Source organism: Actinomadura sp. 6N118, from assembly GCF_044326415.1.
Classification (GTDB): domain Bacteria; phylum Actinomycetota; class Actinomycetes; order Streptosporangiales; family Streptosporangiaceae; genus Spirillospora.
In genome coordinates this window covers 115344-171320 of sequence record NZ_JBIRAZ010000013.1, presented here as the reverse complement: position 1 = coordinate 171320, position 55977 = coordinate 115344, and the positions used below count along the sequence as shown (strand labels likewise).

Genomic DNA, 55977 nt, shown 5'->3' with positions numbered 1-55977 from the left:
TCCGCCAGGAGCGGCCCGAGGATGGACGGCCGCACCGACTCACCGCAGCGGGCCATGGCGGCCACAGCCACCTTGGACGTGAGTCCTCGCGCGTGCGTGAGGAGAGTCGGCAATGCCTTGGCGGGCTCGTCCGTGTGCGCGAGCGCCTCGATGGCCGCCTCGGCCAGAACGCCATCGGCGTGGCCGGCCAGGGCCGTCAACTCGTTGAGAGTGCCCGGCAGGCGTCCCAGCGATGCGATGGCGGCCGTCCTCGCTGTGGACGGCATGGTCTCGTCGCGGACCGTGCTGCTGAGCACCGCCCGGACGCGGGCGCGTTGCCCCGGCGTCCATCGGCCTGCCTCCCCCGCGGCGATTTCGGGCACCCATTCACCGGTGCCGCCCAGCAGCGGGAGCAGGAGGTCGGTGCGACGCCTGGAGAGGGCGCGCCAGACTTCCGGGACACCGATGACGGACGGGTCGTCGGCGAGGAGTCCGGCGGCCCGGTCGTCGCGGTCGGGCGCATGGAACAGCCACAGGCTTGCGGCGGCATGGGCGAGCGGCTCCGGCGCCGACAGGGCCGCTGTTCGCAGGTCGTCCTGGAGTTCGGCGAACCCGTGCGCCCGGCGGCCAAGCGACCACGCCAGCCACACCGCGGGTTCGAAGTCCTGACGCTCGCGTGCCGCGCGGAGATGCGGCCGCAGCCGTTCGACGAGTTCCGTTTCCTGGCCATGGCGCAGAACGAGGTCCAAGCGAAACTCGTACAGCGCATCGGCGCCGTGCCGCCCGAACAGCTTCTCGTACACGCCGAAGGCCCACGCCATGAGCGCGGGAGAACGCTCAGCCTCGTGGTGCCGCAGGATGCGGGCCGCCAGCATGCGAAGCGCGTGCCTCGTCTCCTCCGAACTGTCTCGGGAGTCGACCGCGGCGATCGCAAGCGCCTCCAGATGCGTGGCGTGGGCGTCGGTCAGAAGGACCGGGCGGACCTTCGCCAGGGCTGTGAGCAGCGCGCCGCGCAGCGGGTCCTGGTCGTTGGCGGTGCGGTGGACGAGTTCCACGACCCGCCCGTGCAGGATCTCCGGATCGCCGGTGCGGGCGGCGCACCCCACGAGCAGCGTCCTCGCCAGCCCGCGCCGCCGCGGGTCACCGCCCAGCGCGGCCTCCCGGAGCGGCCCGGCGGCCTCCTCGTACGGGAGATGCGCGGTGAGTTTGAGCGGGATCTCCGGGTCGTCGAGCTGGGAACGCGCCGAGTGCCAGACCGAGCCGTGCCAGTCGAGCATCCGCCGCGCCTCCGCAGCCGCCCGTCCCGGCGGAAGCCACGCCAGGACCTTCATGGCGTGCAGCCCTGGGAACTCGCCGCCCCTGCGTTCCAGCACCGCGTCGTACACCGGCTCGCGGCGGCTCGGCGGCACCAACTTGAGGAAAGCGACAAGCCCGTGGGCGTCGGTTGGAGCCGCGGCGAAGAGTTCCTCGTCCGGGCACACACGCCAGCGTGCGAGGCAGGCAATGGGCAGGGTGCGCCGGCCGCGCCGGTAGCCGACGCGCGCCAGCCGTCCGGCGCGGACGGGGTCCGCCGCGAACAGCGCGGTGATGACCTGCGGGGGGATCCCCGCAGCCCAGTTGTCGAGCCTGTGCTTCTCCAGCAGCGACATCGCACGCAATGGCTCGGCCAGCGCGGCAGCCGCGAAAGCACGCCTGCCGCGCCTCCACCACCGGTAGGGGTATGCGACCTGGCGCAGTTCGCGGTCGGCGGCGTCGAGGAACGCGACCGGATGGCGTCCGCCAAGGGCACGCCACGCGGTGACGCCGTGCGCCAGATCGGGGAGCATCTCCGCGACGAGGCCCGACGAGCAGGCCGGCAGCAGCGCCCCAGCCTCACGTTCACCCCAGCGTTCGCGAACCTCGGGCAGCAGCCGATCGGCGAGAGCCTCCCGCCGGCTGTGCAGAAGGGTCCGGTAGAACGCCCGGCGCAGATCCGTCGGAGCGTCGTCGAGGACCGCCGCAGCCGCGTCGTCGGAGACCGGCAGCGTTCGTACGGCTCGCAGGGCCGCGCGCCGCAGTCGCAGATCAGGGCCTGCGAGGACGGCCTCGATGTGGGTCAGGTCACGCGCCGCCATGGCCATGTGCAGGGCGGTGCGGCGTTCGTAGTGTTCTCGTGCGGCGAGCTCCCCGAGAAGGGAGCGGAACGCCGGGCTCCCCCGGTGACGTCGCGCGTGGAGCGCGAGTTCGCGCATGCGTTGCGGGTAGGGGAGGTGTTCAACACGTGCCAGCAGTTCGTCAGCCGGTGTCGTGACCGGCCGCATGGGGCTCAACGGCCCGGGCGGAGACCGCCCTTCCTGGAGATCATGCCGACGATGATGGCCTATCCCCCGCCGTCCCGGCAACCCGGGGGTCAAGTTCCGGGTGCCGCGCATACCGCGTCACGGGTTGAGGAGCACCTTGATGGCGCCGTCCTTCTTCTTCTGGAAGATCTCGTATCCGTGTGGGGCCCGGTCAAGCGGCAGCTTGTGCGTGGCGAGGTCCTCCACGCCCAGCGGATCGCCGTCGCCGGTCAGGAGCGGCATCAGGTCGTCGATCCAGCGCTTGACGTGGGCCTGGCCCATCCGCAGCGTGATGCCCTTGTCGAACATCTGCAACATCGGCAGCGGGTCGGTCATCCCGCCGTACACGCCGACGATCGAGATCGTGCCGCCCCGGCGCACGATCTCGATGGCGTCGTGCAGCGCCGCGAGCCGGTCCATGCCCATCCGCGACATCAGCGGGGCGGCGGCGCGGTCCGGCACGAAACCGGTGATCGTGTGGGCGAGCTTGCCGAACGGCGAGCCGTGCGCCTCCATGCCGACCGCCTCGATGACCGAGTCGGTGCCCCGGCCGCCGGTCATGTCGCGGATCGCCTCGGGCACATTGCCGGTCCGCGCGCCGTCGACGACCTCGATACCGTGCCGCCGCGCCATCTCCAGGCGTTCGGGGACGAGGTCGACGCCGACGACCTGGCGGCCGCGGTGCCGCGCGATGCGCGCGGCCATCTGCCCGATCGGGCCGAGCCCGAGCACCGTCACGCTGCCGCCCTCGGGAACGTCGGCGAACTCGACGGCCTGCCATGCGGTCGGCAGCACGTCGGACAGGTAGAGGAAGCGCTCGTCCGGCGGCCCCTCCGGCACCTTGATCGGCCCGAACTGCGCCTGTGGTACGCGCAGGAACTCGGCCTGCCCGCCGGGGACCTCTCCGTACAGCTTGGTGTAGCCGAAGAGCGCCGCGCCGGTGCCCTGCTCGCGCACCTGCGTGGTCTCACACTGCGCGAACAGCTTCATGTCGCACATGTGGCAGTGGCCGCAGGAGATGTTGAACGGAATCACGACCCGGTCGCCGACACTGATGTGTGAGACGTCCGCGCCGACCTCCTCGACGATCCCCATGGGCTCGTGCCCGAGCACGTCCCCCTCACCGATGAACGGTCCCAGAACCTCGTAGAGGTGCAGGTCCGAGCCGCAGATCGCGGTCGTGGTGATCCGCACGATCGCGTCGGTCGGTTCCTTGATCGCGGGATCCGCGACCTCGTCGACACGGACGTCCCGCTTGCCGTGCCAGGTGACTGCCTTCATCGAGTCTCTCCTCTGCTCACGAGGGCGGCTGACGACGGCGGCTACGACGGCGGCGCCGGAACGGGCCGCTCGGCCAGGGCGGTGGCGACCGCCACCAGGTTGGACGCCATGGCCCGCCCGGTCGTGATCGACCAGTCGCGGCCCTCATCGGTCTCCAGGAAGCTCGGACCGGGCCCGGGGCCCTTGTTCCAGTAGGTCCAGGCCTGCCCGGGAATCGTGTAGCCGAATTCGTTCAGCGCGCCGCTGAGATTGTTGATGACGTGGTGGGCGCCGTCCTCGTTGCCGGTGACGACCACGCCCGCCACCCGGTTGTAGAGGACAGGCCTGCCGTCGTCGTCGGTGTTCACCCCCGGCGGGATGTTGAGATCGACGGCACGGATGGTCTCGACCTCGACCTTGCGTTCCCGCAGTTCCTCGATCACCACGGCGGCCAGCGCCTCGGTGTTGGACTGCTCGGGCGAGCGCTTCAACGTGCAGTTGATGACGACGGCCCGCACGGGGACTCCTCTTCGTCGAAGGGGCGCTGGTCGAAAGTCGTTCGACGCCTCCCCTACCCGAGCAACAGCCTGCAAACGGCCCTTTCCGGCCTCTTTGCGACTGTTTGCCGGCACGGTTGATCGCCCCACCCAGCGGGCTCAGTAGCCGTCCAGGCTCGCACGGGCCTCGGCGACCGCACGCGGCACCGGACGGCGGGCACGGAAGACCGACGGCAGCGCCCGGACGGCGTCGGCCGTTCCGCGCCTGCCCTCCGGGGTGCGCAGCGAGCCGGCGGCTGCCCTTGCGAGCGCGGGCAGCGGGCGCCGTAGCCAGGCGGTCAGCAGGCGGTTCCGTGCTTCCCGGCGGCGTCGCCACTGATGGTCACGACCCTGCCTGGCGGGGTGGTGATGGACGACCAGTTCGGGCAGGTACGCCTGGCCCCAGCCCGCGGCGGCGAGATCGAGGGCGAGCAGTTCCTCCTCGCCACCGAAGTGCAACACCTCGGAAAAGCCACCGACGCCGAGGAAGGCGTCGCGGCGCACGATGATCGAGCAGGCGAGATAGCCGAGTACGGCCTGGCCAGGCAGACCCGCGGGACGCCCGAGGGGCGAGCGCGCCATCCCGCCGGAGACGGGGTCCAGCCGCTCCTCCTCGCCGACCAGGACGCGGGCCGCGAGCAGCGCGGTGCGCGGATGGGCGTCCAGGATCTTCGTCGCGTGGTCCAGCGCGCCGGGCGCCCACCAGGAGTCGTCGTCGGCGAACGCCACGTACCGGGTGGTCGCCTGCTCGACCCCGACGTTGCGGGCGGCGGCCCCGAGATTGCTCGCCAGGCGTACGAGGCGCGCGCCCGCGTCCACCGCCACCTGCGCCGTGCCGTCGCTCGACGCGTTGTCCACGACGATGACGGGAACGGTGTGGTGGCGCAGGCTGCGGCGCAGATCCTCCTCACGGTCCTTCGTGGCCACGACGATCGTCACGTCGGCCATTGCTCCCCCTAACCGAGCTTTCCCCTAACCGAGCTTCCCCTAGCTGACGTACTGCCGGGCGCGCGAGCGCCGCTGCGGTTCGTCGAGTGTGCGCAACCACTCCTCGACGTGCCGCGGCAAGGTTCGCCGTTCCCGCAACACCCACGGAATCCCGGCGGCCGCCTCAACGAGCGCGGCGCCGGTGACCCGGTCGCGCGGAAGCGTGCCGAGCAGGCGCCCGGTACGGAGCAGCGCGGTGCCGGGCGACCGGCGGAGCCAGGTGGTCCAGAGCGTGTTGCGGATGCCGTGGCGGCGGCGCAGATGGGGGTCGCGGAGCCGTGAGGGCTGGTGATGCACGAGGACGTCTTCGGCGTAGCAGATATGCCAGCCTCTGGTCAGCAGGTCGGCGCTGAGCAGTTCCTCCTCGCCGCCGAGCCACAGCCGGGGCGAGAAGCCCCCGGCCGCGCGGAAGGCGTCGGCGCGGAGCATCGAGGCGCCCGCCAGGAACGAGCCCAGGGCCGGCCCAGGAAGACCCGCCAGCCGGGGCAGCGGCGAGTCACGCAGTTCTACGACGATCGGATCTTCCCGGCCACCGGGCTCCACGAGGATCCGGCCAGTGATGACGGCCACCCGGGGATGGGCGTCGAGCAGGTCCGCGGCGCGTGTCAGCGCTCCCGGTTCCCACCAGGTGTCGTCGTCGCAGAACGCCACGTACGGCGTCCGTACATGGTCGACGGCGACGTTGCGCGCGACCGCGCCGAGGTTGACCTTCGACCGCAGCAGCACGTACTCGGGGAAGGCGGCGGCGACGGCGTCGGCGGAGCCGTCCCGTGAGGCGTTGTCGACGACGATCACCGGCGGGCGTTCGGGCAGGTCGCGCAGCTTCGCCAGCGTGGCGAGCAGGCTCTGGCGCCGGTCGCGGGTGATGAGGACGACAGTGACACACATGAATCGCCCGTACCCCGCCGATTCGCGCACAACCGTCACGAAGGACATCCCAGGCCACTCGGTAAACACCCGATAAATGGGACCCCACCGTTCGTTACGTCCACGGCAAGGCTCCTGGAACGCATGGTTTGACCAACCTTCGCCGGGTAATGCCTGCAAATGCGAAATCACCTATAGGTGATTCGCAGAGCCGGATCCGGCTCTCGGGCAGCCCGATGCCTAAGACGCAGGCATCCTCCGCCCCGCCGATGGCTGAGCGCGCCATGCCCATGGTCAGTACCTGCCATGCCCATGGCAGCTTCCCCGTCCCGAACGGAGTTTCGCATGCGCATTCTCGGTATCAACTCGATCTTTCATGACCCCGCCGCCGCGCTCGTGGTGAACGGCAGGGTGGTCGCCGCGGCGGACGAGGAACGGTTCAGCCGCCGCAAACACGGCAAACGCCCGGTGCCATTCTCCGCCTGGGAGCTGCCCGAGATGGCGGCCCGCTGGTGCCTTGAGCACGCCGGGATCGAGGCAGGCGACATCGACGTCATCGCCTACTCCTACGATCCCAGGCTGGCGGCACGCGATACGCCGGGGCACGACCAGCACTGGGAGCAGCTGAGGACCCTCTACGCGCAGCGGGCACCCTACTTTCTCGCCACGGCGCTACCGGGCATTGACGCAGGCTCGTTCCGGTACGTGCCCCACCACATCGCCCACGCCGCGTCCGCCGCGCTCGCCGCCCCCGGCCCCGGCGACGGTGACGTGCTGGTGCTCGACGGCCGTGGCGAGGCTCATTCGCACCTGTCCGGCACCTACCGCGACGGTGCGCTCACGAGCCTGAGCGCGCAGGCGCTCCCGCACTCGCTGGGCCTCATGTACGAGGAGCTCACCCAGCACCTGGGCTTCCTGCGTTCGAGCGACGAGTACAAGGTGATGGCTCTGGCCTCGTACGGCGAGCCGCGCTTCCTCGACGAGATGCGCAAGCGGGTGCGCGCCACCGATGACGGCGGGTTCGCCGTCGATCCGGTCGACTGGGGCGCACTCGCGAAGGCACGGAAGCCGGACTGCGGGATCACCGAGATGACCGACGACCATGCCGACCTCGCCGCCAGCGTCCAGGCCAGGCTGGAAGAGGTCATCCTGGACCTCGCCGCCTGGCTGCAGGGCCGCACGGGCTCGCGCCGGTTGTCGATGGCCGGCGGCGTGGCGCTCAACTGCGTCGCCAACTCCCGGCTCGCCGAGGCGGGGATCTACGACGAGATCTGGGTGCAACCGGCCGCCGGCGACGCCGGCACGGCGCTCGGCGCGGCGTTGCACGTCGCTCAGGAGGCCGGTGAGCCCATCGAACCCATGCCCGGCGCCGCACTCGGCCGCGGATGGGACGACCGGGAGCTGGCCGCCCGCCTCGACACCGCCCGGATTCCCTACGAACGCCCGGACGATCTCGCCGCCGTCGTCGCCGACGCGCTGGCGCGCAACGAGATCGTCGCCTGGTTCCAGGGACGCAGCGAATGGGGGCCGCGCGCCCTCGGCCACCGGTCCCTGCTGGCCCACCCGGGCCACCGCGGAAACCTGGAACGGCTGAACGCGGTCAAAGGGCGCGAGCAGTTCCGCCCGATCGCGCCGATGGTCGCCCTCGACCACGCCGCGGAGATCTTCGAGGGGCCACTGCCCAGCCCGTACATGCTGTTCGTTCACCGCGTCAGACCGGACTGGCGCGACCGGATAGCGGCCGTCGTCCACGTGGACGGCACCGCGCGGATCCAGACCGTCTCGCCCGCCGACGACCCGCTGGTGGCGGATCTCCTCGAGGCCTTCCGGGTCCGCACCGGGCTGCCGGTCGTGGTCAACACCAGCCTCAACACCGCGGGCAGGCCGATGGTCGACGACCCGCGCGACGCCCTCGAATGCTTCGGATCCGCACCAGTCGACCTGCTGGCCATCGGCCCGTACGTCGTGCGGCGGCGGGAGGTGTTCGCCGGATGACCCCGCCGACGAGCCATTCGCCGCCGAGCTATTCGGTCGTCGTGCCCACGGTCGGCCGCCCGAGCCTGCGCACGCTGATCGAGTCACTCGCGGCCGGGTCCGGGCCACAGCCCGCCGAGGTCCTCATCGTGGACGACCGGCCGGCCCCGGGCACGCCGCTGCCGCTTCCGGACACCGCCGGCGACACGGTCCGCGTGCTCCGTTCCGGCGGCCGTGGGCCGGCCGCCGCCCGCAACGCCGGCTGGCGCGCAGCCACGACGGAGTGGGTGGTGTTCATGGACGACGACGTCGTGCCCGCGCCCGACTGGCCCGCCCGGACGGCCGCCGATCTCACCGGTCTCCCAGACGACGTCGGCGGTGTCCAGGGGAGCGTGATGGTGCCGCTGCCCAGCGGGCGCCGGCCCACGGACTGGGAGCGGAACACCGCCGGGCTCGCCCGCGCTTCCTGGATCACCGCCGACATGGCCTACCGCCGCTCGGTGCTCGCCGACGTCGGCGGCTTCGACGAACGTTTCCGCCGCGCCTACCGGGAGGACTCCGATCTGGCGCTGCGCGTCATGGACTCCGGGCACCGCCTGGTGCGCGGCGGCCGGCAGGTGACGCATCCGGCCCGCCCCGCGGGTTTCTGGGCGTCGCTGCGCGTCCAGGCGGGCAACGCGGACGACATGCTGATGTGGCGGGTGCACGGCCGCGGCTGGCGGGACCGCGCGCGTGCCGGGCGGGGCCGCTTCCGCCGCCACCTGGCCGCCACCGGTTCGGGGCTGGCGGCGCTCGCGGCCTGGCGCGCCGGCGCCAGGCCCGCGACCACGGCGGCGGTCGTCCTATGGGCGGCACTGACGGCGGAGTTCGCCACGGCCCGCATCGCACCGGGACCCCGGACCCCCGCCGAGATCGCCCGCATGCTGGTCACCAGCATGGCCATCCCGCCCGTGGCGGTCTGGCACCGGCTGCACGGCCTGGCTCGGCACCGGAACGCGACGCCCTGGCAACGGACCCGGGTGGTGCTCTTCGACCGGGACGACACGCTGATCCGCGACGTCCCGTACAACGGGGACCCGGCACGGGTCGAGGCGATGCCCGGCGCGCGCCAGGCGCTCGACCGGCTGCGCCGGCGCGGCCTGCGGATCGGCGTGGTCTCCAACCAGTCGGGCGTCGCCAAGGGCATGATCAGCGCCGACGACGTGCACCGGGTCAACGAACGCGTCGAGCAGCTCCTCGGGCAGGTGGACGTCTGGGAGTTCTGCCCCCATGACGACGCCGACGGCTGCCGGTGCCGCAAACCGGGACCGGCCCTGATCGAGGAGGCGGCCCGGCTGCTGGACGCGCTCCCCTCGGAGTGCGTGGTCATCGGTGACATCGGCCGGGACATCGACGCGGCGGAGGCCGCCGGGGCGCGCGGCATCCTGGTGCCGACCAGCCGGACCCGGCTGGAGGAGATCGCCCGGGCCGCCGAGGTCGCACCCGACCTGGGCGCCGCCGTGGACCGTGTCCTCGGGGAGAGGCGGTCGCGGTGAAGGTCCTCGTCGTACGCCTGGACAATCTCGGGGACGTGCTGCTGTCCGAGCCCGCCGTGCGCGCCGTCGCGGCGCGGGCGGACGAGGTCGTGATGGTGTGCGGCCCGCGCGGCCGCGCGGCCGCCGACCTGCTGCCCGGCCTCGACGGCGTCATCGAGTGGTGCGCGCCCTGGATCGACCCCGAACCCGGCCCGGTCGAGGCAGCGGCGGCGGACGAACTCGTCCGCGCGGTCCGCGGGTTCGACCGCGCCCTCATCTTCACCTCGTTCCACCAGTCGCCGCTCCCGCTGGCGCTGCTGTTCCGCCTTGCGGGGATCCCCTGGATCGGCGGCATCAGCGACGACTATCCCGGGTCGCTGCTCGATCTGAGGCACCGGTGCGAGGACGACATCCCGGAGACGCTGCGCATGCTGGCGCTCACGACGGCGGCCGGTTTCCCGGCGCCCGCCGACACCCGCCCGCGGATCCGCGGGCCGCTCCCCGACATCACCGCGCTCACCGGCGGCCCCGGCTACGTCGTCGTCCATCCCGGCACCTCGGTCCCCGCACGCGCCTGGCCGCCGGAACGCTGCGCCGAGGCGGTGGCCGGCCTCGCCGCATCGGGTCACCGCGTCGTCGTGACCGGTCACCGCGACGAGAAGGAGCTGACGGCGTACGTCGCGGGCACCGACGGCCTGGACCTCGGTGGCAGGACCGCCTTTCCCGAGCTCGCGGCGGTGCTGGCGGGGGCCGACGCCGTGGTCGCCGGGAACACCGGCCCGGCCCACCTGTCGGCGGCGGCCGGCACCCCGGTGGTCTCGCTGTTCGCGCCGACCGTGCCCGCCGCCCGGTGGGCGCCGCACGGCGTGCCGGTCGCGCTGCTGGGCGACCAGGAGGCGCCCTGCCGTGACAGCAGGGCCCGGGAGTGCCCGGTGGCGGGGCATCCCTGCCTGTCCTCCGTCACGGCCGGCCAGGTCGTCGCCGCGTTGGAGGAGCTGATCAGCCGATGAGAGTGCTGCTGTGGCACGTGCACGGATCGTGGGCGACGTCGTTCGTCCACGGCAAGCACACCACGCTCGTTCCGGTCACACGGGACCGCGGCCCTGACGGGAAGGGCCGCCCGGAGACCTTCACCTGGCCGGACCACGCGCTCGAGGTGCCTCACGACCGGCTGCGGGACGAGGACGTGGACGTCGTCGTGCTCCAGCGGCCGCACGAGATCGCCCTCACCGAGGAGTGGCTGGGCAGGCGGCCGGGGCGCGACATCCCGGCCGTCTATGTCGAGCACGACACCCCGCGCCGGACACCGGCCGACGCGAGCTCACCGGACGAGGTCGTGCCGGACAGCCGCCACTTCCTTCATGACCGGTCGGACATCCCGGTGGTGCACGTCACCCACTTCAACCAGCTCTTCTGGAACTGCGGCCGGGCGCCGACCACGGTCATCGAGCATGGGATCGTCGATCCGGGTTACCGGTTCGAGGGCCACTGGCCGCGCGCGGGCGTGGTCGTCAACGACCCCCTGCGCCGCGGCAGGGTGGCCGGGACCGACCTGCTCGCCGAGTTCGCCCGCAACGTGCCGATCGACCTGTTCGGCATGAACGTCGCCGGCGTCCCCGGCCGGCTGGGTGTCCCGGCCGAGTCGCTGTGGACCTTCGAGGACCTGCCGCAGGGCCGGATGCACGCCGAGCTCGCGCGCCGCCGCGTCTACGTCCACCCCTACCGGTGGACGTCGCTCGGGCTGGCGCTCATCGAGGCCATGATGCTCGGCCTGCCGGTCGTGGCCCTGGCCACCACCGAGGCGATCGAGGCCGTCCCGCCCGAGGCGGGCGTGGTGTCGACCCGCGTCGACACGCTCACCGCCGCCGCCCGTTCGCTCGTCGCCGACCCGCTCCGCGCCCGCCAGATGGGCGAGGAGGCACGGGCGGCCGCACTCGAACGGTACGCACTGCCGCGCTTCCTGCGCGACTGGAACCGCATTCTCACGGAGGTGACCCGATGAAGATAGCCATGGTCTCCGAGCACGCGAGCCCGCTCGCCGCCATCGACGGGCTGGGCGGCGCGGACGCCGGCGGGCAGAACGTGTTCGTCGCCGACCTCGCCGCTGAGCTCGGCCGGCAGGGTCACCACGTCACCGTCTACACGCGGCGGGACGCCGCCGGATTGCCGTCGCGGGTCCGGCTGGCCCCCGGCGTGACCGTCGAGCATGTCCCCGCCGGGCCGCCCGAGCCGGTGCCGAAGGACAGGCTGCTGCCGTACATGCCGGACTTCGGACGCTACCTGGCGGAGCGGTGGTCGAACGCGCCGCCGGACATCGCCCATGCTCACTTCTGGATGAGCGGGCTGGCGGCGATCCAGGCCGCCGACGCGCTGACGCCGCGGCTGCCGGTGGTCCAGACGTACCACGCGCTCGGCACCGTCAAGCGCCGCCACCAGGGCGGCAAGGACACCAGCCCGCCGGGGCGCATCCGGCTCGAACGGGCGATCGGCCGGACCGCGGACGCCGTCATCGCCACCTGCTCCGACGAGACCGGTGAGCTCATCCGGATGGGCGTCCCGAGGAACCGGATCACCGTCGTCCCCTGCGGAGTCGATCTGGAGGGGTTCGGTCCAGGCGGGCCCGCCACCCCGGCGAACGGCAGACCCCGGCTCGTCGCCCTGTCCCGGCTGGTCGAACGCAAGGGCGTCGACACCGCCATCGAAGCGCTCGTCCGCGTGCCGAAGGCCGAACTGCTCGTCGCGGGCGGGCCGCCCAAGGCGCAACTCGACGGCGACGCCGAGGTCCGGCGGCTCCGCGGCGTCGCGGCGGCGGCCGGCGTCACCGGCCGGGTGTCCTTCCTGGGCCGGGTGGGCCGGAGGGACGTCCCCGAGTTGCTGCGGTCGGCGGACCTGGTCGTCACGCTGCCCTGGTACGAGCCGTTCGGCATGGTCCCGCTGGAGGCCATGGCATGCGGGGTGCCCGTGGTGGCGACCGGCGTCGGCGGCCACGTCGACACGGTGATCGACCGGGTGACGGGCGTCCACGTACCGCCGCGCCGTGCCGTCCAGGCCGCGACCTGCATCCGGGAACTGCTCGCCGACCCTGCGCTCCGGGCGGCGATGGGAGTGGCCGGGGCGGACCGGGCGCGGTCGTGCTACTCGTGGGAGCGGATCGGCCGCGACACGGTCTCGGTCTATTCACGGGCCATGGCACGGTGCGAGGTGCCGGTATGAGCCCGCGCGTCGCCGCCCAGCAGGAGCAGAAACAGGAACAGAAACTGGAGGCGCTGGCCGACGCGGCGCTGCGTTTCCGGGAGTGGACGCCGACCGTCATCGCCTGGGGACGCCATCTCGGTCACGTGCTCGGCCGTGGCGGCAGGCTGCTCGCCTGCGGCAACGGGGGCAGCGCGGCCGAGGCCCAGCATCTGACGGCCGAGCTGGTGGGGCGCTTCGAGACCGACCGCCGCCCCCTGGCGGCGATCCCGCTGCACGCCGACACCTCCGCGGCCACCGCCATCGGGAACGACTACGGCCCGGTCAACGTCTTCGCCCGCCAGGTCCAGGCGCACGGGCGCAGCGGCGACGTGCTCATCTGCCTGTCGACCAGCGGCCGCAGCCCCAACGTGATCGCGGCCGCGCACGTCGCCCGCCGCATCGGGGTGACCGCCTGGGCGATCACCGGCCCCGGCCCCAACCCGCTCACCGCGGCCTGCGACGACGCGATCATGGTGGACGCGGGGACCACGTCCACGGTCCAGGAGATCCACCTGGCCGCCGTCCATCTGCTCTGCGGCGTCGTCGACGAGACCTTGGGAGTACGGAAGTAAGCAGGTGTACCGAAGTAAGCAGGTGTAGCGAAGCGAGCAGGTGTAGCGAAGCGAGCAGGTGTAGCGAAATGAACAGGCGTACCGAAATGAGCAGGCGTTCCGAAATGAGCGCGCCGCTGGTCGTCGTGGGCGACGCCCTGCTGGACATCGACATCGAGGGAAGCACCCGGCGGCTCTGCCCCGACGCCCCCGTCCCGGTCATCGAGGAGGCCACGGAGCTGCCCCGGCCGGGCGGGGCCGGGCTGGCGGCGCTGCTGGCGGCGGCCGACGGCCGTGAGGTCGTGCTGGTCACCGCCCTCGCCGACGACGAGCCCGGCCGGCGGCTGCGCGCGCTCCTCGAGCCGCACCTCGAGGTCGCCGCGTTCCCGCTGCACGGGACCACCCCCTGCAAGGTGCGCGTCCGGGCGCAGGACCAGTCCGTGGCACGCCTCGACACGGGCGACGGCGAAGCGCGCGACGGACCCGTCGGTCCTCGTGTCACCGAGGCGCTCGGCCGGGCGGCCGCCGTCCTGGTCTCGGACTACGGGCGGGGCGTCACCCGGCATGCCGTGGTGCGCACCCTGCTCACCGAGCTGGCGGCCGACGTCCCGATCCTCTGGGACCCGCACCCCCGCGGCGAGGCACCCGTACCCGGCACGCGCCTGCTGACCCCCAACGAGGACGAGGCCGCCCGCCTCACGGCACGCGACGACGTCGATATCGAAGGCTCGGGATTGTCGGCCACCACCCGCCGCGGCCGTTACCTGGCCGAACGCTGGGGTCTCGAAGGCGTCGCCGTCACGCTCGGCGCGGACGGCGCGGTGCTCTGCAACGGGGCGCCCGAGCCGTTCCTGGCACCGGCGGAGGCCTCGCCGGGCGACCCCTGCGGCGCCGGCGACAGCTTCGCGGCCCGGACCACCGAGGTGCTCGCCGACGGCGGGTCGCTCACCGAGGCCGTCAGCGCCGGGGTACGGCGGGCCTCGGACTTCGTCAAGGCGGGCGCGGCCTCGGCCGTCGCCGAACGGCTCGCCCGGACGGGCTCACCCCGGATCCCCCCGCAACGCGGCGACGACGCGTGGGACATCATCGAGTGCACCCGGCGGGCCGGCGGCACGGTCGTCGCGACCGGAGGCTGCTTCGACCTGCTGCACGCGGGACACGTCCGCCTGCTCGAACAGGCCCGGCAACTGGGCGACTGCCTCATCGTCTGCGTCAACTCCGACGACTCGGTGCGCCGCCGCAAGGGCCCCGGCCGCCCGGTGACACAGTCCGCGGACCGCGTCCGCGTCCTGCAGGCCCTGGCGGCGGTGGACGCGGCGGTGATCTTCGAGGACGACACCCCCGTCTCCCTCATCGAACGCCTGCGCCCCGACATCTGGGTGAAGGGCGCCGACTACGCCGGAAGCCCGCTGCCCGAAGCGGGCACCGTCCGCCGCCACGGCGGTGAGGTGGTCCTGCTGCCGCTCCTCGAAGGACGTTCCACCACCCGACTGCTGGCGACCACGAAGGGAATCACCTCATGAACGTGCTCATCACCGGCGGCGCCTCCGGGCTCGGAGCGGCCATCGCCCGCCGGATCGCGGACGACGGCGGGCGCCCGCTGGTCATCGACCGCCATCCGCCGAAGTACGACGTCGAGAACATGCAGGCCGACCTCACCGACCGGCCGTGCACGGAACGCGCCGTGCACAGCCTGGCGCGGCAGGCGGGCGGGCTGGACGCCGTGGTCACCGCGGCGGGCATCGACGCGTGCGGCACGCTGGCCGACATCCCCGCGGAGGACTGGGAGCGGGTCATCCAGGTCAACCTCATGGGGACCGCCGCCGTGGTGCGCGCCGCGCTCCCCTACCTCGTGCACGCGCCGAACGGCCGCGTCGTCACCTGCGCGTCCACGCTGGGGCTCAAGGCGCTCAGCGACGCGACCGCCTACTGCGCGTCCAAGTTCGGCGTGGTCGGCTTCACCCGGGCGCTGGCGGCCGAGCTGGCGGGCCAGGTCGGCGTCACGATGCTCGTGCCGGGCGGCATGGACACCGCCTTCTTCGACGGCCGCGACGAGCAGTACAAGCCCGGGCCGGACGCCCAGCTCAACCGGCCCGAGAACGTGGCCGCCGCCGTGGCGTTCGCGCTGGCCCAGCCGCCCGGCTGCGAGGTGCGCGAGCTGGTGGTCTGCCCCGCGCGGGAGCCGTCGTGGCCCTGAGGGGGCCGGACGTCCTCGTCCTGCGGGCGCTCGGGCTGGGCGACCTGCTGACCGCGGTGCCCGCGCTGCGGGCGCTGCGGCGCGGCCTGCCCGGCCGGAACCTGATGCTCGCGGCTCCCTGGCCGCTGGCCCCGCTCGCACTGCTCACGGGCGCCGTGGACGACGTCCTGCCGACCCCGGATCTGGACGGGCTTCCCGCGTACGGGCCGGTGAGCCTCGCCGTGAACCTCCACGGCAGCGGCCCGCAGAGCCATCGTGCCCTGCAGGCGCTGCGGCCGGGCCGGCTGCACGCGTTCGCCCACCCGGAGGTGCCCGAGGTGGAGGGGCCGGCGTGGGATCCCGGCGAGCACGAGGTCGCGCGCTGGTGCCGGCTGGTCGCCGAACTCGGCCATGACGCCGACCCGGACGATCTCGGCCTTCCGCCGCCGCCCCGGATGTCGCCGGCGCCCGGAGCGGTGGTCCTGCACCCCGGCGCGGGCTTTCCCGCCCGCCGCTGGCCCGTGGAACGCTTCGCCGCCGTCGCCGCGGCGCTGCGCGCCCGCGGTGAGCGGGTCGTGGTGACCGGCGGGCCCACCGAGACCGGGCTCGCCCGGGAGGTCGCCGCGCGGGCCGGGCTCGGCCCCGGCGCCGACCTCTCCGGCGGCACGTCCCTGCTCGAACTGGCCGCGCTGATCGCCGAGGCCCGCCTGGTGATCTGCGGCGACACCGGGATCGGCCATCTCGCCACCGCTTACCGCACCCCGTCGGTGCTGCTGTTCGGCCCGACGCCGCCGGACCGCTGGGGCCCGCCCGAGCGGCCTGAGCACCGGGTCCTCTGGATGGGCCGCCGGGGCGATCCGCACGGCACCGAGCCCGATCCGGGCCTGCTGGAGATCTCCACGGGCCGGGTGCTCGACGCGGCCGTGCACATGCTGATGACCCCTGCACATGCTGATGATCAGGAAGGAGCTCACCATGACATCTCGGCGCGCCGTCGTGACGGGAGGGGCGGGGTTTCTCGGATCCCATCTGTGCCAGGCACTGCTGGGCCAGGGGTTCTCCGTCGTCTGCCTCGATAATCTGCTCACGGGCGCCGCCCGCAACGTCACTCATCTGACCGGACGGGGGGACTTCGAGTTTCAGAGGCGCGACCTGACCGAGCCGATCTGGGTGTCGGGGCCGGTGAGCCACGTGTTCCACTTCGCCTCCGCCGCCTCTCCGGCCGACTATCTCCGGTGGCCGATCCAGACGCTGGACGTCGGCAGTCAGGGCACCCGCAACGCGCTCGAACTGGCCGAGAACAAAGGTGCGCGGCTGGTCCTGGCTTCCACCTCGGAGGTGTACGGCGATCCGCTGGAGCACCCTCAGGCCGAGTCGTACTGGGGCAACGTCAACCCGATCGGGCCGCGCAGCGTGTACGACGAGGCCAAACGGTTCGGGGAGGCGCTCACCGCCGCGTTCCACGAGTCACGCGGGGCCGACACGGCGATCGTGCGCATCTTCAACACCTACGGCCCGCGGATGCGCCCTGACGACGGCCGCGCCATCCCGACGTTCATCCGGCAGGCGCTGGCCGGCGAGGCGCTCACCGTCACCGGGGACGGGTCGCAGACCCGCTCGATCTGCTACGTCGACGACACGATCCGCGGCATCCTGGCTCTGGCGCTGTCCGACCACCCCGGGCCGGTGAACATCGGCAGCCCCTACGAGCTGTCCATGGCCGACCTCGCCCGGCTGATCATCAAGCTCACCGGCTCGCGGTCCCGGCTGCGGTTCATCGAACGGCCCGTGGACGACCCGGCGGTGCGCAGGCCCGATATCAGCCTCGCCAAGGAGGTTCTCGGCTGGGAGCCGGAGGTGTCAGCGGAGGAAGGCCTGCGAAGGACGATCGAATGGTGCGCGAGAGAGCCGCTGCCCGCCCGTTCGGCGTGATCCGGGAGATCCGAATGAGGTAGTTCGTCCTGGGTAGGGCGTCCCTGACAGAGGAATCGCGCGAAAGGAGCGACTCATGCCTGGCCGCCAGGACATGCCGTCGACCCTGCGGCGTTCTCCGGAGGAGGCCCAGGACACCTGGGTGAAGGCCCACGACTCGGCGATCGACCAGTACGGGGAAGGCGAACGCGCGCACCGCACCGCGTTCAGCGCGCTGAAGCACAAGTTCGAGAAGGTCGGCGACCGCTGGCAGCGCAAGGCCGGCGGCAAGAAGGGCCCGTCGGACGCGCAGGCCGCGAAGGGCGAGCCCGCCGCACGCCGGAGCCCCGCCAAGACCGCCGAAGGTGTGGACGCGAACGCCAGCAAGCGGCATCTCTATGAGGTCGCCAAGGAACTCGGCGTCGAGGGCCGTTCCTCGATGTCCAAGGACGAGCTCGTGTCCGCCATCAAGAAGGCCAACCGCCGCAAGACCGCGGCTGCACGCCGGTAGACACCCTGCAAGCAGACAGCACGACCCGATCAACGTGTACGCCGCCGGACGAGGGGCCGGCGGCGTACGCGTTCGCGTGCTGGACGTGTTCTCTGTAGGCGCCTGGATCAGTCCACGTCGACCCAGCCGAACGTGCGTTCGACCGCCTTGCGCCAGCCCGCGTAGCCCTTGTCGCGTTTCTCCTCGTCCCACTCCGGCTGCCAGCGCTTGTCCTCGTTCCAGTTCTGCCGCAGCTCGTCGGTGTTGCGCCAGAACCCGACGGCGAGCCCCGCGGCGTAGGCCGCGCCCAAGGCGGTGGTCTCGGCGACGACCGGCTTGGAGACGGGGACGCCGAGGATGTCGGCCTGGAGCTGCATGCACAGCTCGTTGGCCGTGACGCCGCCGTCCACCTTGAGCACGTCCAGGGTGACCCCGGAGTCCTCCCGCATCGCCTCCACGACATCGCGGGACTGGTAGCAGATCGCCTCCAGCGTCGCGCGTGCCAGATGGGCGTTGGTGTTGAAGCGGGACAACCCGACGATGGCGCCGCGGGCGTCGCTGCGCCAGTACGGGGCGAAGAGGCCGGAGAACGCGGGTACGAAGTAGACCCCGCCGTTGTCCTCGACCTGGCGTGCGAGGGACTCGCTCTGCGAGGCGCCGGAGATGATGCCGAGCTGGTCGCGCAGCCACTGCACAGCCGAGCCCGTCACCGCGATCGACCCTTCGAGGGCGTAGACCGGTGCGCTCTCCCCGAACTGGTAGCAGACGGTGGTGAGCATCCCGGCCTTGGAGCGGACGAGCTCGCCGCCCGTGTTGAGCAGCAGGAAGTTGCCGGTGCCGTAGGTGTTCTTGGCCTCGCCGGGCGCGAAGCACACCTGCCCGACCGTCGCGGCCTGCTGGTCGCCCAGGTCGCCGGAGAGCGCCACCTCGCCGCCGAAGGGCCCGTCCGCACGCGTCATCCCGTACGGGTCGGGCGCCGAGGACGGCTTGATCGTGGGCAGCATGGCGCGGGGGATGCCGAAGAACGACAGCAGCTGGTCGTCCCAGTCCAGCGTCTCCAGGTCCATCAGCATCGTGCGGCTGGCGTTGGTCGGGTCGGTGACGTGCACGCCGCCGTCGGTGCCGCCCGTGAGGTTCCACAGGACCCAGGTGTCGATGTTCCCGAAGACCGCCTCGCCGTTCTCGGCGGCCCCGCGCACGCCGTCGACGTTCTCCAGGATCCACTGGACCTTGCCACCGCTGAAGTAGGTGGCGGGCGGCAGCCCGGCCCGGTGGCGGATCGTCTCGCCGCGCCCGTCACGCTCCAGCGCCGAGGCGATCCGGTCGGTACGGGTGTCCTGCCAGACGATCGCGTTGTAGTAGGGGCGGCCCGTTCGCTTGTTCCAGACGACGGTCGTCTCGCGCTGGTTGGTGATGCCGAGCGCGGCGAGGTCCTGGTGGCCCAGGCTTGCCTGGTTGAGCGTCGTCTGAATGACGGCGCGGGTGCGTTCCCAGATCTCGGTCGGGTTGTGCTCGACCCACCCCGCCCGGGGCAGGATCTGCTCGTGTTCGAGCTGGTGGCGGGCGATCTCGTTGCCGCCGTGGTCAAAGATCATGAATCGGGTGCTCGTCGTCCCCTGGTCGAGCGCTCCGACGAAGTCGGCCATCGGTCTCTCCTGTGGTCAGGACTGGGCGTCGTATTCGGGCTTGGTCTCGGGTGCCGCCTCGGGCGCGGGTTCCGGCGGCAGGTTCCGGCCGATGAGGAAGAGATAGAGCCCCGCCCCGATCACAGCGCCGATGAGCGGGCCGATGATGGGCACCCAGAAGTACAGATCACCGTATTGATCTCGCCAGGCGCCGCCGTATCCGGTGATGTACTGCGCCACCCGCGGCCCGAAGTCGCGCGCCGGGTTGATCGCGTAGCCGGCGTCGGTCCCCCACGCCATGCCGATGGCGACGACGAGCAGGCCGATGACGACCGGGGTGAGGTTGGACAGCGGCGGCAGGTTGCGCAGGTCGGTGAGGGCCATCACCACGAACAGCAGGATCGCGGTGCCGATGATCTGGTCGCGGAAACCGCCCCACATGCTGACGGGCAGCGTTCCGTTGCCCGGAAGGGTGGTGAAGACGCCCTGGGTCTTGATCGTGTGGCCGGGATCGGCCTTGGCCAGCACCTCGGTGTAGTTCCAGCGCACGATCAGCGCGGCGATGAAGGCTCCGGAGGTCTGGGCGATCCAGTACGGAAGGACCTTGCGCCAGGAGAAGCGGTTGAACACCGCGAGCGCGAACGTGACGGCCGGGTTGATGTGCCCGCCGCTGATCGCGGCTGAGACGTAGACACCGAGGATCACCCCGATCCCCCATGCCCAGGCGATGCTGTCGTGGTCACCGATCCCGCCCGCGACGACCTGCGCCACCACCCCCACCCCGAAGAGGATGAGGATCATCGTTCCGGCGAACTCGGCGGCCATCTCACGGGCAAGCGGGGAAAATCTCAGTCGTTCCGCCATCTCTTCTCCTCGGATGAACGGGCGGGTGTGACATGAGGCACAACTTCCGTGAACGTAAGTAACCCGGACCAACCGGTCAACCGGTAAGTCGGGCCAATGTCACCCCGGCGATCATTCCCATCACCCTGGATGGATATGCGGTGGCGTTCAGTGACCGCGGAAGGCCTCCTCCAGCCACCAGGCCGCCTGGTGCCGCGTGACCTTCGCGTCGACGACCATCGGCCGGTCGCGCGGGCCGGCCAGCCACTCCTCCACGGCCCCGAGGCCGGCCCGGTCGCGGACGGTGACGGCGGCACAGCCGAAGCCGCGCGCGATCGCGGCGAGGTCGGCAGGCGGGAAGGTCACGGTGTCGAGCGGATGGCCGTCCGGCCCGAAGTGGTGCACCTCCGCGCCGTACGCCTCATCGTCGTAGATCACCACGAGCAGGCCCAGCCCCAGCCGGACGGCGGTCTCCAGTTCGGCGATCGCCATCAGCGCGCCGCCGTCCCCGAGGGCCGCGACGGTCAGCCGGCCCGGCCGGGCGACCGCCGCGCCGATCGCGGTCGCGAGGCCGAGGCCGATGGACTGGAACGACTGCGTGAACACCAGGCCGTCCGCGTCCGGGACGGCGAGGAACATCGCCGGGTATCCCATGAAGTTGCCCGAGTCGACGGCGACCGTGCGGTCCTCCGGCAGCAGGTCGTCCAGGGCGATCGAGAGCGTCCGCGGGTCGATGTGCTCGTCGTCCGATTCGTCCTTGTACGCCTGGTCGCGCCAGCGCCCCTCGTGCGTGAGCCGCTTGGCCACCTCGGCCGACCGGTAGCCGGCCGAGGCATGCCCGCGCGCGGCGAGCTCGGCGTCGGCCAGCCGTGCCGTCTCGGCCGCGTCCCCGATCAGGCTGAGGTCGACCGGCAGGTGAGCCCCCAGCGCCTCCGCCTCCACGTCGATCTGGACGACCTTGGCGCCCTCGCCGACCAGCGAGCCGTGCCGCATGGTCCACATGTTCAGGGAGCAGCCCCAGCCCACGAGCAGGTCGGCGCCGCTGATCAGCTCGCCGGCGACCGGCGTGGCGAAGCCGCCGCTGACGTCGAGGTCGAACGGGTCGCCGCCGAAGAGCCCGCGGGCGACGGCGGAGGTCGCCAGGAGGGCGCCGCAGCGCTCGCCCAGTTCGCGGAGCGGCTCGGCCGCCGCCGACAGCCGGGCGCCGCGCCCGGCGATGAACACCGGCCGCTCGGCCGCCGCGAGCGCGTCGGCCAGCCGGGCGATCGCGGCGGGCGGCGGGACGGGGAGCAGCGGCACCGGTGCGGCGAGCGGCTTGTTCGCCGGGATGACGACGGGGCCGGGGTGCTCGGCGGCCTGGACGTCGAGCGGCAGGCCGAGCAGGACGGTGCGGCGCTGGGCCACGGCGGTCCGGCAGGCGCGGGCGACGTCGGCCAGCGCCGTCTCCGGCGAGTGGACGCGTTCCGCGACCGCGCCGACCGCCGCCGCGATGGCGGCCTGGTCGATGCGGAAGTTGGACCGCACGGCCGAGGCCGCCACCTCACCCGCCAGCACCAGCAGCGGCGTGCGGCTCTTGGCGGCCTCGGTGATGCCCGTGACCGCGTTGGTCAGCCCGGGGCCCTGGTGCACCGACACCACGCCCAGCCCGCCGCTGACCCGCGCGTACGCGTCCGCCATCGTGGCGGCGCCGCCCTCGTGCCGTGCCGCGACGAACGTGGCGCCGCCCGCGGCCAGGGCGTTGGTGACGTGGAAATTGCCGCTGCCGACGACGCCGAAGACGGTCTCGACGCCGAGCCGGGTCAGGGCGGTCCCCACGGCCTCCGCGACGTTCATCGTTCGACGACGTCTCATCGTTCGACCAGGGCGAGCACCCGGGCGGGGCTGCCGGAGCCGCCCACGATGGGCAGCGGCGCGGCCAGCACGACCGCGCCGCGCACCGGGAGGCGCGCCAGGTTCTGCAGCTGGGTGAGGCCGTACTTGCCGGCGCCGAGAAAGTACGAGTGGCAGGGGAAGGGCGGCTCGAAACCGTGGGCCGCGCCCGCGTCGGTGCCGACGGTCTCGACCCCGAGGCCGATGATGGGCGTCTCCTCGGCGAGCCAGCGCGCGCACTCGGCGGAGACCCCCGGCGAGTGCGGTCCCGTCTCGTCGGCGTTGAGGAACGCGGCGCCGTCGGCGGAACGGGCGTCCCAGCCGGTCCGGTAGAACAGCCACCCGCCGCCTGGCAGCGGCCCGTTGATCTTCTCCCATTCGCGCACGTGATCGATCTCCAGCACGAAGTCGGGATCGGCGGCGGCCTCCGCCGAGGCGTCCAGCACCACGGCGGGCGCCACCAGCCGGCGCGGCTCGACCTGCGAGACGTCCTCCCCGTCCCGCCCGGTGACCCAGTGGACGGGCGCGTCGAAGTGGGTGCCGACATGCTCGCCCGTCTGAATGTCGTTCCAGTACCAGGCGGGGCCCCGGTCGTCGTACCGGCTGATCTCGCGCAGCGCGAACGGGACCGTGTTGGAGAAGGGCTCCGGCAGCTGGAGGATCGGCGTCGACTCCGACAGCGGCGCGGTGAGATCGACCACCTCCACCGATCCGGCGGCGAGGGCCTTCAGCAGTTCGGCGAGCACGGACATCGTTCCTCCCATGGCACGGCGCGCGGTGATCCGAACGTATCGGCATAAGAGGTGCACAGGAAGTTGGCTGCGCTCTGTATCCGGGTGGCCCGTGTTCCTGTGACCCGTGTTGTACTGAGCAGCGTGACGGGAGCAGAGGCAAGGATCACCACGGGACGGATCCGCGGCCGGTCGCACGACGGGATCACCGTCTTCAGGGGGGTGCCGTACGCGGCGGAGCCGTTCGGCCCGAACCGCCTGGCCGCGCCGGCTCCGGCCGCCTCCTGGGACGGGACGCGCGAGGCCGTCGCGTTCGGCCCGCGCACGCCCCAGGCCGGCATGGTGCCCGGTTTCCCCGGCTGGACGCCCGCCGAGGGGCTGGACTGCCTGACGGTGAACGTCTGGACGCCCGACCACGGCGGCTCAGGGCTCCCGGTCATGGTGTGGGTGCACGGCGGCGCCTACCTCGTCGGGATCTCGTCCCAGCCCGAGTACGACGGCGCCACGCTCGCCGCCGACGGCGTGGTCGTGGTGACGATCAACTACCGGGTCGGGATGGAGGGCTTCGGCTCGGTCGAGGGCGCGCCCGCGAACCGGGGCCTGCTCGACCAGATCGCGGCACTGCGCTGGGTCCAGGACAACATCGCCGCGTTCGGCGGCGACCCCGGGCAGGTCACGATCTTCGGCGAGTCGGCCGGAGCGGGCTCGATCGCCGCCCTGCTGGCCATGCCGGCGGCCCGCGGGCTGTTCCGCCGGGCGATCACGCAGAGCGTGCCCGGCACGTTCTTCGCGCCGGAGTTCGCGCACCGGCTCAGCACGGCGATCACCGCGGAGGCCGGCCGCTCCCCTGTCCTCGCGGATCTCGCGGACGTCTCCCCCGAGGTGCTGGTCGCGGCGGCGGAGACGATGACGGCCAAGCTGCAGGACGACCACCCCACGTGGGGCCCGATCGCGAGCACGCCCACGCCGTACTCCCCGATCGTGGACGGCGAGGTGCTGCCCACCACGCCCTGGCGGGCCCTCGCGGACGGCGCCGGGCGCGACCTGGAGTTGATCGTCGGCTTCAACCGTGACGAGTTCCGGCTGTTCCTGGCGCTCGCCGGGCGGTTCGGCACCCTCGGGGACGAGCATGTCACCAAGATCATGAAGCACCTGGTCCCGCCGGGCGGCGCCGCCGCCTACCGGGCCGCGCACCGCGACACCCCCGCCGAAGACCTCTACAGCCTAGTGTTGTCGGACTGGCTCTTCCGCATGCCGAGCGCGCACCTCGCCGACGCCCACGCCGCCGCGGGCGGCAAGACCTTCGCCTACGAGCTGGCCTGGCCCTCCCCCGCGCTGAACGGGATGTTGCGCGCGTGCCACGCCCTCGACGTCCCCCTCACGTTCGGCAACCTCGACAAGGGTGTCGCGGAGCTCGTGGTGGGAGATCCGATACCGGACGAGGCGGCCGAGCTCTCCACGCAGTTCCGTGCCGCGTGGACCGCGTTCGCCACGACCGGTGACCCGGGATGGCCCGCCTACAACCCGGCGGCCGCCGTCACCCACGTCTTCGACAGCTTCACCAAGGACGTGCGTGACCCGCAGGCCCTGTCCCGCAGGATCTGGGCCGCCCATCACTTCGATCCGCTGGAGTAGCGGTGACCCGCGGTTCCGTCACCTCTCGCGTCCTCAGCATCCTGGCGGCGTTCTCACCCGAGCGTCCCGCGCTGACCCTGTCCGCGATCAGCCACCAGACCGGCCTGCCGGCCCCGACCGTGCACCGGCTTCTCGGCGAGCTGACCCAGTGGGGCGCCGTCGAACGGGACGAGCACGGCATGTACCGCATCGGGCTGCGTCTCTGGGAGGTCGCGGCACTGGCTCCGCGCGGCTTCGGCCTGCGGGAGGCCGCGATGCCGTATCTGGAGGACCTGTACGAGGCGACCCATCAGAACGTCCAGCTGGCCGTCCTGGACGGGCTGGAGGTAGTCTACGTCGAACGGATCGCGGGCCGCGACGCGGTTCACGTCTTCACGCGGGTGGGCGGGCGGTGGCCCGCCCATGCGACCGGAGTCGGCCTGGCCCTGCTCGCCCACGCGGACACCGAGCTGCAGGAGCGCGCGATCGGCGGTCCGCTGCGCCGGTACACCGCCAACACCATCGTGTCCGGCACCGAGTTGCGCCGGACCCTGGCCGAGGTACGCCGCACGGGCGTCGCCATCAGCGACGGGCAGGTGGAGACGATCGCGCTCTCGGTCGCCGCGCCCGTGTTCGGCCCGGCCGACAAGGTCGAGGCGGCGGTCTCGGTGGTCGTCCCCTCCCACGGGTACGACTGGCGGGTGCTGGTGCCCGCGGTACGGGCGGCCGCTCGTGGCATCTCGCGGTCGCTAGGCTCCCCGCGCGCGGCGCGGACGCCGAGTTCCGCGGTGCGCGGGAGCGTTGAACGCCCCTAGGTTGCGCCCCTAGGTTGCGCCCCTAGGTTGAACGCCCCCTGGAGTGAGAGCGGAGTGAACGCGATCACACAAGCTTTTCCATCAGATGGAACTCGCGTGGTCGGGCGCGGGGCGCCCAGGCGATTGTCAGGCCATGGGATTTGCAACCGACCAGTGGTACGTCGCCGCTTACGCCGAGGAAGTCGGCGAGGGCCTGCTGGCCCGCACCATCTGCGGCGAGCCGATCGTCTTCTACCGGACCGGCGCCGGGGACCCGGTGGGCCTGGCTGACCGGTGTGTCCACCGCCGCTTCCCGCTCTCGGAGAGCGTCCGCGACGGCGACCAGATCATCTGCGGCTATCACGGCTTCACCTACGCTCCCGACGGCGCCTGCGTCGCCGTCCCGGGCCAGGTCCGCATCCCGCGCACCGCGCGGGTGCCCGCCTACCCCGTGGTCGAGCAGGACTCGCTGGTGTGGGTGTGGATCGGCGACCCGGGCAAGGCGGACCCGGCGGCCATCCCGCGCGCGCCGTGGCTCGCGATGGACGGCTGGGTCACGGTGCGCGGCATGGAGCCGCTAGCCGCACGGTACGAGCTGCTCATCGACAACCTGCTCGATCTCTCCCATGAGACGTATCTGCACGCGGGCTACATCGGCACTCCCGAGGTGGCGCAGACCCCGATCACCACGGAGGTCGACGACGAGGCCGGGGTCGTGTACGTCAGCCGCCGGATGAAGGACGTGGAGTGCCCCTCGTTCTACGCCGACTCGACCGGGATCCAGGGACGCATCGACCGGTGGCAGGACATCGAGTACCACCCGCCGTGTCTCTACCTGCTGCACAGCCGCATCGCGCCCACCGGGGTGGAGCCCGGGCCCGAGGCCGACGACCCGGCCGCCTGCCACGCCGAGATCGTGTACGCGATCACCCCCGAGACCGAGACGAGCACGCACGACTTCTGGATGGTGGCCCGCGACTTCGCCGTGGACGACGAGGCCGTCTCCTCGTTCCTCGCCGAAAGCAACCGCACGGTCGTCCTCCAGGACGTCACCGCCCTGAACATCCTCGAGAAGGTCATCGCCGCCGAGCCCGAGGGATACCAGGAGCTCAGCATCAACATCGACACCGGCGGACTGGCCGCCCGCCGGCTCCTGCGCCGGCTGACGACCACATGAGCCACGCCGCGACGGCCACCAGCCGGCTTCGGGTGATCTGGGAACCCGGATCGGATGTGCTGGTCGGCATCTGCCATTGCGGGGCGGAGCACCGGGCCGAGGATCCCGTGGGGGTCTGGCGGTGGCTGCTCTCCCATCCCGACCACGAAACGGACCAGCGGTGATCCACGAACCCGAGACCACGGTCGTCGTGGCGCGCAAGGAGCCGCTCGCCGGCGACGTGGCGGGACTGACGCTGCAGGCTCCGGACGGCGGCCCGCTGCCGCCCTGGGAGCCCGGCGCGCACATCGATCTCGTGCTCGGCGACGGGCTGGTCAGGCAGTACTCCCTCTGCGGGGATCCGGCCGACCCGTATACCTGGCGGGTGGCGGTGCTCCGGGAGGAGAACGGCCGCGGCGGATCGGCCCACGTCCACGACCGGCTCGCCGAAGGTGACCGGCTGACCGTGCGCGGGCCGCGCAACCATTTCGTGTTCACCCCGTCACGCTCACGCTGCCTGTTCATCGCGGGCGGGATCGGGATCACGCCGATCCTGCCCATGGTCGCGGCGGCGGAGGCGGCAGGCGCTGACTGGCGGCTCGTCTACGGTGGCCGCCGGCGCTCCTCGATGGCGTTCCTGGACGAGCTGGAACGGCACGGCGACCGGGTGGAGACGTGCCCGCAGGACGAGACCGGTCTCCTCGATCTCGACGGCCTGCTCGGCGAACCCCGTGCGGACACCCTGGTCTACTGCTGCGGCCCCGAGGCGCTGCTGGCCGCGGTGGAGGAACGCTGCGCCGCGTGGCCGCCCGGCTCCCTCAGGGTCGAACGGTTCGCGCCGAAGCCCGAGGCCGGGGCCGCGTCGCGGGAGGCCTTCGAGGTCGAACTCGCCCTCAGCGGCCGCACGCTCCAGATCCCTCCTGACCGCTCCATCCTGGAAGTCCTCGAATCCGCCGGTGTCGCCGTGTTGTCGTCCTGTCAGGAGGGCACCTGCGGTACCTGCGAGACGGCTGTGCTCGACGGCGTGCCCGACCATCGCGACTCGGTGCTCACCGAAGAGGAACAGCGCGCGGGCGACCTGATGATGATCTGCGTGTCGCGGGCCGCCGGTCCGCGGCTGACGCTGGAGTTGTGAGGCCCCCGGGACTGACGTTGTGCAGACTATTGACGGCTGCAACGTAGACGCCTATGTTCGCAGCAGGCTCGCGGCGACGCCCCACCCCCAGGAGGTCTCCAGTGCGCAGACTCGTCCCCCTCCTCACTCCCCTGGCCGGCATGGCGGCGCTCGTCCTTTCGCTGTCGGCATGCGGCTCCGGTGACTCCGGCGGCTCCGGCTCGACCATCAAGGTCGGCTTCATCGAGTCCCTCACCGGAAACTACGCCCCGCTCGGCGGCGAGGCCAAGAAGACCGTCGACCTGGCGGTCGAGCAGATCAACACGGCGGGCGGCATCAACGGCCGCAAGCTGGAGCTGACCACCCTCGACGACAAGACCGCGCCCGACCAGGGCGTGCTCCACTTCAACAAGCTCAAGTCCCAGGGCGTGGCCGCCGTCATCGGGTCCACGTTCTCCAACGTCGGCCTGGCGGTCGAGCCGCTCGCCGAGCGCGCCAAGATCCCCTATATCTCGCTGGCCCCGGCCGACGAGCAGGTCGACCCGGTGCGCAAGTACACGTTCGTGGTGCCGGCGATCTCATCGCGGTACGCCGAGGCCCTGCTGCAGTACTTCCAGGCTCACCGGATCTCCAAGGTCGCCGTGGCCTACGACACCAAGAGCGCCTACTCCAAGGCGGGCTTCGCCGGGATGCAGCGGTACGCGGGCCAGTACGGCGTGCAGATCGTCAAGACCGAGCCGTACGAGACGACCGCCACCGACTTCAGCCCGGTGTTCACCCACGTCCGCGGCTCAGGAGCGCAGGCCCTGGTCGCCTGGGCGAGCGGCGCGCCGGGCGTGACCCTCGCCAAGCAGTACGCCGGCGCCCGCCTGGGCATCCCCCTCGTCATGACCGCCTCGCAGGCCACCAAGCTCTGGCTGGAGCCGGTCGGCACCGCGAGCGAAGGGGTGTACGTGCAGAGCGCCATCGGCGTCGTCGAAGAGTTCCTGCCGGACGGCAAACTCAAGCAGGCGGTCCGGGAGATGTCAGTGCCGTTCCGGACCAAGTACGGGTACGCGCCGCCCCAGTTCGCCATGGACGGCTACGCGGGCGTCAAGCTGCTGGCCGCCGCGATCGAGAAGGCGGGCGAGCCCGACCGGGACAAGATCCGTGATGCGCTGGAGACCTTGACCCTCGTCACGCCCTGCGGCAAGTACACCTATTCGGCCAAGGACCATTCGGGCCTGCGTCCTACCGACATCTCCATGAACCAGGTCAAGAGCGGGAAGCTCGTGCCGGTCCCCTGGTCCCGCACCCAGCTCGCCAAGACCGCCGCGGCGGCGGGATGAGCGCCGTCCTCACCGTCGACTCGGTCGCCCGTGCCTTCGGCGGCGTCTACGCCGTGCGCGACGTCGGGCTCACCGTCGCGGCCGGCGAGACACGGGGGATCATCGGCCCCAACGGAGCGGGCAAGTCCACCCTCTTCAACCTGATCAGCGGCCACCTCGCCGCCGACCACGGCACGATCCGCTACCGCCCGAACGGGGAGGAGCGGCGCATCGACAGGCTCAGCGCGCACGCACGGGCCCGGCTCGGCATCGCGATCGTCTTCCAGGCGGCCCGGCTGTTCCACGGGATGACCGCGCTGGAGAACGTCATGGTCGGCGCGCACGCCCGCACCCGGCACGGCTTCCTGGCCGCGGCGCTCCGGCTGCCCCGGCACCGGCGAGAGGAGGCAGCGATCAAGGCCGACGCCCTGGCGGCGCTCGACCGGGTCGGCCTGCGGGAATGGGCGGGGCGCCCCGCCGACGCGCTGCCTCTCGGCCAGCAGCGCTCGCTCCAGCTGGCCCGCGCGCTGTGCGCCCAGCCCCACCTGCTGCTCCTGGACGAGCCGGCCTCGGGATTGCGCGCCAGCGAGCGGGAGGCGCTCGCCCAGCTGATCGAGAGCCTGCGCGCCGACGGGCTGACGATGATGCTCATCGAGCACGACGTCACGTTCGTGTCCCGCCTCGCCGACCGGATCAGCGTGCTCGACCTCGGCCGCCTCATCGCCGAGGGCACGCCGGAGCAGATCCGCGCCGACGAGAGCGTGGTCGCCGCCTACCTCGGGCAGGAGACGGCCGGGGCCGCCGGATGGGAGGCCGCCGGATGAACGACCTGGTGCTGGAGGTGAGCGGCCTCGTCGTGCGGTACGGCAACGCCACCGCCCTGGACCACGTCACCCTGCACGTCGCGGCCGGTGAGATGGTCGCCCTGGTGGGACCCAACGGCGCGGGCAAGTCCTCCCTCGTCAACGCGATCATGGGGCTGGTCCGCCCGGCGGGGGGCACCGTGCGCCTGGAGGGCCGCGCGGCGCTCGTCCCCGAGGGGCGGCAGATGTTCCCCGATCTGAGCGTCGACGACAACCTCGCGCTGGGGGCCTGGCGGCGGCGCCGCGAGGGTGCGTCGGCACGGGACACCTCATGGGTGTACGAGGTCCTGCCCGAGCTGGCACGCCTGCGCCGCCAGAAGGCGGGTTCGCTGTCGGGCGGTCAGCAGCAGATGGTCGCGTTCGGCCGGGCCCTGATGGGCGATCCGGCCGTGCTCATCGTGGACGAGCTGTCGCTCGGCTTGGCCCCGCTGGTGACCACGACGCTCGCCGGGCACCTGCGGCGGCTCAACGCGGAACGCGGCCTGGCGGTCGTCCTCATCGAACAGAACGCCCGGCTGGCCTTCGATCTGTGCACCCGCGCCTACGTGCTGGAGGCAGGCAGGATCCGGGCCGAGGGTCCCTGCGCCGAGCTGGCCGAGAGCAGTGACGTCGTCGCGGCCTACCTGGGGGTGACGCCGTGAGCGACCTCCTGCAGTACCTCGTCTCCGGGCTGGCCGTCGGCTGCGGCTTCGCGCTTCTCGCCAGCGGTCTGGTGACGGTCCACCGCGTCAGCGGCACCGTGAACTTCGCCCAGGGCATGTTCGCCGTCGTCGCGGGACTCGCCGCCGGCTCGTTCCTGTCGGCCGGTCTGCCCCACGGCGTCGCCGAGATCGCGGCGGTGGCCGCCGCCGGTGCCGTCGGGCTGCTCACCGGCCTGATCGCCACCGGAAAGCCCGGCACCGGTCCCCGGGCCGCACTGATCATCACCCTCGGGCTGGGCTTCGTCGCGTACGCCGTCGAGATCATGGTGTGGGGCGACGGACCGCGCTCACATCCGGGGCTCGGCGGGACGATCCAGCTCGGCGGCGCGTACGTCCAGAAACAACATCTGCTCGTCATCGCCGCCACCGCGCTGGTCTTCACCGCGCTCGGCCTGTTCTTCTCCAGGACCTACCTCGGCAAGGCCCTGAGCGCCGCCGCGTCCAACCCCTACGCGGCGCGCGCCGTGGGCATGAACGTCACCCGCATGGGACTGGCGGCCTTCGCGCTCGGCGGCGTGCTCGGCGGCACGGCGGGGGTCCTGCTGACGCCGATGTTGCCCATCTCGTTCAACAGCGACGTCCTGCTCATCACCAACGGGTTCGCGGCCGCGATCCTCGGCGGCCTGAACAGGCCGGGGCTGGCCCTCGCCGGTGCGCTCACCCTGGGCGTCGCCGAGGCGCTGGTCGCCGGGTACCTGGACGCCTCGTACCAGACCGTGGTCGCCCTGATCCTGATGCTGGCGATCATGATCTGGCAGGCCTCGCGCCGGACCGCGCTCGACTTGGAGGCCGCACGGTGAGCCATCTCCTCCGTTCCCGGGGCACCCTGGCCGCCGTGGCCGTCGCGGTCGTGGCGGCGGCCATGCCGGTGCTGCTCCCCCCATCGCAGGTGCCGGTGTACGTGCTGCTCCTGCTGGCCGCCATCGTCGTCACCGGCCTGTCACTGCTCATGGGGTACGGCGGGCAGGTCTCCCTCGGCCAGGCCTCGTTCTACATGATCGGCGGCTACAGCGCGGCGCTGCTGGCCGTCCACGGCCTCCCCACCTGGCTCGCGCTGCTCGCCGCCCCGGTGATCGCCACGGCCGCCGCGGCACTGATCGGCGTCCCGCTGCTGCGGTTGCGCGGCCACCATCTGGCGTTCGCCACCCTCGCCGTCCAGCTGATCCTGCTGAGCCTGGCCGGACGGCAGGAGTGGGCGGGCGGCGACATCGGGCTGCAGGGCATACCCCAGCTCGAGGTCGCCGGATACGCGTTCGCCGACGACATCTCGTACGCCTACCTGGCCCTGGCCGCCCTGGCCGTGGTCGTACTGATCGCGAGGAACGTCGTCGACTCGCGACCCGGGCGCGGCCTCCGCGCGCTGGCCACCAGCGAGGTGGCCGCGGAGTCCTCGGGAGTTCCGGTGGCGGGATACAAGCTGGCGGTGTTCAGCCTGTCGGCCGGCTTCGCCGGGCTCGCCGGCGGTGTCTACGCCTTCTTCATCGGATACGTCGCGCCCGGGTCGTTCCCCGTCCTGCTCTCCTTCGAGTACGTCGTCATGGTCGTCGTCGGCGGCACCGGCACGATCTGGGGCGCCCTCGCGGGCGCCACGGTGATCACGCTGCTCCTCCAGCTGCTCAACAACATCGGCACGATGGAGGGCATGCCCGCCGCCGCGCCCTCGGTGTTGTCGTACGCCGTCTACGGGTTGCTGCTCGTCCTCGCGATGCTCTTCATGCCGCAGGGCCTGGTGCGGGGACTGGCGCTCTCAAGCCGGCTTGAGGTCAGATGGGGCTCATGGAAGACGATCTCATCTCGATCGGGGAAGCGGCGGCGACGTTCGGCATGACGGTCTCCGCGCTGCGTTACTGGGACGACTGCGACCTCGCCGTACCGGCCGAACGGCGCGGCGGCCGGCGCTGGTATGGCCCGGCAGAGCTGCACCGGATCGCCCTCATCCGGATAATGCAGGAGACCGGCCTCATGAGCCTGGACGAGATCAGGCATGTGCTGGCTGCGGCACCGGACTGGCGCGGGTCGGTGGCGGGCCGTATCGAGGCCATCGGCGCGCAGATCGAACGGCTCACCACCGGCCGCGCCTACCTGGAGCACCTCCTCACGTGCCCGCGGGATGACCCGGCGGGCGGATGCCCGCATCTGCGCGAGGCGACCCGGAAGTGGATCGAGGATGGGATCCCCTTCCAGGCATGAGGATCAGCAGGGCGGCCGCCGCCAGGACCACGGCCCCGGCAGCGACCAGGCTCGTGCGCAGCCCGGCCTCGAGTCCCCCCGAGCCGGCCGCGACGGTGCCGAGCACGGCGATGCCGAGCGCGGTGCCGGCCTGGCGCGCCGTGTTGACGGTCGCCGAGGCGATGCCCGTGCGCTCCCTGGGCACGATCTCCAGCACGGCCGCGGCCGCCGGAGTGATCGCGAGCCCCTGCCCGGCGCCCGCCACCACGAACAGCACGCTGATCGCCAGGTAGGGCGTGCCCGCGTCGAACATGCCCATCCCGGCGAGAGCCACGCCGGTCAGGGTGTAGCCGAGGACCATGGGCCGCCGGGCCCCGAACGCCGCGGTCAGCCGCCCGGCCACCACCGCGGCGGGCATGATGGCGAGCGTCATCGGGAGCAGCAGCACCCCGGTCTCCATGGCCGAGTATCCGCGCAGCTCCTGCAGAATCAGGGACAGGGCTCCCGGGATGACGATGGCCGCCGCGACGCCCTGCACCACCCGCCCCGCGACCAGGACGCCCAGGCTCGATGCCGCCGCGCAGACCACCGAACCGGCCACGAAGAGCCCGATGCCGCTCAGGAAGAGCCGTTTGCGGCCGAACCGGTCGCCGAGCGCGCCGCCCGACAACATCAGCGCGGCCAGCGGCACCGTGAAGCCGTCGGCGACCCACTGGAGCCCGGTCACATCGGTGTGCAGGTCCGCCTGGATCTCCGGCAGCGCCACATTGACGATCGTCAGATCAAGGAGCGCGATGAACGTGCCCATGAACGCTGAGATCAACAGGCCTGTCCGGCCTTTTCCCGCCATGTTCCCTCCGGTTCGGGACGCGGTCGCGCGGATGTTCCGCGCGCCGTGGCGGTGACGCTACGAGGTCAAGTCGGCTTGAGTTCAAGCCCGGCCGAAACGATCAGGCAGGGGACCTTCGGTTTACCCCGAGGTACAGGTTAGGCTTACCTAAGTAACCCAGACGGTCGGAGGTTCGGAATGGCGACGGAGACCGCACGCAAGACGCCGAAGGTCAACAAGGCCCGGGTGCTGCGCAAGGAGAAGATCACCCCGCACATGATCCGGGTGGTGGTCGGCGGGGACGAGCTCACCGGGTTCGACGCGGGCGAGTTCACCGATCACTATGTGAAGCTGCTCTTCGCGCCGCCTGGCGTGGACTACCCGGAGCCGTTCGACGTGCAGGCGATCCGCGCCGAACTGCCCCGCGACCAGTGGCCGGTCACGCGCACCTACACCGTGCGCGCATGGGATGCCGACGCGGTCGAGCTGACGCTGGACTTCGTCTACCACGGCGATGAGGGCCTGGCCGGCCCATGGGCGGCCAACGCCGAGCCGGGCGATGTGATCAGGTTCCTTGGGCCCGGCGGGGGCTACGCGCCCAGCGCCGAGGCGGACTGGCATCTGCTGGTGGGTGACGAGAGCGCGCTCCCGGCGATCGGCGCTTCTCTGGAACGCGTTCCGGAGGGTGTTCCCGCCCGGGTCTTCATCGAAGTGGCGGGGCCGGAGGAGGAGCAGAAGCTCGAGGCCCCCGCGAGCGCCGAGATCGTCTGGCTCCACCGTGGCGATGACAAGGTCGGCGACGCGCTCGTCCGGGCCGTGCGCGAGCTGGACTTCCCCGAGGGCAGCGTGCACGCGTTCGTGCACGGCGAGGCGGGCTTCGTCAAGGATCTCCGCAGGCATCTGCGGGTGGACCGGCGCCTCCCGCTCGAACAGCTCTCGATCTCCGGCTACTGGCGGTACGGGCGTGACGACGAGGCCTGGCGTTCGTCGAAGGCCGACTGGAACCGCCAGGTCGAGGAAGAGGAGGCCAAAGCCCTCTCCGGCCGGTAAAGCTAGGCGGTCGCCTCGGCCTCGTCGGGCTCGTCCTCCTCGGCGAAGCCCGGCACCCAGCGTTCCGCCTCGGCGCGGAAGGGCCCCTCGGCCTCCAGCTGACACAGGACGCCGCCGCACCCGGCCAGGGCTCGGCTGATGGCCAGGTACTGCGGCGGGAGCTTGATCTGGCGGACGATGCTGCCCGGCCGCATGTCGGTGGCCAGGCCCAGCCCGCGGTTGGTCTCCTGGCGCATCCATTCGCGGCTGAACCTGAACCGCTCCTCGATGAACGGGGCGGCCTGCGGCGTGACGATCTGCGCGACCAGCTCGGGGTCGACCTGCGCGTCCGGCGCGAGGAAACCCTCCTCGCGGGCGGCCGCCACCATCTCCTCACCGCTGCCCAGCGTGCTGATGCGCAGCAGCCGCCCGATCGTCCAGTGCAGTTCGGCGGTGACCCGGGCGGCGCCGCCGAAGTCCATGACGCCCAGCCTGCCGTCGTCCATCAGGCGGAAGTTGCCCGGGTGCGGGTCGATGTGGATGAGGCCGCATCGCGCCGGCCCCGCGTGCATGAAGCGGAAGAGCAGGAGGCCGGCGCGGTCGCGCTGCTCCCGCGTCCCGCCGGAGATCACCTGGGACAGCGGTGTGCCGTCGATCCATTCGGTGACCAGGACGTTGCCCGACTGGGCGACCACCGCGGGGATCAGGTAGTCGGGGTCGTCCGCGAAGGCCTCGTGGAAGGCCGCCTGGGCGCGGGCCTCGTCGACGTAGTCGAGCTCCTTCTCCAGGCGCCGCTTGAGGTCGGCGACGACCGGCTTGACCTCGATCCCGGGGAACAGCGGGGTGATGAGCCTGCTCAGCCGCGCTATCTGGTTGAAGTCGCTCATGAGCGCCTTGCCGGCGCCGGGGTACTGCACCTTGACGGCGACGGTGCGGCCGTCGTGCCAGACCGCCTTGTGCACCTGGCCGATCGAGGCCGCCGCGGCGGGCCGGTCGTCGAACTCGGCGAACCGCTCCCGCCAGTCCTGTCCGAGCCCCTCGGCCATCACCTTGTGCGCGGTGGCGGCGGGCATCGGCGGCGCCGCCTCCTGGAGCCGGGTCAGGCTGGCGCGAAAGGGCCCGGCGAGCTCCTCGGGCAGCCCGGCCTCGAAGATCGACAGAAGCTGGCCGACCTTCATCGCGCCGCCCTTGAGCTCCCCCAGGACCTTGAACAGCTGCTCGGCGGTGCGCTGCTGGACCTCCAGCGCCACGGCTTCGGCGGGGCGGCCGATCGTGCGCTTGCCCAGGCCGACCGCGGTGCGCCCGGCGAACCCGAGGGGAAGGCTCGCCAGCTTGGCGGTGCGGGTCACCGCACGGCGGGGGATGTCGCTCACGGTTCGCACCCTCTCATGGCGGGGGGACGATCGTCACGAAGTGTTCATTCCCCACCTTGTGGTGATTTCGTCACCAATGCCGGTAGTGGCGGCGGTGCACGACCGCAGCAGCAGCTCGATCACGTCGAGGGCCGTCTCGATCTCCGGCCGGCTGCCGCCCAGGTGGTGGGCGTACATGAACGAGTCGCAGATCCGCACGATCGCCTGGGCGAGGGTGCGTGTGGGCAACGGCACCAGCAGCAGGCCCGCCTCGATCTGCTCCTCCAGCTCGGCGGTCAGCAGCGCGATGGCGCGCTCCTCGATCGGCCCCTGCATGGTGGCCAGCCGCACGAACAGCCGCGGCTCGCGCGCGGTGAACGCCTTGAGCGGCACGGCGGTGACGACGGCGCGCATGAAACGGTCGAGGACGGTGAGCACGCGGTCCGGACCGCTGCCCTGGACTCCCTGCACCGCGGTCCGGAAGGTCAGCTCGGTCATCTCGGCGAGAACCGTGCCGAGCAGCTGCTCACGGCTGCCCACCCAGCGGTAGAGCGTCGCACGGCCGACTCCGAGCTCCGCGGCGAGCGCGGACATGTCGATCGGTTCACCCTTGAGATAGTGCGCGGACGCGGCGGCGATCGCGTCGGCGGGCCCGAGCGCAGTCACCCGTTCAGGATCGCACAGCCTTTACCGTCATGGACGAATCAGCGGAAACCCCTTACCAGCCGGGGCTGCGCGCTCCGGCGCGGCCGTCAAAACGGACGCGGGTCGTGGCGCGGCCGGCGCGGTCGGGATGGTCGGGATGGTCGGGGGCCGCCGCACCGTCACGGGGGGTCTGATCACCAGCAGCACCACGGCGAGCAGCGCGCCCACGACTATGCCGTCCAGCCAGTAATGGTTGGCGGTGGCTACCACCACCGTGACCGTGATGACGGGATGGACGATCCACAACCAGCGCCATCGGCCGCGGGTGCTCACGATGAGGCCGGTCGCGACGATGATGGCCCAGCCGATGTGCAGCGACGGCATCGCCGCGTACTGGTTGGCGATGGTGTCGGTCTGCGGCGGCCCGTACACCGCGGGCCCGAAGAGCGCGCCGGTGTCGATCAGGCCGGTGCCGGTGAGCATGCGCGGCGGGGCGAGCGGCAGGAGCAGGTGAAGGGCGAGGCCGGCCGCCGTCAGCGTGACGAGGACCCACCGGATCCAGCGGTAGTGCGCGGGCCGCCGCAGGTAGATCCAGAGGAGGAACGCGGCGGTCGCCGGGAAGTGCACGTACGCGTAGTAGGAGTTGGCGGCGTGCACGAGCACGTCGCTGTGCAGGAGCCCCCGCTGCACGTCCAGTTCGCTCGGCAGCCAGAGGGTGCGTTCCAGGTCCCAGACCCCGTGCGCGTTGTCGAACGCCTCCGCGACGCGCCCGGTCGCCAGCAGACGGCCGAGTTTGTACGCCCCGAACAGCACGGCGACGAGCAGCAGTTCCCGGATGGGCTTGGGCCGCCCGCCGCCGGGCCGGAACCACGGCGAGCGCCGCGTCCGGGGAGTCTGCACGAGGTTCATCGCGGTCCTTCGGTGGTGAGCGGCCCACAGCGTCGTTTCGATCTGGGGTGCCTGGCCGCCGTCCCGCCCGGAGGCGGGACGGCGGCCCTCGTCATGCGGGCAAGGGATCGATCAGATACGGGCGATCTCCAGCTCGCGGTCGTCCTCGTCGATCCGGGGCTCCTCCGCACCGAGGTGCTTGCGGAGCTTCTCGCCCTCGACGTCGACGTTCGGCAGGAGCCGGTCGAGCCAGCGTGGCAACCACCAGGCGGAGCGGCCGAGCAGCGCCATCACGGCCGGGACGATCGTCATGCGGACGACGAACGCGTCGAACGCGACGCCCGCCGCGAGCGCGAAGCCCATCATCTTGATCATCGACTCGCCGGAGAAGATGAAGCCGGCGAAGACGGCCATCATGATGACGGCGGCGGCGGTCACCACCCGGGCGCCGTGGCGGAAGCCGGTGACGATCGCCTCGCCGGGCTCGGCGCCGTGCACGAACTCCTCCCGCATCCGCGTGACGAGGAAGACCTGGTAGTCCATCGCGAGCCCGAACACCACGCCGATCAGGAAGATCGGCATCATGCTCATGATCGGGCCGGTCTCCGCCACGCCCAGCAGCGAGGCCAGCCAGCCCCACTGGAAGACCGCGACCACCGCGCCGAACGTCGCGGCGACCGTCAGCAGGAAGCCGAGCGTCGCCTTGAGCGGCACCAGGATGGACCGGAAGACCAGCATCAGCAGGATGAACGCCAGCCCCACGACCACCGCCAGATAGGGCAGCAGCGCGTCGCCGAGTTTGGCCGAGATGTCGATGTTCATGGCCGTCTGGCCGGTCACGTTGACGTCGGCGCCGGTGGCCGCACGCAGGCCTGCGCTCTGGCCGCGCAACTCCGACACGAGGTCCTCGGTCGCCTGGGTGCCCGGCCCGCTCTTCGGCACGACGGTCAGCATCGCGGTGTCACCGGCCTGGTTGACGACCGGCGGGGTGACGGTGGCGACGCCGCCGAGCCGCTGCGCCTGCCCTGCGAACCGCTGCGCCGCGGGCTTGGCGTCGCCGCCCTCACCGGCGTCGACGACCACCAGGAGCGGGCCGTTGACGCCGGGGCCGAAGCCCTCCGCGATCATGTCGTACGCCTTGCGCTGGCTGGTCTCGCTGCTCTTGGCCTCGTCACCGGGCAGGCCGAGCCTCAGGTCGAGGGCGGGCGCGGCCAGCACGCCCATCCCGACCACGGCCAGCAGCAACACCGGCAGCGGGCGCCGGAGGATGAACCGGGACCAGCGTTCGCCGATCGGGGCCTTGCCGCCCGGCCGCGTGCGCCCGCCGCGCAGGCCGGGGATCTTGCCGCCGAGGATTTTGCGCCCGGCGAAGCCGAGCAGCGCGGGGAGCAGGCTCAGCGCGATCAGCACCGCGACGACGACGGCGAACGCGGCGGCCAGGCCCATCTCGGTGAGCAGCGGGATGCCGACGACACTGAGTCCGGCCAGCGCGATGACAACGGTGAGACCGGCGAAGACGACCGCCGAGCCGGCGGTGCCGACGGCGCGGCCCGCGGCCTCCTCGCCGTCCCGTCCCTCTTCCAGCTCGTGCCGGTAGCGGGAGACGATGAACAGCGCGTAGTCGATGGCGACCGCCAGCCCCAGCATGAGCGCCAGCGTGGACGTGGTGGAGCTCATCTCGATCAGGCCGGTCGCGGCGGTGATGCCGGCCATCGCGATGCCGACGCCGAGGATGGCGTTGAGCAGCGGCAGTCCCGCGGCGATGAGCGAGCCGAACGTGATGACCAGGACCACGGCGGCGACCGCCACCCCGATGATCTCGGTCGCGCTCTGCTCGGGCATGCCCTCGGTCGCGTCGCCGCCCATCTCCACCGTGAGCCCGGCGGCCTTGCCGGGCTCACCGGCGGCCTCCAGAGCCGTGCGGTCGCCCTCGTCGAGGTCGATGGACGGGACCTTGTAGGTCACCTGCGTGTACGCGATGCGGCCGTCCGGTGAAACGGACTTGGCCTGGTACGGATCGACGACGTTCGCCACGTCCGGGAGGGCCTTGAGCTTGCCGACGACCTCCTCCACGGCCTTCTTGCCCGCCGCGTCGGTGACCTTGCCGCCGTCCGGCGCGGCGAACACCACGCGTGCGGTGGCGCCGTCGGCGGACGCCTGCGGCATCCGCTGCTCGAGCAGGTCGATCGCCTTCTGGGACTCGGTGCCAGGGATGGAGAAGTTGTTGGAGGTCGGTCCGGACAAGGTGGCGGCGGCGACGCCGAAGAGCACCAGCAGCCCCACCCAGAGCGCGGCGACGAGCTTGCGTCGCCTGAAGGAGAACCGGCCAAGCCGGTAGAGGAAGGTGGCCAAGAGAACTAATCCCATCATCGCGGGCAGCTTGCGGCGGCCCGGAGCGGTTACAAGGGCTGCCCAAAAGAGGGCACACGGGCATCGCCTATCGGCGGGCTGGCCGTCAGGCGCGAAAGGTGGGGTGGGGTTGCAGGGTCGGGTTTACGCCGGTGGCGGTTACGCCGGTGGCGGTTACGCCGGTGGCGGCAGGCCGGCGCGCATTTGCGCGAAGGCCTCGTCGATCAGGTCGGGAAGGGCGGTGCCGGTCGTGCCTTCGGCCCACAGGTCGATGGCCGCGCGCATGGCGGTGCCCGCGGCGCCGGCCAGCAGGTGGGGATACAGGTCGCGACCGGCGTCGGTCCCGGTGCGGGCCGCGACGATCTCGGCGATCTCGCGCTGCATCTCCCCGAGGTGACACAACTGCTGCCCCATGAGCGCGGGGTTGGCCTTGATGACCCGCAGCAGCGCGATGGTCTCGTCCCGGGTCTCGGGCGGCAACATGATGCCGACGATCACCGAGCGCAGGGAATCCCAGACCGGCTCGTCCGCGGGGTGGGCCCGCAGTGCGTCGATCACGGCCCGCGCGCCGTCGGTCACGGTCGCGACGATCGCCTCTTCCTTGCCAGGGAAGTAGTTGTGGAAGGTCCGGGGTGACACTCCCGCCACCGCCGCGATGGCCTCCACCGTGACGCCATCGACGCCGTGCTCGACGGCCAGGCGCATCGCGGCGAGCCGCAACGCCTCTCGCGTCGCGGCCTTCTTGCGTTCACGCAGGCCCATCTCAACGGTCATACCATCACAATAGGGGAAACTTGCGTAATCGGCAAAGTTTCAGAGGCTGTCAGTTTGCGTGATCTGAATCATAGTGAGCCCGATCTGATCCGGGCGAACAGCCGATCCGCGCGCTCCTTGTCCTGGAGAACCACGCTCTGCCCGTCGATCCAGGAGCTGGAGCCGTTCGGCAGCGTGAGGTAGGTGACCCGGCCTGGGCCGATGCGAGTGAGCCGCATGGCGAGCGCGCGCAGTGTGTCGAACTCGGTCCCGGAGTCCACGGCGAGCGACTCGCTCGCCGCGCTGAGGAACGCGTCGAGCTTGAACGGGTTGCGCAGCGTGCCGCTACTGGCCGCCTTCGCCGCCATGGCCCGCAGGAAGAGCTGCTGCCGCCTGACCCGGTCGAGGTCGCTGCCCGACAACCCCTTGCGCTCCCGCACGAACCGCAGCGCGCTCTCACCGTCGAGGTGGTTGACCCCGGCCGGCCACGACCAGCCGTTGGTGGGGTCGTAGATCGACTGTTCCAGCGTGATGTCGACGCCGCCCAGCGCGTCCGTCATCCGTTCGAAGCCGTCGAAGTCGACCACCGCGACGTGGTCGATCCGGATCCCGCTCAGCTCCTCCACCGTCTCGGTGAGCAGGGCGGGCCCGCCCTGGGAGAACGCCGCGTTGATCTTCGCGTGACGCCAGCCGGGGATCTCGACCCACAGGTCGCGCGGCAAGGAGACCACGTACGCGCGGCGCCCGCGCTCCGGCAGGTGCAGCAGCAGGATCGTGTCCGAGCGCGCGCGACCCGGCCGCCATTTCTCCTCGGTCTCGTCGCCGCGCAGGTCAGAGCCGATGAGCAGCCAGTTCTGCCCGGGGTCGGGGACCGGCCGCGTGGTCCGCTGCTCGGGGAAGACGTCCGGCAGGCGCTGGATGTTCCGGTCGTAGCTCGTCGTCCGCCAGGCGGTCAGCGCGGAGGCCGCAAGGAACAGCACGGTGCCCACCAGGGCCAGGCACACCAGCAGGCGAAGCCCCCGGTGGCGCCAGGGCTTCGGCGTAACGGGCCGCGCATAACGTCACCTCCGGAGCCGGGGCAAGCCGCCCCGCGCGCGCAAACTCGGAAGCTCCTACCCGCTGAACGTTGGACCGCTCCGCTCCGGTTCCCTACAGCGGGAGGCCGACGTAATTCTCAGCGAGGGACGTGGCCGCCGCCTGGGACGAGGCCACGTAGTCCAAGTGGGAACGTTGCAGGCGCCGCGTGAAGTCGTCCGCGGCCGGGTCGGCATGCAGGAGCGTCGTCATCCAGTACGAGAAGTGCTCGGCCCGCCAGACCCGCGTGAGACAGGTCGTGGAGTAGGCGTCCAGGAGTGACTCGGATCCGCCGGCGTACCGCTCGGCCAGCGCGTTCGCCAGGATGGTGACGTCGGAGACGGCGAGGTTGAGGCCTTTGGCGCCTGTAGGCGGCACGATGTGCGCGGCGTCGCCCGCCAGGAAGAGCCGATCGTGCCGCATCGGCTCGGCGACGAAGCTGCGCATCGGCGTGATCGCCTTGTCGGTGATCGGGCCCTCGTGGAGTTCCCAGCCGTCGTCGGTGGCGAACCGGGCGGCCAGCTCCGTCCAGATGCGGTCGTCGGGCCACGCTTCCAGATCCTCGTCCGGCGTGACCTGCAGATAGAGCCTGCTGATCTTGGGAGAGCGGAGGCTGTGCAGAGCGAATCCGCGCTCGTGATGGGCGTAGATCAGCTCGTCGGTGGACGGCGGGACGTCGGCGAGCACCCCGAGCCAGGCGAACGGGTAGTCGCGCGAGAACGTCCGGATCCCCGGCACCGCGGGACGGCTCACGCCGTGGAAGCCGTCGCACCCGGCGACGTAGTCGCAGGCGAGGGTGTGCACGGCGCCCTCGTGCCGGAAGGTCACGCTCGGCGCGGACGGATCGATCTCGAGCACCTCGGCCTCGAACCGGATGTCGCCGCCGTCGGCCAGGCGGCGCGCGACCAGGTCCTTGACGATCTCGGTCTGGGCGTAGACGGTCACCGTGCGGCCCGTCAGCTCGGTCAGCGGTATGCGATGGCCCGCCCCGCCGAACCGCAGCTCCAGCCCATGATGGACAAGGCCCTCCCGGTCGAGCCGCTCCCCCACGCCGCAGTCACGGAGCACGTCGGTCGTTCCCTGCTCCAGCATCCCCGCACGCTGCCGATGCTCCACATAGGCCCGGTCGCGGCTCTCCAGCACCACCGAATCGATGCCCTGGCGGTGCAACAGCTGCGAGAGCAGCAGTCCCGCAGGGCCGCCGCCCACGATCGCGACCTGGGTACGCATGGTGCCTCCTCATCCGTTCCCTGCGATCCTGGCGCGCGTAACCGCTGCGTCAACGGCTGAGTTTCCGTTCAGCGGAAGCGGTGTCCGCCCGATCCGGGACCTCCCCGCGCCAGTGCGCAGCCAGATCCCGTGAGAGGGCGCGCGCGGCGGTCGTGAGAGGCGGCAGCAACCGCCGGACATCGGCACTGCGCGTGCGCGCCACCAGCGAGAGAGCCGCCACCACGGTGCCGTCACCGTCCCGGACCGGGGCGGCCACCGAGGCGGCGCCGAGGGTCATCTCGTCCCGGGTGACGGCGTAGCCGTTGCGGCGGACCTGCGCCAGGCAGCGGCGCAGCTCCTGCGGATCGGTGATCGTGCGGGCCGCGTGCCGGGTCAGCCCGCCAGCGAGGACGCCTTCCAGCACCTCGTCCGGCGCGTACGCGAGCAGGACCTTGCCCACTCCGGTGGCGTGGAGCGGCAGCGTGGCACCGACCTGCGTGACGACGGGCACGGACCGGGTCCCGCGCAGCCGCTCGACGAAGAGCGCCTTGCCGTCCCGCAGGACCGCGAGCTGGACGTTGTCGTGGGTGGCCTCGTACAGGTCCTCCATGTGCGGCAGCGCCAGCTCGCGCAGGCCCGTCACGGCAGGCGCCTGGGTGCCGATCCGCCAGAGCCGGGTGCCGATCCGGTACGTGCCGTCCGGGACACGTTCGAGGAACCCGCCTGCGACCAGCTCGCCGACCAGGCGGTGCCCGGTCGCGAGGGGCAGCCCGGCGCGACGGCAGATCTCGCTCAGGTTGAGGCGGACGTCCCCGGCCGCGAAGGCGTCCAGGATCGCCATGACTTTGGCCGCGACACTCCTCAACCCGTGCTCATTCCTTGCTCACCCTGTGCTCATTCTGCGCTTATCCCGGTTCGGTCAGCACCCGCTGAGCCACCGCGAACGCCGCGTTGGCGGCGGGCACCCCACAATAAACGGCGGTCTGGAGCAGGACCTCTTTGATCTCCTCCGGGGTCAGCCCGTTGCGGAGCGCCGCGCGGACGTGCATGGCGAGCTCCTCCAGGTGACCCCCCGCCACCAGGGCGGTGAGGGTGATGCAGCTGCGGGTCCGGCGGTCGAGGCCGGGCCGGGTCCAGATCTCGCCCCACGCGTAGCGGGTGATCAGGTCCTGGAAGTCCTCGGTGAACGCGGTCGTGCCGGCGACCGCCCGGTCGACATGGGCGTCGCCGAGCACCGCGCGCCGCGTCCGCATGCCATCGGCGTGCCGCTGCTCGTCGTTCATCCGGGGAGTCCCTTCCACGTACGGTCCAGATGGGCGGTGATGGCGCGGGTGACCGGCTCCGGCCGTTCCGCGTTGGCGAGGTGCCCCGCCCCCTCGATCACGACCAGCGCGGCGTCGGGGATCCCGGCGGCGAGCCGCTCGGCGTGATCGGCGGGCGGGGTGGGCCCGTCCTGCGCACCCGCGATCACCAATGTCGGCGCGGTGATCTCTGCGAGCCGCTCCGTCGCGTCGAAGCGGGCGAGCGCTTCGCAGCACGCGGCGTATCCCTCGGCGCCGGTGGCGCGGAGCATCTCGACGTAGGGCCCGGCCCCGGTGAAGCCCGGCGTGAACCAGCGTTCGGCGGCGGTGTCGGCGAGCGGTCCGGTGCCCTGACGGCGTACGCGCCCGGCCCGTTCGTGCCAGGCCTCCGGCGGCCCGAAGCGGGCAGACGTGCAGCACAAGACCAGGCTGGCGACTCGTTCGGGCGCGCGGAGTGCCAGAGCCGTCCCGACGGCTCCGCCGAGCGAGATCCCGGCGTACGCGGCCTGGTCGATCTCCAGCCGGTCGAGCGACCGCACGATCTCGTCAGCGAGGCCTTCGACGGTGACCCGGCCCCCGGGCAGTGCACTTCTTTCAGCTGGTGATCGGCCGTGGCCGGGCAGGTCGTACCGCAGCACCCGCCAGCGCCGGATGAGCGCGGGCATCTGCGGGTCCCACAGCTCCGTGCTGGTGCCGAGTGACGGGCCGAGCACCACGAGCGGTGCGTCCTCCGGGCCGTCGAGGCGATGGTGCAGGGTCGTCATCGCACGCTCCCACGGTAGGCGGCGAGGGCCCGGTCGACGAGCTCCGGGGCGGCCCCGGGACCGGGCTTGGCACCGAGGACCATCAGAAGATCATCCAGGTTGGCGCGCATCCGGCCGGGGAAGACCTCCAGCCCGTCGAGCATCTCGGCCGTGGTCGCGGCGGCGCCGCCGGTCAGCCGCAGGCACTCGCGGAAGGGTTGCCACTCGGCGTGCCACTCCCCCGCGGGCCGCTCCAGCGGCGCGGCCTGGGCCGCGAGCACGACCTGGGCGTACGCGGGCACCTGCAGGGCCGCCGATCTGATCATGATGGCGAGCGCGGGGTTGCGTTTGTGCGGCATCGCCGACGAACCGCCGCGTCCGGGGGCGGCGGGCTCGGCGACCTCGTCGATCTCGCTCTGCGCGAGCAGCACGACATCCGTGGCGATCTTGCCGAGGGAGCCGGCGGTCAGGGCGAGCGCGGCTGCCATTTCGGCCACCGGCGTGCGCCGCGTATGCCACGGCAGAACCGGCTCGGCGAGCCCGGTCTCCTCCGCGAAGGCGCGGAGCACCTCCAGGGCCCGGTCTCCGAAGGCGTCCAGCGTCCCCGCCGCTCCGCCGAGCTGCACGGGCAGCCGTACGGGCGCGAGCCGGTCGCGAGCCTCCAGGACTCCGGTCAGCCAGCCCGCCGCCTTGAGCCCGAAGGTCATGGGGAGCGCCTGCCGCCCGAGAGTACGGCCCGCCATCGGAGTGTCGCGGTGCCGCTCGGCGAGCGCGGCCAGCAGGGCGAGGACGCGGTCGAGATCGGCGAGCAGGATCGCCCGGCTCCGGGTGGCGACGAGCATCGCGGCGGTGTCGATGACGTCCTGGCTGGTGGCGCCCTTGTGGACGTGCTCGCCGGCCGATCCCGCCAGCCGCCTGAGGTCGGCGACCAGCGGGACCACCGGGTTGCCCGCCGCGCGGGCCCGGCGGGCGAGCGCGATGAGGTCGATGTCGTCCGCCCGCGCGGCCCGTTCGATGGCCGCGGCGGCCTCCGGCGGGACGAGGCCCAGCCGGGCCTGGGCACGGGCCAGCGCCGCCTCGGCGTCGAGCATGGCCCGAAGCCAGGCACGGTCACCGGTCGCCGCGCCGGCCGCCGTCCCGGCTCGGACCGGGGACAGCAGCCCGGCGTCCGGCTGGTCTTGCCCGTCAGAACCGTGCCCATCAGAAACCAAGGAAGACCGTCTCCCGTTCGCCCTGCAGGTGGATGTCGAAACGGTAGGACCCGTCGCCCTCACGTTCCGCGATCAGGGTGTCACGCCGCACCGCCGGTACCTCGGACATCAGGGGATCCCCGTCGTGATCGTCTTCGGGGAAGTAGAGCCGGGTGAAGACGGGCTTGAGCAATCCCCGCGCGAAGACCAGGACGGCGAGGTAGGGGGCGCCCGCGCCGACCGGTCCGGGCTTGACCGTGGTGAACCAGTAACTCCCGTCCGGTCCCGTGGGGCATCGCCCGAAGCCGGAGAAACCTCCCACGGACCGCCGCAGCCCACCGGGCCGCCGCGGAATCGTGCCGGTCTCGTCCGCCTGCCAGATCTCCACCAGCGCGTCCGGGATCGGCGCACCGGCTCCGTCGTACACCCGGCCGTGCACGCGGACGGCGTCGCCCCGGGCGCCGTCGACGATCTCCGGGCCGCCGTCGTAGGGCAGCGCGTGGCCGAAGAAGGGCCCCACGGTCTGCGAGGGCGTCGCCATCACTGCCATCACTCCTCCACCGGGGTGTCGCCGAGCACGATGTCCCACTGGTAGCCGAGGGCCCATTCCGGCTCGGTCGTGTCCATGTCGAACCGGGCGACCAGGAGCTCGCGGGACCGCTCGTCCGGGATCGACTGGAAGATCGGGTCGTAGGGGAACAGCGGATCGCCTGGGAAGTACATCTGGGTGACGAGGCGCTGGGTGAACGCGGTGCCGAACACCGAGAAGTGGATGTGCGCAGGACGCCAGGCGTTGTGGTGGTTGCGCCAGGGATAGGCGCCCGGCTTGACGCTGACGAACCGGTAGCGGCCCGCCTCATCGGTGAGGCAACGGCCCGCCCCGGTGAAGTTCGGGTCGAGCGGCGCCGGATGCTGGTCGCGCTCGTGGGCGTAGCGTCCCGCGGAGTTGGCCTGCCAGACCTCGACCAGGGCGCCGGGCACCGGGCGGCCCCGGGAGTCCAGGACCCGGCCGGTCACGATGATCCGCTCACCGAGCGGCTCACCCGGCGCCTGCCTGGTCAGGTCGGCGTCCAGCGCCGCCAGCTCGGCGTCTCCGAAGACGGGCGAGGTCAGTTCGACGCTGTCGGGCCCGAGCTTGGGCATGACGAGCTCCTGAACGGGCGCGCGCAGCACGGTGCTCGTGTAGGAGGGGTGCAGGTACGGGGGGTGTGTCATGCCGGCTCCACGAATGAGGGTTCGGTGCGGGCGCGGATCTCCTCGGGCGTCACGCCCGGCGCGGTCTCGGCCAGGACGAGGCCGTCGTCCGTCACGTCCAGCACGCCGAGCTCGGTGATGATCCGGTCGACGCAGCGGGTGCCGGTCAGCGGCAGCGAGCACTGCTCGACGATCTTGGCGGCGCCGTCCCGGGTGGTGTGCTCCATCACGACGATCACCTTCCGGGCGCCGTGGACCAGATCCATCGCACCGCCCATCCCCTTGATCATCTTGCCGGGCACGGACCAGTTGGCGAGGTCGCCCCGCGCCGAGACCTGCATGGCGCCGAGCACCGCGATGTCGATGTGGCCGCCGCGGATCATGCTGAACGACAGCGCCGAGTCGAAGGACGCGGCCCCGGACAGCAGCGTCACGGTCTCCTTGCCCGCGTTGATGAGATCGGCGTCGACCTCGTCCTCGGCCGGGTAGGGCCCCACGCCGAGCAGCCCGTTCTCCGCGTGCAGCACCACGTGCCGCCCCTCGGGGATGAATCCGGGGATCAACGTGGGCAGTCCGATGCCGAGGTTGACGTACGCCCCGTCAGGCAGCTCCGCGGCCGCGCGCGCGGCGATCTCGTTCCTGGACCACGGCATCAGGAACGCACCGTCCTTTTCTCAATGGGCTTTTCTGCGGCCTGCTCCGGGGTCAGTGCCACCACGCGCTGCACGAAAACGCCCGGCAGGTGAACGGCGTCCGGATCCAGCTCTCCGGGCTCGACCAGTTCCTCCACCTCCGCCAAGGTGACGCGACCGGCGGTGGCGCACAGCGGATTGAAGTTGCGGGCGGCCTTGTCGAAAACCAGGTTGCCGTGCCGGTCGCCCTTCGCCGCGCGGACCAGCGCGAAGTCCGTTGTGATGGCCTCTTCGAGCACGTACGGCCGCCCGCCGAACTCCCGCACCTCCTTGGGCGGCGAGGCGATCGCGACGCTGCCGTCCGGCGCGTACCGCCACGGGAGCCCGCCCTCGGCGACCAGCGTGCCGACACCGGCGGGTGTGTAGAACGCGGGGATCCCGGCGCCGCCCGCCCGCAGCCGCTCCGCGAGCGTGCCCTGCGGCATCAGCTCGACCTCGATCTCGCCCGCCAGGTACTGGCGGGCGAACTCCTTGTTCTCCCCCACGTACGAGCCCATCGCGCGGGCGATCCGCCCGGCCGCGAGCAGCTGCCCGAGCCCACGGCCGTCCAGCCCGCAGTTGTTGGAGACCACCCGCAGGTCTCCGGCGCCCTGCTCGTGCAGCGCGCGGATCAGTACCGCGGGCACGCCGCAGAGGCCGAAGCCCCCGACCGCGAGCGACGCCCTATCGGCGATGTCGGCGACGGCGTCCGCCGCCGAGGCCACGACCTTGTCCATTCTCAGCCCTCCAGCCTTCACCCTCGCAGCGGGCGCGGCCGGTGAGGGGATGAGTTTCCACTCAGCGGAAACTCACCGCCCCTGTCGTTGCGGCTGTTCGTCTACGGGTTTCCGAGGCGGCGGAGGCCTACCGTGCGCTGCGGGCGCAGCGCACGCTGCCGGTCCGTACCTGGGCGATCCTGCAGTACGTGACCGGCATCATCGCCTCCCTGATCATCTTTTTCATTCAGCAGACGCTGAAATAGCCTCTCCGTGCACCTGCGGCAGGCCGAACAGTTCGAAGAGCGAGAGGTCGAAGAAGACCCCGACGTGCGCGACGGCCCCGTCGGGGTTGATGCTGAGCACCTGGAGCTGGAACGCGCGGTGCACGCCGTCGTCGTCGCGCTTGTACATGCCGAACGCGGGCTGGCCGTTGGCGGACGTGGGCACCATGATGATGTCGCCCGGCCCGGGGCGGCACTGCGCCTGGATGAGCCGCCCGATCGCCTCGGGGCCGACGAACCATTCGGGGAACGGCGGCATCTCCCAGGCCGCGTCCTCCTTGAAGAGCTTGACCAGACCCTCGATGTCGGCCTTCTCGAACGCGGCGGCGTACCGTTCGAGCAGCTCCCGCTGCTCGGGGTCGGTGGGCTCGGCGAGCGCGTCCTGCTCGGGCGCCACCTGCTCAAGCTGGGCGCGGGCACGCTGGAGGGCACTGTTGATCGCCGCCGTGGAGGTCTCGAGCAGCTCGGCCACCTCGGCGGCCTTCCACTTGAGCACGTCCCGCAGGATGAGCACGACGCGCTGCTTGGCCGGCAGGTGCTGGAGCGCGGCGATGAACGCCAGCCGGGTGCTCTCGCGGGAGATGGCGATCGAGGCCGGGTCTGCCGCCTCGGAGCCGAACACGCCGTCGGGCGCGGGCTCCAGCCACGGCACGTCGTCGAGCGCGACGACGGGGCGCTCGGGGTCGTCGCTCGGCGCGCCGAGCCCGGAGGGCATGGGCCGCCGGCCGCGCTGGTCGATCGCGGTCAGGCAGACGTTGGTGGCGATCCGGTAGAGCCACGTGCGCAGGGACGACCGGCCCTCGAAGCTGTCTTGGGCCTTCCACGCCCGGATGTAGGTCTCCTGGACCAGGTCCTCCGCGTCGTGGATCGACCCGAGCATGCGGTAGCAGTGCGCCAGCAGCTCACGCCGGTAGTTGTCGGCTTGGCTCTGGAAGTCCTGGTCGACGGTGATGTTGGCCATGATCGTGATCCTCACGCGCGGCACGTAGGTCGATGTCGTCGATCCGACGGTATGCGACACCACTGACAGAACCTGGGCGCCACGGTATCACCTCCCTAAATACGGCTCTGACCAGGCATTTTGCGATCGAGCGATGAGTTCTTGGGCGCACCGTGGTCTATCCCCCTGAACGCACTGAGGACCCATGTTGAAGACGGAGTGGATGATGGAAACAGAGATCCGGCGAGCCGGGCGGCGGGAATGGATCGGGCTGGCGGTGCTGACGCTGCCCACCCTGCTGCTCTCCCTGGACATGAGCGTCCTCTACCTGGCGCTCCCCCACCTGAGCGAGGACCTGGGGGCGAGCGCCACCGAGCAACTCTGGATCATGGACGTGTACGGCTTCATGATCGCCGGGCTGCTGGTGACGATGGGCACCCTGGGTGACCGGATCGGCCGGCGCCGGCTGCTGCTGATCGGCGCAACCGCGTTCAGCGTCGCCTCGGTCGCCGCCGCGTACTCCACCAGTCCCGAGATGCTGATCGCCACCCGGGCTGCGCTCGGCGTCGCCGGGGCCACCCTGATGCCCTCGACCCTGGCGCTCATCAGCACGATGTTCACCGACGCGCGGCAGCGGGGCCGGGCGATCGCGGTCTGGATGAGCGCCTTCATGGGCGGCGTCGCGCTCGGCCCGGTGGTCGGCGGCGCGCTCTTGGAGCACGTCTGGTGGGGCGGGGCGTTCCTGCTGGGCGTCCCGGTGATGCTGCTCCTGCTCGCGACGGGCCCGGTCCTGCTGCCTGAGTACCGCGCCGAGCGGCCCGGCCGGCTGGAACCCCTCAGCGTGGCGCTGTCGCTGGCCACGATCCTGCCCGTCGTCTACGGCCTCAAGGAGATCGCCAAGAACGGCTGGGAGCCGCTGCCGCTGATCGCGGTGCTCGTCGGAGCCGCGTTCGGCGTGCTGTTCGCCCGGCGCCAGCAGCGCCTGCCCGACCCGCTCCTCGATCTGCGCCTGTTCGCGAACCGCACGTTCAGCTCGGCGCTGGTCATCTGGCTGCTGTTCGGCCTGATCCAGGGCGGCAGCTACCTCTTCTTCGTCCTGCACCTGCAGGTGGTGGCCGGGCTCTCCCCCATGGAGGCCGGCCTGTGGCTGTTGCCGTCGTCGCTGGCGATGGTGGTGGGCTCGCAGGCGGCCCCGGCGCTGGCGCAACGTTTCCGGCCCGGCTCTCTCATCGCCGCCGGGCTGCTGGTGACGGCGCTCGGGTACGCGGTGCTGACCGGGGTCGACGCGGACGGCGGCGTGGCCATCCTGGTGACCGGTCTGGTCATCTCCCTGCTGGGCGTCGGCGTGGCGGCGGCCCTCGGCACCGACCTGATCCTCGGTGTGGTCCCGCCCGCCAAGGCCGGGTCGGCCTCGGCTCTGTCGGAGACCAGCGCGGAGCTGGGCATCGCGCTGGGCGTGGCCACGCTGGGCAGCCTCGGCACCGCCGTCTACCGCGACCAGCTGACCGACGCGCTGCCAGGCGGCCTGCCCGACGAGGCGGTCCGGACGGCCACCGAGGGCATCACCGGCGCCGCCGCCGCAGCCGGAACGCTGCCCGCCGGGCAGTCGGGCCAGCTCATCGCCGCCGCCCACGACGCGTTCACCACGGGCCTCACCACGCTGGCCGCGCTGAGCGCCGTCCTGTTCGTCGGGCTGGCGGCCCTGGCGTTCGTCACCCTCCGGCACGTACGGCCGGGCTCAGAAGGCTCAGAACTCGAAGCCGCCGGGCCGTCTGTTGCGGTCGGCGAGAAGCCCGGCGAGGGTGGCCACGGCGATCTCGGCGGGCGTGCGGGATCCGATGTTGAGCCCGATGGGACGGTGCACCCGGGCGATGTCGTCGGCGGGGACCCCGAGGCCGGTCAGAGCCGGGACGTGCGGGGCGGGGTGCCGGGGGTTGCCCATCACGCCGATCCAGCGGACCTGGTGCGCGAGCGCGTCACGCAGCACTAGTCCGAGCTCCTCGCGATGGTGGTCGGTGACCACCACGTCGGTACCCGCGTCAAGGCTCGGTGGGATCTCGGTGACCACGTCGGCATCGAGGGCCACCGAGCCTGCGCGTTCCTTGTCGGGCTCCAGCAGAAGACAGCGATAGCCCAGGTCAGCGGCATAACGCAGCAGGAACTCCGCCACCGGTGACGCGAACACCGCCACCAGGGTGCGATCGCCGGTGCCGGGCCGGACGTCACCGTGGGCGACGGCGCACGCCGGGTCGGATTCGGTAGACTGGGACATGCCGCTAGTGTCGCAGAGCCCGCGCGTCCGACGCCCGCGCTCGACTGACCGCCGGAAACACTTCCCTCCGGGCCCGGTTGCCTGCACCCTGGATTCCACAACCCCCGGCAGGCACGCTCAGGAGGGACAGTGATCGTGAGACCGGAGGGCGGCCCGCGGGTTGTCGTGGGGGTCGACGACTCGGCGGGCGCACGCTGCGCACTCGCCTGGGCGATCGGCGAGGCCCGCATCCGGAGGCTGCCGCTGCTGGTCGTCCACGCCGCGCCGCTGCCCGCCCATGTCGCGGCGGCCGGCCAGCTCGGCTGCGTGACCGAGGCGCTGCAGGGCGCGGGCGAGCAGCTGATCGCCCAGTTGCTCTGCGAGGTGGCCGACGGCTCGCCGGGCGGCGTCGAGACGGCCACGCTGTCGGTCGTCGGGGAGCCGGGCGCGACCCTGGTACGGCTCGCCCGCGGCGACGACATCCTCGTCGTGGGCCGTGGCGAGCGGCCCGCGCTTTCCCGTTTGCTGCGCCCGTCCGTGCGCCTGCACTGCGCGCGCCGCACCCGCGCCACCTTCGTCTGCGTCCGGCCGCCCGCCGTCCAGTCGATCATCGAGGAGCTCTCGGACGGCGAGAGGCCCCATGACCGGTTCGGGATCCGCAGGCTGAGCCAGCTGCTGTGGGGATCGGACTCCGGCACGGTCAACGGCACCAAGGATCGTTGAGGCCCCGGCTGTGAACGGCATGGCCCCGTTGTGCGACGGTGGAGCATGCGCAAGTACGTGATCTTCGGCGTCCAGGGCAGCGGCAAGGGCACCCAGGCCCTGCTCCTGGCCAAGGACCTCGACCTGGTTCACATCAGCGTCGGCGACATCTTCCGCTGGCACGTCCAGAACCACACCAAGCTCGGCGCCCAGGTGCGGCGCACCATGGCGGCGGGCGAGCTCGTGGGCGACGACCTGGTCGAGGGCGTCGTCCGGGACCGGCTCGACCAGCACGACTGGAACTACGGGTTCGTCATCGACGGTTTCCCGCGCAACGCCCGGCAGGCGGAGTTCTTCCTGGAGAGCTACGACATCGACTCGGTCATCCATCTCGACCTGCCCGACAGCGAGGTCCGCCGCCGCGTCCTGGCCCGGCGCCTGTGCTCACGGTGCGGGCTGGACTACAACCTGATCTCGGCCCGGCCCAAGGAGGAGGGCCAGTGCGACGTTTGCGGCGGGGAGCTCGTCGCGCGCGAGGACGACACCGAGGAGGCCCTGGCCGAGCGCCTGCGCATTTACCACGAGAAGACCGACCCCGTGCTGGAGATCTTCCGGCGCAAGGAGTTCGTGGTGAGCGTGGACGCCCGCGCGAACATCGCGACGGTGCAGCACGAGCTGCGGGAGAAGCTCCACCTCCCCGAACCAGAGTTTGGACGTCTCGAAGGCCACCCCGGCCGCGGCTGAGCCCGGCTCACGCCGGGGGCAGGTCCAGCAACGCGGCCAGCGCCGCGCGGTGCCGGTCGGGAGTACCGAACGCGAGGGAGATGCTCTTGGCCCGCTTCAGGTACAGGTGCGCGGGATGCTCCCACGTGAACCCGATGCCGCCGTGCATCTGGACGCACTCCTCCGCCGCCTTCACCGCGAGGGCCGAGCAGTGCGCCTGGGCGACGGCCACCGCGATCTCGGCGTCGGGATCGCCGGCGGCGACACAGTCCGCGGCGTACCGCGCGACGGCGCGAGCCTGAGTGATGGACGTCCACAGGTCGGCGAGCCTGTGCTTGAGCCCCTGGTACGAGCCGACGGGACGGCCGAACTGGAAGCGCGTCTTCAGGTAGTCGACCGTGGTCTCCAGGCAACGTTCGGCGAGTCCCAGCTGCTCGGACGCGAGCAAGGCCGCACCCGTGAGGAGCGCCGTGCGCACGGCGCGGGTGGCCACTTCACCGGCCGCGATCTGCCGTGCCGGCACATCGGCGAGCGCGATGTCGCAGAGCCTGCGGGTCATGTCGAGCGAGGTCACGGCCGTCCGGCTGACGTCGGCGGCGTCCACCGCGTACAGGCCGTCCTGCGCGGGCACCAGCAGGACGTCGGCGGCGAGGCCGTCGGCGACGCTGGTGACGGCGCCGGTCAGCCTGCCGTCCGCGGCCCGTGCGCCGTCGCGCATCGCGACGCCCGGGGCCGTGGTGAACGGCACGGCGAGCACGGCGATCTTCTCGCCGGTGGCCAGCTCGGTGAGCAGGTCCCGCTCCCCGGCGGCCATGAGGGCGGCGGTCGCGAGCACGGCGCTGCCCAGGAACGGCACGGGCGCGACGGCCCGGCCGAGCTCCTCCATCGTCACCGCGGTCTCACGCCAGGTCGCACCCGCGCCGCCCTGTTCCTCGGGGACCGGCAGCCCGGCGCAGCCGAGCTCGGCGGCCACCGCGCGCCAGAGCTTGGCGTCGTACGGCTCGTCCCGTTCGGTCCCGGCGAGCACGTCCGGCCAGGGGCACTTGTCGTCGAGCAGGCCACGCAGACCCGCGCGCAGGTCGTTCTCGATCTCGCTGTACAACAGGTCGCTCACTTGGGGAGGTCCTTCCAGGCCACGTCCTTGTCGACCCGGATCTCGCCCGGGAGGCCGAGCACGCGCTCGGCGATGATGTTGCGCAGGATCTCCGAGGTGCCGCCCTCGATGGAGTTGCCCTTCGCACGCAGGTAGCGGTAGCCGGGCGAGCGCCGGGTGAAGTCCACCTCGTTCGGGCGGCGCATCGTCCAGTCGTCGTAGCGCAGGCCGTCTTCGCCGAGCAGTTCGAGCTCCAGGCCCGATACCTCCTGGTTGAGCTTGGCGAACGCGAGCTTGGCCGCCGAGCCCTCCGGGCCGGGCTGGCCCGCGGTGAGCTGCTGGCGGAGCCGCTCGCCGGTGAGGCGCGCCGCCTCGGTCTCGACCCACGCGCGCAGCAGCGCGTCGTGCAACCCGGCCGTGCGCAGCTCGGGCCGCTCCCGCCACAGCTTGGCGACCACCCCGATCATGCCGCTCTCGCGCGGCGTGGCGGCGCCGCCGATGGCGACCCGCTCGTTCATCAGCGTGGTGGTGGAGACCTGCCAGCCCTGGCCGACCTCGCCGAGCCGGTGCTCGTCGGGGATCACGACGTCGGTCAGGAAGACCTCGTTGAACTCGGCCTCGCCGGTGATCTGCCGCAGCGGCCGCACCTCGACGCCGGGCGCGGTCATGTCGCAGACGAAGTACGTCATGCCGCGGTGCTTGGGCACGTCCGGGTCGGTGCGGGTGACGAGGATCGCCCAGCGGGCCTCGTGGGCCATGGAGGTCCACACTTTCTGCCCGTTGACGATCCACCGGTCGCCGTCGCGCACCGCGCGCGTCCCGAGCGCCGCGAGGTCGGACCCGGCGCCCGGCTCGCTGAAGAGCTGGCACCAGACCTCCTCGCCCGTCCAGAGCGGGCGGAGGAACGTGCGCTTCTGCTCCTCGGTGCCGAACGCGAGGATCGTCGGTGCCGCCATGCCCAGGCCGATGCCGTTGCGCTCGGGCTGGTTGCGCGGCGCCTTGGCCTCCGCGAACCGCGCGTCCACGACGGGCTGCAGGGCGCGCGGCGCGCCCAGGCCGCCGTGCCCCACCGGGTAGTGCACCCAGGCGAGACCCGCGTCGTACCGCGCCCGCAGGAACTCCAGCGGCTCCATGGTCCCGGGATCGTGCGCGGCGAGGAACTCGTCGACCCTCGCACGCAGGTCGTCGGCATCGGGTGGTGCTGTGCTCACGGAACGGACCTCCACATACCAACCGGTCGGTATGGCCACCTTAGAAAGCCCGGGGTGAGCCCGTCAACAGCCGAGATCAGGAGAGCTCGGCCGGCAACGGGGCCTGGTGGAGCACGGTGAGCGTGCTGACGGCGCGGGTGAGGACCACGTAGAGGCGCGCCAGGCCCCGTTCCTCGGCGGCCACGATCGCCGCCGGCTCGGCGACGATCACGTGGTCGTACTCGAGTCCCTTCGCCAGGGACGCCGG

At 71.9% G+C, this 55977-nt stretch carries 54 protein-coding genes and 1 pseudogene (2 of these 55 running past the window's edge); 25 read left to right on the top strand and 30 right to left on the bottom strand.

What is annotated here, in order from left to right; translation table 11 throughout:
• From ACH34W_RS31400 to ACH34W_RS31380, 5 genes are all read right to left on the bottom strand, one after another.
• Positions 1-2210, bottom strand: the 5' portion of a protein-coding gene (locus ACH34W_RS31400) for a HEAT repeat domain-containing protein (RefSeq protein ID WP_395964748.1). Its footprint begins 1042 nt before the window's first position; 2210 of the gene's 3252 nt are visible here — the first part of the coding sequence; the start codon lies at positions 2208-2210; its stop codon lies off the left edge, out of view.
• Between the two features lie 186 nt (positions 2211-2396).
• Positions 2397-3578 carry a zinc-dependent alcohol dehydrogenase gene (locus tag ACH34W_RS31395; protein ID WP_395964747.1) on the bottom strand — a complete coding sequence of 394 codons (1182 nt, stop codon included), beginning with the start codon at positions 3576-3578 and terminating at the stop codon, positions 2397-2399.
• A gap of 41 nt (positions 3579-3619) precedes the next feature.
• Positions 3620-4075, bottom strand: coding sequence for a flavodoxin family protein (locus ACH34W_RS31390; protein WP_395964746.1), 456 nt, complete (start codon positions 4073-4075; stop codon positions 3620-3622).
• Between the two features lie 138 nt (positions 4076-4213).
• Complete coding sequence (locus ACH34W_RS31385; protein WP_395964745.1) at positions 4214-5041, bottom strand: glycosyltransferase family 2 protein; 828 nt, start codon at positions 5039-5041, stop codon at positions 4214-4216.
• 39 nt (positions 5042-5080) lie between these two features.
• On the bottom strand, positions 5081-5968 hold the full coding sequence (locus ACH34W_RS31380) for a glycosyltransferase family 2 protein (RefSeq protein ID WP_395964744.1): 888 nt from the start codon (positions 5966-5968) through the stop codon (positions 5081-5083).
• A 324-nt stretch (positions 5969-6292) separates the two neighbouring features.
• On the opposite strand from ACH34W_RS31380, the gene ACH34W_RS31375 reads away from it, so the two are divergent.
• From ACH34W_RS31375 to ACH34W_RS31325, 11 genes are all read left to right on the top strand, one after another.
• Positions 6293-7942, top strand: a complete 1650-nt coding sequence (locus ACH34W_RS31375; RefSeq protein WP_395964743.1) for a carbamoyltransferase — start codon at positions 6293-6295, stop codon at positions 7940-7942.
• Complete coding sequence (locus ACH34W_RS31370) at positions 7939-9456, top strand: HAD-IIIA family hydrolase (protein ID WP_395964742.1); 1518 nt, start codon at positions 7939-7941, stop codon at positions 9454-9456. Before ACH34W_RS31375 ends, ACH34W_RS31370 begins: the two co-directional genes overlap by 4 nt.
• Entirely contained in the window at positions 9453-10445 is a 993-nt protein-coding gene (locus ACH34W_RS31365; protein WP_395964741.1) for a glycosyltransferase family 9 protein, read from the top strand. Before ACH34W_RS31370 ends, ACH34W_RS31365 begins: the two co-directional genes overlap by 4 nt.
• Positions 10442-11437, top strand: a complete 996-nt coding sequence (locus ACH34W_RS31360; RefSeq protein WP_395964740.1) for a glycosyltransferase — start codon at positions 10442-10444, stop codon at positions 11435-11437. The genes ACH34W_RS31365 and ACH34W_RS31360 overlap by 4 nt, the downstream gene beginning before the upstream one ends.
• Positions 11434-12648, top strand: a complete 1215-nt coding sequence (locus ACH34W_RS31355; protein ID WP_395964739.1) for a glycosyltransferase — start codon at positions 11434-11436, stop codon at positions 12646-12648. Before ACH34W_RS31360 ends, ACH34W_RS31355 begins: the two co-directional genes overlap by 4 nt.
• Positions 12645-13241 (top strand): SIS domain-containing protein, encoded by a 597-nt coding sequence (locus ACH34W_RS31350; RefSeq protein ID WP_395964738.1) that lies wholly within the window; start codon positions 12645-12647, stop codon positions 13239-13241. The genes ACH34W_RS31355 and ACH34W_RS31350 overlap by 4 nt, the downstream gene beginning before the upstream one ends.
• Before the next feature lie 68 nt (positions 13242-13309).
• The gene (gene rfaE2, locus ACH34W_RS31345; protein WP_395964737.1) at positions 13310-14743 is read left to right on the top strand and encodes a D-glycero-beta-D-manno-heptose 1-phosphate adenylyltransferase; all 1434 of its coding nucleotides are present in this window, start codon (positions 13310-13312) and stop codon (positions 14741-14743) included.
• On the top strand, positions 14740-15417 hold the full coding sequence (locus tag ACH34W_RS31340) for an SDR family oxidoreductase (RefSeq protein WP_395964736.1): 678 nt from the start codon (positions 14740-14742) through the stop codon (positions 15415-15417). Before rfaE2 ends, ACH34W_RS31340 begins: the two co-directional genes overlap by 4 nt.
• Positions 15408-16475, top strand: coding sequence for a glycosyltransferase family 9 protein (locus tag ACH34W_RS31335; RefSeq protein ID WP_395964735.1), 1068 nt, complete (start codon positions 15408-15410; stop codon positions 16473-16475). The genes ACH34W_RS31340 and ACH34W_RS31335 overlap by 10 nt, the downstream gene beginning before the upstream one ends.
• Positions 16372-17328 carry a UDP-glucuronic acid decarboxylase family protein gene (locus ACH34W_RS31330; protein WP_395964734.1) on the top strand — a complete coding sequence of 319 codons (957 nt, stop codon included), beginning with the start codon at positions 16372-16374 and terminating at the stop codon, positions 17326-17328. Before ACH34W_RS31335 ends, ACH34W_RS31330 begins: the two co-directional genes overlap by 104 nt.
• Before the next feature lie 76 nt (positions 17329-17404).
• Positions 17405-17818, top strand: coding sequence for a ChaB family protein (locus tag ACH34W_RS31325; protein WP_395964733.1), 414 nt, complete (start codon positions 17405-17407; stop codon positions 17816-17818).
• 107 nt (positions 17819-17925) lie between these two features.
• On the opposite strand, the gene glpK is transcribed toward ACH34W_RS31325, so the two are convergent.
• The 4 genes from glpK to ACH34W_RS31305 form a co-directional block, all read right to left on the bottom strand.
• Positions 17926-19443: a glycerol kinase GlpK gene (gene glpK, locus ACH34W_RS31320; protein ID WP_395964732.1), complete on the bottom strand. Its 1518-nt coding sequence runs from the start codon at positions 19441-19443 to the stop codon at positions 17926-17928.
• Positions 19444-19458: 15 nt separating this feature from the next.
• Complete coding sequence (locus ACH34W_RS31315; protein WP_395964731.1) at positions 19459-20286, bottom strand: MIP/aquaporin family protein; 828 nt, start codon at positions 20284-20286, stop codon at positions 19459-19461.
• A gap of 147 nt (positions 20287-20433) precedes the next feature.
• Positions 20434-22098 (bottom strand): thiamine pyrophosphate-binding protein, encoded by a 1665-nt coding sequence (locus tag ACH34W_RS31310; protein WP_395964730.1) that lies wholly within the window; start codon positions 22096-22098, stop codon positions 20434-20436.
• A 14-nt stretch (positions 22099-22112) separates the two neighbouring features.
• Positions 22113-22886: a cyclase family protein gene (locus tag ACH34W_RS31305; RefSeq protein WP_395964729.1), complete on the bottom strand. Its 774-nt coding sequence runs from the start codon at positions 22884-22886 to the stop codon at positions 22113-22115.
• 123 nt (positions 22887-23009) lie between these two features.
• Between ACH34W_RS31305 and ACH34W_RS31300 the strand changes: the two genes are divergently transcribed.
• The 10 genes from ACH34W_RS31300 (at position 23010) to ACH34W_RS31255 (ending at position 32604) form a co-directional block, all read left to right on the top strand.
• A complete protein-coding gene (locus ACH34W_RS31300; RefSeq protein ID WP_395964728.1) occupies positions 23010-24500 on the top strand; it encodes a carboxylesterase/lipase family protein in 1491 nt (496 codons plus the stop codon).
• A gap of 2 nt (positions 24501-24502) precedes the next feature.
• Complete coding sequence (locus tag ACH34W_RS31295) at positions 24503-25294, top strand: IclR family transcriptional regulator (RefSeq protein ID WP_395964727.1); 792 nt, start codon at positions 24503-24505, stop codon at positions 25292-25294.
• A 133-nt stretch (positions 25295-25427) separates the two neighbouring features.
• Positions 25428-26450, top strand: coding sequence for a Rieske 2Fe-2S domain-containing protein (locus tag ACH34W_RS31290; RefSeq protein ID WP_395964726.1), 1023 nt, complete (start codon positions 25428-25430; stop codon positions 26448-26450).
• A gap of 160 nt (positions 26451-26610) precedes the next feature.
• A complete protein-coding gene (locus ACH34W_RS31285) occupies positions 26611-27564 on the top strand; it encodes a PDR/VanB family oxidoreductase (RefSeq protein ID WP_395964725.1) in 954 nt (317 codons plus the stop codon).
• A gap of 101 nt (positions 27565-27665) precedes the next feature.
• Positions 27666-28871, top strand: coding sequence for an ABC transporter substrate-binding protein (locus tag ACH34W_RS31280; RefSeq protein WP_395964724.1), 1206 nt, complete (start codon positions 27666-27668; stop codon positions 28869-28871).
• Positions 28868-29674: an ABC transporter ATP-binding protein gene (locus ACH34W_RS31275; RefSeq protein WP_395964723.1), complete on the top strand. Its 807-nt coding sequence runs from the start codon at positions 28868-28870 to the stop codon at positions 29672-29674. The genes ACH34W_RS31280 and ACH34W_RS31275 overlap by 4 nt, the downstream gene beginning before the upstream one ends.
• Positions 29671-30354: an ABC transporter ATP-binding protein gene (locus ACH34W_RS31270; RefSeq protein WP_395964722.1), complete on the top strand. Its 684-nt coding sequence runs from the start codon at positions 29671-29673 to the stop codon at positions 30352-30354. Before ACH34W_RS31275 ends, ACH34W_RS31270 begins: the two co-directional genes overlap by 4 nt.
• Positions 30351-31214 (top strand): branched-chain amino acid ABC transporter permease, encoded by an 864-nt coding sequence (locus ACH34W_RS31265; protein ID WP_395964721.1) that lies wholly within the window; start codon positions 30351-30353, stop codon positions 31212-31214. The genes ACH34W_RS31270 and ACH34W_RS31265 overlap by 4 nt, the downstream gene beginning before the upstream one ends.
• Positions 31211-32242, top strand: coding sequence for a branched-chain amino acid ABC transporter permease (locus tag ACH34W_RS31260; RefSeq protein ID WP_395964720.1), 1032 nt, complete (start codon positions 31211-31213; stop codon positions 32240-32242). The genes ACH34W_RS31265 and ACH34W_RS31260 overlap by 4 nt, the downstream gene beginning before the upstream one ends.
• Positions 32191-32604 (top strand): MerR family transcriptional regulator, encoded by a 414-nt coding sequence (locus ACH34W_RS31255; RefSeq protein ID WP_395964719.1) that lies wholly within the window; start codon positions 32191-32193, stop codon positions 32602-32604. The genes ACH34W_RS31260 and ACH34W_RS31255 overlap by 52 nt, the downstream gene beginning before the upstream one ends.
• Here the strand turns inward: ACH34W_RS31255 and ACH34W_RS31250 are convergent.
• Complete coding sequence (locus ACH34W_RS31250; RefSeq protein WP_395964718.1) at positions 32510-33433, bottom strand: MFS transporter; 924 nt, start codon at positions 33431-33433, stop codon at positions 32510-32512. The genes ACH34W_RS31255 and ACH34W_RS31250 overlap by 95 nt on opposite strands.
• A 177-nt stretch (positions 33434-33610) precedes the next feature.
• Between ACH34W_RS31250 and ACH34W_RS31245 the strand changes: the two genes are divergently transcribed.
• Positions 33611-34462 carry a siderophore-interacting protein gene (locus ACH34W_RS31245; RefSeq protein ID WP_395964717.1) on the top strand — a complete coding sequence of 284 codons (852 nt, stop codon included), beginning with the start codon at positions 33611-33613 and terminating at the stop codon, positions 34460-34462.
• Between the two features lie 2 nt (positions 34463-34464).
• On the opposite strand, the gene ACH34W_RS31240 is transcribed toward ACH34W_RS31245, so the two are convergent.
• From ACH34W_RS31240 to ACH34W_RS31165, 16 genes are all read right to left on the bottom strand, one after another.
• On the bottom strand, positions 34465-35814 hold the full coding sequence (locus tag ACH34W_RS31240) for an ABC1 kinase family protein (RefSeq protein WP_395964716.1): 1350 nt from the start codon (positions 35812-35814) through the stop codon (positions 34465-34467).
• Positions 35815-35847: 33 nt separating this feature from the next.
• Positions 35848-36459 (bottom strand): QsdR family transcriptional regulator, encoded by a 612-nt coding sequence (locus ACH34W_RS31235; protein ID WP_395964715.1) that lies wholly within the window; start codon positions 36457-36459, stop codon positions 35848-35850.
• A gap of 27 nt (positions 36460-36486) precedes the next feature.
• Complete coding sequence (locus ACH34W_RS31230; RefSeq protein ID WP_395964714.1) at positions 36487-37347, bottom strand: phosphatase PAP2 family protein; 861 nt, start codon at positions 37345-37347, stop codon at positions 36487-36489.
• Positions 37348-37458: 111 nt separating this feature from the next.
• The gene (locus tag ACH34W_RS31225) at positions 37459-39696 is read right to left on the bottom strand and encodes an MMPL family transporter (protein WP_395964713.1); all 2238 of its coding nucleotides are present in this window, start codon (positions 39694-39696) and stop codon (positions 37459-37461) included.
• A 153-nt stretch (positions 39697-39849) separates the two neighbouring features.
• Positions 39850-40449: a TetR family transcriptional regulator gene (locus tag ACH34W_RS31220; RefSeq protein ID WP_395964712.1), complete on the bottom strand. Its 600-nt coding sequence runs from the start codon at positions 40447-40449 to the stop codon at positions 39850-39852.
• A gap of 68 nt (positions 40450-40517) precedes the next feature.
• Entirely contained in the window at positions 40518-41417 is a 900-nt protein-coding gene (locus tag ACH34W_RS31215; protein WP_395964711.1) for an LCP family protein, read from the bottom strand.
• Between the two features lie 160 nt (positions 41418-41577).
• Entirely contained in the window at positions 41578-42732 is a 1155-nt protein-coding gene (locus ACH34W_RS31210) for a 4-hydroxybenzoate 3-monooxygenase (protein WP_395964710.1), read from the bottom strand.
• Positions 42733-42781: 49 nt separating this feature from the next.
• Entirely contained in the window at positions 42782-43576 is a 795-nt protein-coding gene (locus tag ACH34W_RS31205; RefSeq protein ID WP_395964709.1) for an IclR family transcriptional regulator, read from the bottom strand.
• A 40-nt stretch (positions 43577-43616) separates the two neighbouring features.
• Positions 43617-43994, bottom strand: coding sequence for a 4-carboxymuconolactone decarboxylase (gene pcaC, locus ACH34W_RS31200; protein WP_395964708.1), 378 nt, complete (start codon positions 43992-43994; stop codon positions 43617-43619).
• On the bottom strand, positions 43991-44776 hold the full coding sequence (gene pcaD, locus ACH34W_RS31195; RefSeq protein ID WP_395964707.1) for a 3-oxoadipate enol-lactonase: 786 nt from the start codon (positions 44774-44776) through the stop codon (positions 43991-43993). Before pcaD ends, pcaC begins: the two co-directional genes overlap by 4 nt.
• Positions 44773-45966 carry a 3-carboxy-cis,cis-muconate cycloisomerase gene (gene pcaB, locus ACH34W_RS31190; protein WP_395964706.1) on the bottom strand — a complete coding sequence of 398 codons (1194 nt, stop codon included), beginning with the start codon at positions 45964-45966 and terminating at the stop codon, positions 44773-44775. Before pcaB ends, pcaD begins: the two co-directional genes overlap by 4 nt.
• Entirely contained in the window at positions 45956-46486 is a 531-nt protein-coding gene (pcaG, locus tag ACH34W_RS31185) for a protocatechuate 3,4-dioxygenase subunit alpha (protein ID WP_395964705.1), read from the bottom strand. The genes pcaB and pcaG overlap by 11 nt, the downstream gene beginning before the upstream one ends.
• Before the next feature lie 8 nt (positions 46487-46494).
• Positions 46495-47160, bottom strand: coding sequence for a protocatechuate 3,4-dioxygenase subunit beta (pcaH, locus tag ACH34W_RS31180; protein ID WP_395964704.1), 666 nt, complete (start codon positions 47158-47160; stop codon positions 46495-46497).
• Positions 47157-47792, bottom strand: a complete 636-nt coding sequence (locus tag ACH34W_RS31175) for a CoA transferase subunit B (RefSeq protein ID WP_395964703.1) — start codon at positions 47790-47792, stop codon at positions 47157-47159. The genes pcaH and ACH34W_RS31175 overlap by 4 nt, the downstream gene beginning before the upstream one ends.
• Complete coding sequence (locus ACH34W_RS31170; RefSeq protein WP_395964702.1) at positions 47792-48547, bottom strand: CoA transferase subunit A; 756 nt, start codon at positions 48545-48547, stop codon at positions 47792-47794. Before ACH34W_RS31170 ends, ACH34W_RS31175 begins: the two co-directional genes overlap by 1 nt.
• Positions 48548-48769: 222 nt before the next feature.
• Positions 48770-49771, bottom strand: a complete 1002-nt coding sequence (locus ACH34W_RS31165; protein WP_395964701.1) for a sigma-70 family RNA polymerase sigma factor — start codon at positions 49769-49771, stop codon at positions 48770-48772.
• 184 nt (positions 49772-49955) lie between these two features.
• On the opposite strand from ACH34W_RS31165, the pseudogene ACH34W_RS31160 reads away from it, so the two are divergent.
• Positions 49956-51473 (top strand): annotated as a pseudogene (locus tag ACH34W_RS31160) (MFS transporter); the annotation flags it as partial.
• Positions 51474-51497: 24 nt separating this feature from the next.
• On the opposite strand, the gene ACH34W_RS31155 reads toward ACH34W_RS31160, so the two are convergent.
• Entirely contained in the window at positions 51498-52022 is a 525-nt protein-coding gene (locus ACH34W_RS31155) for an XdhC family protein (protein ID WP_395964700.1), read from the bottom strand.
• 129 nt (positions 52023-52151) lie between these two features.
• Between ACH34W_RS31155 and ACH34W_RS31150 the strand changes: the two genes are divergently transcribed.
• Both ACH34W_RS31150 and ACH34W_RS31145 read left to right on the top strand, forming a co-directional pair.
• Complete coding sequence (locus tag ACH34W_RS31150; RefSeq protein WP_395964699.1) at positions 52152-52724, top strand: universal stress protein; 573 nt, start codon at positions 52152-52154, stop codon at positions 52722-52724.
• Between the two features lie 45 nt (positions 52725-52769).
• Positions 52770-53447, top strand: a complete 678-nt coding sequence (locus tag ACH34W_RS31145) for an adenylate kinase family protein (RefSeq protein WP_395964698.1) — start codon at positions 52770-52772, stop codon at positions 53445-53447.
• 7 nt (positions 53448-53454) lie between these two features.
• On the opposite strand, the gene ACH34W_RS31140 is transcribed toward ACH34W_RS31145, so the two are convergent.
• From ACH34W_RS31140 to ACH34W_RS31130, 3 genes are all read right to left on the bottom strand, one after another.
• Positions 53455-54540, bottom strand: coding sequence for an acyl-CoA dehydrogenase family protein (locus ACH34W_RS31140; RefSeq protein WP_395964697.1), 1086 nt, complete (start codon positions 54538-54540; stop codon positions 53455-53457).
• Positions 54537-55730: an acyl-CoA dehydrogenase family protein gene (locus ACH34W_RS31135; protein WP_395964696.1), complete on the bottom strand. Its 1194-nt coding sequence runs from the start codon at positions 55728-55730 to the stop codon at positions 54537-54539. Before ACH34W_RS31135 ends, ACH34W_RS31140 begins: the two co-directional genes overlap by 4 nt.
• Before the next feature lie 76 nt (positions 55731-55806).
• Positions 55807-55977, bottom strand: the end of a protein-coding gene (locus tag ACH34W_RS31130) for a HelD family protein (RefSeq protein WP_395964695.1). The gene runs 1842 nt beyond the window's last position; the window shows 171 of its 2013 coding nt (coding positions 1843-2013); its start codon lies off the right edge, out of view; the stop codon is at positions 55807-55809.

Coding starts and splice junctions, on each gene's coding strand:
- ACH34W_RS31340 (WP_395964736.1), top strand. CDS start 14,740: ATGAACGTGCTCATCACCGGCGGCGCCTCCGGGCTCGGAGCGGCCATC.
- ACH34W_RS31270 (WP_395964722.1), top strand. CDS start 29,671: ATGAACGACCTGGTGCTGGAGGTGAGCGGCCTCGTCGTGCGGTACGGC.
- ACH34W_RS31275 (WP_395964723.1), top strand. CDS start 28,868: ATGAGCGCCGTCCTCACCGTCGACTCGGTCGCCCGTGCCTTCGGCGGC.
- pcaH (WP_395964704.1), bottom strand. CDS start 47,160: ATGACACACCCCCCGTACCTGCACCCCTCCTACACGAGCACCGTGCTG.
- ACH34W_RS31330 (WP_395964734.1), top strand. CDS start 16,372: ATGACATCTCGGCGCGCCGTCGTGACGGGAGGGGCGGGGTTTCTCGGA.
- ACH34W_RS31220 (WP_395964712.1), bottom strand. CDS start 40,449: ATGACCGTTGAGATGGGCCTGCGTGAACGCAAGAAGGCCGCGACGCGA.
- rfaE2 (WP_395964737.1), top strand. CDS start 13,310: ATGAACAGGCGTACCGAAATGAGCAGGCGTTCCGAAATGAGCGCGCCG.
- ACH34W_RS31325 (WP_395964733.1), top strand. CDS start 17,405: ATGCCTGGCCGCCAGGACATGCCGTCGACCCTGCGGCGTTCTCCGGAG.
- ACH34W_RS31370 (WP_395964742.1), top strand. CDS start 7,939: ATGACCCCGCCGACGAGCCATTCGCCGCCGAGCTATTCGGTCGTCGTG.
- ACH34W_RS31250 (WP_395964718.1), bottom strand. CDS start 33,433: ATGGCGGGAAAAGGCCGGACAGGCCTGTTGATCTCAGCGTTCATGGGC.
- ACH34W_RS31230 (WP_395964714.1), bottom strand. CDS start 37,347: ATGAACCTCGTGCAGACTCCCCGGACGCGGCGCTCGCCGTGGTTCCGG.
- pcaG (WP_395964705.1), bottom strand. CDS start 46,486: ATGGCGACGCCCTCGCAGACCGTGGGGCCCTTCTTCGGCCACGCGCTG.
- ACH34W_RS31310 (WP_395964730.1), bottom strand. CDS start 22,098: ATGAACGTCGCGGAGGCCGTGGGGACCGCCCTGACCCGGCTCGGCGTC.
- ACH34W_RS31165 (WP_395964701.1), bottom strand. CDS start 49,771: ATGGCCAACATCACCGTCGACCAGGACTTCCAGAGCCAAGCCGACAAC.
- ACH34W_RS31225 (WP_395964713.1), bottom strand. CDS start 39,696: ATGATGGGATTAGTTCTCTTGGCCACCTTCCTCTACCGGCTTGGCCGG.
- glpK (WP_395964732.1), bottom strand. CDS start 19,443: ATGGCCGACTTCGTCGGAGCGCTCGACCAGGGGACGACGAGCACCCGA.
- ACH34W_RS31355 (WP_395964739.1), top strand. CDS start 11,434: ATGAAGATAGCCATGGTCTCCGAGCACGCGAGCCCGCTCGCCGCCATC.
- ACH34W_RS31395 (WP_395964747.1), bottom strand. CDS start 3,578: ATGAAGGCAGTCACCTGGCACGGCAAGCGGGACGTCCGTGTCGACGAG.
- ACH34W_RS31255 (WP_395964719.1), top strand. CDS start 32,191: ATGGAAGACGATCTCATCTCGATCGGGGAAGCGGCGGCGACGTTCGGC.
- ACH34W_RS31210 (WP_395964710.1), bottom strand. CDS start 42,732: ATGCGTACCCAGGTCGCGATCGTGGGCGGCGGCCCTGCGGGACTGCTG.
- ACH34W_RS31170 (WP_395964702.1), bottom strand. CDS start 48,547: ATGGACAAGGTCGTGGCCTCGGCGGCGGACGCCGTCGCCGACATCGCC.
- ACH34W_RS31380 (WP_395964744.1), bottom strand. CDS start 5,968: ATGTGTGTCACTGTCGTCCTCATCACCCGCGACCGGCGCCAGAGCCTG.
- pcaD (WP_395964707.1), bottom strand. CDS start 44,776: ATGACGACCCTGCACCATCGCCTCGACGGCCCGGAGGACGCACCGCTC.
- ACH34W_RS31245 (WP_395964717.1), top strand. CDS start 33,611: ATGGCGACGGAGACCGCACGCAAGACGCCGAAGGTCAACAAGGCCCGG.
- ACH34W_RS31315 (WP_395964731.1), bottom strand. CDS start 20,286: ATGGCGGAACGACTGAGATTTTCCCCGCTTGCCCGTGAGATGGCCGCC.
- ACH34W_RS31360 (WP_395964740.1), top strand. CDS start 10,442: ATGAGAGTGCTGCTGTGGCACGTGCACGGATCGTGGGCGACGTCGTTC.
- pcaC (WP_395964708.1), bottom strand. CDS start 43,994: ATGAACGACGAGCAGCGGCACGCCGATGGCATGCGGACGCGGCGCGCG.
- ACH34W_RS31350 (WP_395964738.1), top strand. CDS start 12,645: ATGAGCCCGCGCGTCGCCGCCCAGCAGGAGCAGAAACAGGAACAGAAA.
- ACH34W_RS31175 (WP_395964703.1), bottom strand. CDS start 47,792: ATGCCGTGGTCCAGGAACGAGATCGCCGCGCGCGCGGCCGCGGAGCTG.
- ACH34W_RS31155 (WP_395964700.1), bottom strand. CDS start 52,022: ATGTCCCAGTCTACCGAATCCGACCCGGCGTGCGCCGTCGCCCACGGT.
- ACH34W_RS31290 (WP_395964726.1), top strand. CDS start 25,428: ATGGGATTTGCAACCGACCAGTGGTACGTCGCCGCTTACGCCGAGGAA.
- ACH34W_RS31385 (WP_395964745.1), bottom strand. CDS start 5,041: ATGGCCGACGTGACGATCGTCGTGGCCACGAAGGACCGTGAGGAGGAT.
- ACH34W_RS31145 (WP_395964698.1), top strand. CDS start 52,770: ATGCGCAAGTACGTGATCTTCGGCGTCCAGGGCAGCGGCAAGGGCACC.
- ACH34W_RS31375 (WP_395964743.1), top strand. CDS start 6,293: ATGCGCATTCTCGGTATCAACTCGATCTTTCATGACCCCGCCGCCGCG.
- ACH34W_RS31305 (WP_395964729.1), bottom strand. CDS start 22,886: ATGTCCGTGCTCGCCGAACTGCTGAAGGCCCTCGCCGCCGGATCGGTG.